A 42,533-nucleotide genomic window follows, 5' to 3' on the forward strand; every position below is an offset into this window, starting at 1 on the left:
GGTCTACGCTGTGGCTCGCGGCCACCGCACGATCTTTGGTTGTCTTCACAAACTCCGAATGATCACGCGGTGGCCGTCGCCATGTGACCCGAACGCTGCAAGATCGCCAAGTGTCACTGGAGTACTAGCGGAGGTGGAAGACCCCCTTGCCGCTGCGGAGCCCGCCCATGCGCACGGTGGCCACGTACGTGCCCGGCAGCGCGGCCGCAGGGGTGCCCTGGCAGGCGGCGTTGGAGCGGCGGCGGTCCCATTCCAGCGACCGCACATAAGGCACCCCCCGCTGGAGCTGCTCGACCTCCGTCCCCGGCCCGTCGACGCAGTCGGCGTTCGACCAGATCCGGTCCGCCCCCGAGGTGATGCGGATCTCCATGGCCCGCGGCCCCACGTCGGCCGTGCACATCACGGGCCCGGTGTTGACCAGCGTGACCAGGAAGGTGGGCCGGGCGTCGCCCGCGTAGATCTGCTCCTTGCCGCTCTGGAGGCTGAGCACCAGATCTTCCTCGACGCAGGGCTGGCCGGGCTCTCTCTGCCCCACGGTGGGGGTCGGCGTGGGGGTGGCCGTCGGAGTCGGCGACGGGCTGGCCGTGCCCAGAGCCAGCGTACGCAGCCCGGCGAGCAGCGGATCCGCGCTGGGCGTGGGGCTCGGTGACGACTGCGCGCTGGAACGGTCCGGTCCGCTGCCACCGCTCGAGCACGCCCACGCCACCACGGCCACCACGACGAGAACCGCCACCAGCACGCTCATCCGACGCCGCCAGTAGACGTCACCGCCGTCGCCGCGCATCGAATCCGGGTCCATCGGGTTCGCGCGGTGCTCCCCACCTGCTTCGTCAGGTGGAGGACCCCGCGCTCCCTCCCTTCCGATCTGGTCGGTTCCTGTGGTCGTTGCCTTGCTGGTCGTGAGAGTCCGGAGGTGGGTGTGCGCAGGTCGGTCGCTCACTTCCCCGTTGCGCCCCACCAGCGAGCGGGACGCCGCGCTCGAGCAGTGTGTGAGGGCTCGCCCTTCGCCGGGCCGCGGAAGCGGCTCAGCGGAAGGCCTCTCCCTTGCGGGAGCGGAGGAGTCACAACGCTCAGCATGGTAATTGTCCAGCCACGAAGAGTGACGACACGCCGAAGCCTGCGAACTCGACATACGCTTGACCGCGTGGTTGAGCCGAACCTCCTGCACGCCCCCGTTCTCGACTGGTACGCCGACAACGCCCGAGACCTCCCCTGGCGTGCTCCCGACGCGACGCCGTGGGGCGTGCTCGTCAGCGAGATCATGCTCCAGCAGACCCCGGTCGTCCGCGTCCTGCCCGTCTGGCACGAGTGGATGGCCCGCTGGCCGACTCCCAAGGCACTGGCCGCCGAGCAGCCCGGCGAAGCCGTACGCCATTGGGGCCGGCTCGGCTATCCGCGCAGGGCGCTGCGGCTCCACGCGTGCGCCAGGGCCGTCGCCGAGGAACACGGCGGCGAGGTGCCGTCCGACCACGCGACCCTGCTGTCCCTGCCCGGCATCGGCGAATACACCGCCGCCGCGGTCGCCAGCTTCGCGTACGGCGGCCGCCACGCCGTCCTCGACACCAACGTCCGCAGGGTGTTCGCGCGTGCGGTGCGCGCCGAGCAATATCCGCCCACGGCCACCTCCGCGGCCGAGCGGCGGTTGGCGGAGGCACTTCTGCCCGAGCTGGACGCGCCCCGCTGGGGCGTGGCGGTGATGGAGCTCGGCGCGCTGGTCTGCACGGCCCGCGCCCCGCGCTGCGCCGACTGCCCGATCACCGACCTGTGCGCGTGGCGGCTGGCCGGCAAGCCGCCGCACGCCGGCCCCGCGCGCAAGGGCCAGACGTACGCGGGCACCGACCGCCAGTGCCGCGGCCGCCTCCTCGCAGTGCTCAGGTCCGCTCACGGGCCGGTCCCCAAGGCGGCCCTCGACGCCGTGTGGGACGACGCGGTGCAGCGCGAGCGCGCCCTGGACGGCCTGGTCGCCGACGGCCTCGCCGAACCCCTCGACGACGGCACCTACCGCCTCCCCCACTCCTGACGCCCAGGCCCTGCTCGGGCACCGGCGCGCTGCTACCTGGCCCAGGGCGGGACGGTGCGTTCCGCGCCCTTGGGGGCCAGGTCGCAGGCGTCCGGCGCCGACACGCCGCCGGGGTTGTAGACGTGGGCGCCGGGAGGCGCGGCGACGATCGAGACGAACCCGCGCTCGGGGTCGGCGAGCATCTGCCTGCTCACGCCGGCGGGGAGCACCATGGTGTCCCCCGCGCCGACCTCGAACCGCTCGCCTCCGAGCTCGACGACGGCCGCGCCGTCTAGCCACGTCCACACCAGCTCGGCGTCGAACGCGTGCACCGGCCCCACCATGCCGGGCCGGGCGTCCACCCGCCACACGGCCTGCTCCGCCCCTCCCTGCGACGGCGAGGCGAGTGTGGTCATGACGCCGTTGGGCGTCTCGATCCTGCGGGATTCAGCGGACAGGACAATGGTCACGAGAATCACCCTCCTCAGACGATCCACGGCGGGACGCCGTAGTCGGCGCCGTTCTCGGCCAGGGCCCTGGCGCCCGCCGGGGCCGTCACGACGGCGGTGTAGCCGCTGCCGGGGTCGGCGAGCACGCGCCTCACGGTGTGCGCGGGGATGACGACGGTGTCGCCCGCCGCGACCTCGAACCGGTCACCGTCCAGTTCGACGACGGCTGCTCCGGCCGTCCAGCTCCACACCTGCTCGCTGTCGAAGTCATGCACGGGCCCGCGCGCGCCGGGCTTGGCATCCACCCGCCACAGGGCTCGCGAGGCCCCTCCCTGCGTCGGCGAGGCGAACGTCGTCATGACCCCTCCAGGGGTCTCCGACCGCCGCGCCTCGGCGTCACGAATGACAGTCACGTCCTGAAGCTCCTAATATAGGCAACTACGTTGTCCATATAGTCAATCAGGTTGTCTATCATGTCAAGCGACGCCCCCGGCTTCGAACTCCCGCTCCGCCTGCTGCTCGCCTTCAGGATGCTGATCGACGAGCTGCACGCCGAGCTGGCCCGCCAGGGCCACCCGGACCTGCGGCCCATGCACGGGTTCGTCATGCAGGCGATCGGCCCGCGCGGCACCACCGCCGTCGAGCTGGGCCGCATGCTCGGCGTCTCCAAACAGGCCGCGGGCAAGACCATCGACACCCTCGAACGCGTCGGCTACGTCGAACGCACCACGGACTCCCACGACACCCGGCGCAAGATCGCCCGGCTCACGCCGTACGGGATGGACGCGCTGAACCGCTCGGCTCGCATCTTCGACGACCTCCGCGCCCGGTGGGCGCACGAACTCGGCGAGGAACGGCTGCAGGCCCTCGAAGCCGACCTGCGGAAGGTCACCCCGGACGGCCTCTGGCGCCTCGACACCCCCGGCTGGTTCGGCTCCCTCTGACCGGCCCCTCCAGGCCGGACCATCCGAACGCGCCCGGACGAACCCCACCTGCCGGGGAAGACGTCGAGGAACGCCGGCCCGCGTTCGGGTGGGTGAGTGGTTGCGAGGCCCGGCAGGCCGGAAGTCGGGCCCGGACCTCGCTTCGTGACGCGGACCCCTCGATCAGGCCCGCCCCGCGACGCGGCGCGGCTTCCTAGGCGGCCAGTTGCAGGCCCAGGCTGGTGAGGTTCGTACGGGCCCAGGCCAGCTCGTCGGCGAGCAGCGACACCAGCGCCCCAGGCCCCTTGGCCCGCCCAGGCACCATCAGGTTGTGCGTCTCCACCTCGATGTGCGCGCTCCCGCTGACCGCCCCCGACAACATCGCCGTCAGCGTGTCGTGCAGCACGGCGCCCGTGCTGCTCGGCGTCTCCCCCGTGTGGCTGTGCACGTGCCCCAGCTTGACCACCGGCGCGCCGGCCTCGGCCAGCCCCTTGAGCGCCACACCGGGCTCCTCGGCTCCGCCGGCCAGGTGGCAGGCGTCCAGGCACACGCCCAGATGCTCGGAGTCGATGCCGCACACCCGCTCCAGCGCCTGCTCGGTCGTCTCCAGCACGCACCCGGGCCACGGCTCGAACCCGACTCTGATCGTCTTGCCGGTCACGCTGTAGATGCCGCGCAGCTCGCGCGCCAGCCGTTCGAGCCGGCGGGTGGCGATGGAGTGCAGGTCGGCGGGCCAGTCGCGGCGCCACCCGATCGGTATCGTCGAGATGCTGCCGAACCGTACGTCGTCGGGGAGCAGGAACGCCAAAATCTTGGCCAGCGCCATCGTGTAGCGGTAGCGCTCGGGCTTGGCCCAGTCGGGCCCGGGCACCTCCTGGTTGCGCCCGCCGGTGCCGTTGAGGCTCACGACCTCCAGGCCGCGCTCCTCCAGGGAGCGGCGCAGGCGTACGAGCTCGATGCGGTCGGCCGTGAGGTGGTCGGCGACGGCCGCCGACAACCACAGCCCGATGCCCATCCGCTCGACCCCCAGCCGCTTGCGCACGGGCACGGCGTAGCGGGTCAGGTGGGCGATCAGGTTCTCCAGGTCCTCAGCGGGGTGGACGCCTGCGTTGTAGGCGAGGTGAACGAGCGTTCCGTCATCGTGACGCAGGCGCATCGGTTCCTCCAGGCTTGCGTTGTGTCTTCCCGTCGCCCGCCTTGGACGTGCGAACCCTGTGAGCATGCCTGCCGACGGGTGGCGAGCGCGTCCGCCCTGAGTTGACTTCGTACTACTCCCGAGGGAGCAGTCACCGTCAAGGCGAAGCTCTACACAGTGTAGTACTACTTCGCGTGGCGAAACACCCGAACTCCTGAACGATTGCGCAACGACCGCACCCGGCCGAGGTCACGGGACCTTAGGGGGTACGTCATGCTAGATGCGCGGTCTGTCACGCCGGGCCGGATTGACGATCTCGAGACCATTCGCAAGGGCCGGCAGGGCCACCGCCGCACGGTTCATCATGCCGCTGAGCGGCAACCACACCGACCACGGCATCGGTGACCGGGGCCGCCCGGGCAAGCTCTCAGACAGCGCCTCAGCGCCGAGACGGGCGCACACGCGAAAGCCCCCGCGTGGACGACGCTCCACGCGGGGGCTTTCGGAGAACCGGACGTCAGCGCTGGATCGGCGCTGCGATCGCGGCGGCCGAGTCGGGCACCTTCGCGGCGGACTCGCCCTTGAAGACGAACTTGGCGTCGTCGCCCTCGCCTTCGATGGTCACCTTGACGACCTGCCCCGGACGGAGCTCGCCGTAAAGGATCTTCTCCGACAAGGAGTCTTCCAGCTCGCGCTGGATCGTACGCCGCAGCGGACGGGCGCCCATGACCGGGTCGTAGCCGCGGTCGGCCAGCAACTGCTTGGCCTCGGGCGAGACGTCGAGCCCCATGTCGCGGTCCTTCAGCCTGGCGTCGACCTGGTTGAGCATCAGATCGACGATCTTGATGATCTCGGCCGGCGTCAGCTGGTGGAAGACCACGATGTCGTCGACGCGGTTGAGGAACTCGGGCCGGAAGTGCTGCTTGAGCTCTTCCTGCACCTTGCTCTTCATCCGGTCGTAGTTGGAGTCGGCGTCGTTGGACTTCGCGAACCCGACCCCGATGCCCTTGGAGATGTCACGGGTGCCGAGGTTGGTGGTCATGATGATGACCGTGTTCTTGAAGTCGACCACGCGGCCCTGGGCGTCGGTCAGGCGACCGTCTTCCAGGATCTGCAGCAGCGAGTTGAAGATGTCGGGGTGGGCCTTCTCGATCTCGTCGAACAGGACCACGGAGAACGGCTTGCGCCGCACCTTCTCGGTGAGCTGGCCGCCCTCTTCGTAGCCGACGTAGCCGGGAGGCGAGCCGAAGAGCCTGGAGACGGTGTGCTTCTCCATGAACTCGGACATGTCCAGGCTGATCAGAGCGTCTTCGTCGCCGAAGAGGAACTCCGCCAGAGCCTTGGACAGCTCGGTCTTACCGACACCCGAGGGGCCGGCGAAGATGAACGAGCCGCCGGGACGCCGCGGGTCCTTCAGGCCGGCGCGGGTGCGCCGGATGGAGCGCGACAGGCCCTTGATGGCGTCGTCCTGGCCGATGATCCGCTTGTGGAGCTCGTCCTCCATGCGGAGCAGGCGCTGCGACTCCTCCTCGGTCAGCTTGAAGACCGGGATGCCGGTGGCGGTCGCCAGGACCTCGGCGATGAGCTCCTGGGTGACCTCGGCCACGACGTCCATGTCGCCGGCCTTCCACTCCTTCTCCCGCCGCTCGCGCTTGAGCTGGAGCTGCTTCTCCTGGTCACGGAGGGCAGCGGCCTTCTCGAAGTCCTGCGCGTCGATCGCGGACTCCTTGTCGCGGCGGACGTTGGCGATCTTCTCGTCGTATTCGCGGAGGTCCGGCGGCGCGGTCATCCTGCGGATGCGCATCCTGGAGCCGGCCTCGTCGATGAGGTCGATCGCCTTGTCGGGAAGGTAGCGGTCGCTGATGTAGCGGTCGGCCAGCTGCGCGGCGGCCACCAGCGCGTCGTCGGTGATGGACACGCGGTGGTGCGCCTCGTAGCGGTCGCGCAGACCCTTGAGGATCTCGATCGTGTGGCTGAGCGAGGGCTCGGCCACCTGGATCGGCTGGAAGCGCCGCTCCAGCGCCGCGTCCTTCTCCAAGTATTTGCGGTACTCGTCGAGCGTGGTCGCGCCGATCGTCTGCAGCTCGCCGCGGGCCAGCATGGGCTTGAGGATGCTGGCGGCGTCGATCGCGCCCTCGGCGGCGCCCGCACCCACGAGCGTGTGCAGCTCGTCGATGAACAGGATGATGTCGCCGCGGGTGCGGATCTCCTTGAGCACCTTCTTCAGGCGCTCTTCGAAGTCACCGCGGTAGCGGGAGCCGGCGACCAGGGCGCCGAGGTCAAGCGTGTAGAGCTGCTTGTCCTTCAGCGTCTCGGGCACCTCGCCCCTGACGATCTTCTGCGACAGGCCCTCGACGACGGCGGTCTTGCCGACGCCGGGCTCGCCGATGAGAACGGGGTTGTTCTTGGTCCTCCTGGAGAGGACCTGCATGACCCGCTCGATCTCCTTCTCGCGGCCGATGACCGGATCCAGCTTGCCCTCGCGGGCCGCCTGGGTCAGGTTGCGGCCGAACTGGTCGAGCACCAGGGAGGTCGACGGGGCCGACTCCTGCGGGCCACCCGCGGCGGCCGGCTCCTTGCCCTGGTAGCCGTGGAGCAACTGGATGACCTGCTGCCTGACACGGTTGAGATCAGCTCCAAGCTTGACCAGCACCTGGGCGGCCACACCCTCACCCTCACGGATGAGTCCGAGCAGGATGTGCTCGGTGCCGATGTAGTTGTGACCCAGTTGCAAAGCCTCACGGAGCGACAGCTCGAGGACCTTCTTGGCCCGCGGGGTGAACGGAATGTGCCCCGACGGAGCCGACTGGCCCTGGCCGATGATCTCCTCGACCTGCTGGCGCACACCCTCAAGGCTGATGCCGAGGCTCTCCAGAGCCTTGGCGGCTACGCCCTCACCTTCGTGGATCAAACCAAGAAGAATGTGCTCAGTGCCGATGTAGTTGTGGTTGAGCATCCTGGCCTCTTCTTGGGCCAGGACGACAACACGCCTCGCTCGGTCGGTGAACCTCTCGAACATCTCGTCGCTCCTCACAGAGCGGTCAGTCAGGCCGGTAAATCCGGTCCCGTCATCCCGCATGCTAGCCCTGGCTCGGCGAACCGTGCCCACTGCCGCTGACACGCTCTATAGCAGACACGTTCCCCGGGAGCAGGGCGTTCACCCTCCATCCAACTACCGTTCGGGGGTGACGTGTTCCCGATACGCCGCAAGCGAACGATGTTTAGGACGCTTCACGGAAGCGGCTGAAATGTGCCGCCGCACCGTATCCGGATCACCACGATCGGCCATCGAACGTCAGGGGCGAAGCCGACCGGGGCGCCACTTCACCTGCGCATCTCAGATGCCGCGTACGTATCTGTTACGCAATCATCCTATGTCCCGACGCAATGCTTGGCCAACCGCCCGTGCTACGCCCTCAGCACAACGGGGCACGCGCCGCGCACCGCACACAGAGTAATACGTCTTCCGGTCAGCTCGGTTACCGATCTCATCTCGCATCATGAGACACTGCACCGCGACGCACATGCCATTCGCGCGCATCCACGCCGTCGCGGTCCGGCGGCATTCCGCGCGCCCACCACAGTTCGTGATGGCCCGGCATTGTGCGCACATGCTCGCGGAAGCGGATTGTGCGAGGCGTGCTCATGCTCGCGGGTTATGCCCCGGGCATGAGCGCTCCGCGCATCTCCGCGAAGTGGGTTATGGCCGGGGGCCACGCAACGTGTACGGCGGCGTTTTGCGCGGATGCCCACACCTCCGTGCCATACGGGGTTTCCGGCGCCGGGCGCGAGTCGAGATCGCGGTTAAGGCTACAGCGCGTGAAGATCGCCGCCGGCCTTTAGGCGCCCGGATTTCCGTCATGGCGCGTTCCATGAGCGCGGCGCTTGTCCGTGACGGTAGGCGAATGACGCGGCCCCGCGGGCAATCCGGGCGCCTCGCGGCGAGAAGCGTACGTTGAATGGGGTATGGCCACGCGGCGCATTCGGACACGCCGGGCGCGGTGCCATCACATATGCGAGCGTCCCATCGCGGAAACGGCGCCGAGAGCCAGACCGAACACGCGACCAAAACGCCCGCATATGGACGGGTCAGTCGATCATCATCCGGGCCGTCCCGCCATTCAGCACGGCCCGGACACGATCATGCGCTTATGGCGGTCGCCGGGGTCCTAGGCGAACGGCATAAGCGCATGGTCGAGCAGCGGGCTCTCCTAGTGAGCCTGCTCGTACTTCTCGACGACGGTGGAGGCGATGCGGCCTCGCTCGCTGACGGGCAGGCCGTGGGCCTTGGCCCACTGCCGGATCTCCGAGCTCTTCTCGCGGCTCATCGCGCGGTTGCCGCCGCGGCCACGCCGACGCGTGGTGACGGCACCGGCCCTGCGCGCGTGCTGCACGAAAGGCGTGAGCGCGTCCCTCAGCTTCTTCGCGTTAAGGTCGCTGAGGTCAATCTCATAGGAGGAGCCGTCAATAGCGAAGCTGACCGTCTCATTGGCCTCGCCCCCATCGAGGTCATCGATGAGAATCTCCTGGATCTGCTTGGCCATCTACGCAATCCTTTCGCGGAGCATTGTTTCATTCGCCAGCCCAAACATATACCCGGAAAGGCGTGGAGACAATTCAGCGCTACGGGGATTCGGCTGACTAGCCGATCAGTTCTGGCCCTCGGCCTGATCCTCACGGTTTCGCCGGTCGCCAAGGGCCTCCGACCGGACCAACTTCACGACGCCAAAGATGAAGGCGCCGCCCACCACCACCGGGGGGATGAGCGCTGACAATACGTCTGTAAGGGCTTCCATTCGTCCTCGCCTCCACGGCTGACGGGGTTTCGGGGCGCATTAAGCGCGCGGAGCGCCTCCTGGAGGAGCGCTGCGGCCCCTCTCGTGGTGCACAAGGCGACAACCGCCCGCACCCGACCATAGCGGCACACAGATGCCCTACGTGTCGCAGGGACACCAACATCGGGCAACCCGGACGCCCCATAGCCTAATGCCAGTCTCTCCAGGCTCCTTACCGGATCATGCGAAAATTTTGCGAAAAGACATCCGTGCAGGTGCGGATGCCTCAGCGAAGATCTTTAACCACGCGCGTTCCGGCCAGTCTGTCATGCGGACCGCGCTCCAGCGGCTTGTCGATCAGGATGAGCATACCGACACCGAACAGCAGCATTCCCGCCACCAGATTGGCCACCGGAATGCCCATGAGCATGACAGGGCCCGGATAGACCAGGGAGCGTTTGAGCAGAGCACGGGCCGGAACACCTCGCGGGGCCAGGCGGATCCGCATGATCGCCTTGCCGAACGTACGCCCGTGCCGCCAATGCGCCCACCAGTCGTAGCCCGCATAACCCAGCCCGGCGGCCGCCCACGCGAGCACTCCAGGCAGCCGGCCACCGAACACGTCCATCATGCCGACAGTCCGGAAGACAGCCCATAGCGCAATGAACAGAATGTAATAAACGATGCCGAAGACGAGCGCTTCAATGAGCCGGGCGGCCAGCCGTTCCCACCATTCCGCGGGCACCGCGTCCGCCCACGGCGACGTCCCGGCCATAACCCTCACCTCGCGACATCGACGGCTCAGAGGCCTACATTCCGCACCTACCCTCACATACAAAACAGAGGCCGACGGGAAGCCGGCCCCTGTTTCGCGGTTCTGCCGATTACTTGATCTTGACCACCACGGTGTTCGCGAACTTGTCCGCGAACGTCTGCTGCAGCGGCTTGTCCCAGAGCATCGAAGCGCCGTTCAGGCCGCAGACGAGGCCCGCCAGCATGGTGCCGAACGGCAGGAAATAGAGGATGTAGGCGCCCCAGGTGACGCCGGCCCGCTTGATGGCGGCGTCGCCGGGCAGGCCGCCGGGGGGCATCATCTGACCCACCGGCACGACCTTGATCCCCATGATCATCTTGCCGATCGTCTGACCCTTCATCTTGTGCATGAGGAAGTCGTAACCGACGTAGACGGCGGTGAGGACGATGGCCAGCACGATGTTGAGCGCGAACGAGCCGAACATCCCCGAGGTGGCGCCGCTGGTCGAGTCGTAGGTGACCAGGAACAACGTCGTGAACAGCAGGGACACCACGAACATCACGACGCCGAACAGGACACCGTCGACGAGCCGCGCCACCAGACGCTGCCACCACTCCGCCAGCGGGGCGGGGGCCCCGGGCGGCTGCACGCCGACCGGGCCGTAGCCCGGCTGGCCGTAGGGAGCCTGGCCGTAACCGGCCTGCTGCGGCTGCCCGTAGGCCTGGCCGTACTGCTGGTCGCCGTACTGCTGGCCGTAGCCGGGCTGGGCGTAACCGGGCTGCTGGGGCTGCCCGTAGCCCTGCTGGCCGTACTGCTGCTGGCCGTAGCCCTGCTGGGACTGCGGCTGCTGACCGTACTGCTGGTCGTACTGCTGACCCGACTGCGGCTGCTGACCGTACTGCTGGTCGTACTGCTGACCCGACTGCGGCTGCTGACCGTATTGCTGCTGGTCGTACTGCTGGCCCGACTGCGGCTGCTGACCGTATTGCTGCTGGTCGTACTGCTGGCCCGACTGCGGCTGCTGGCCGTAGCCCTGCTGCTGACCGTACTGCTGGTCGTACTGCTGGCCGGACTGTTGCTGCTGCCCATAGCCCTGCTGCTGGCCGTAGCCGGGCTGGGACTGGGGCTGCTGGCCGTAGCCCTGCTGCTGACCGTACTGCTGGTCGTACTGTTGCTGCTGCCCGTAGCCCTGCTGCTGGCCGTAGCCAGGCTGGGACTGCGGCTGCTGACCGTACTGCTGGTCGTACTGCTGGCCCGGCTGGGGTTGTTGCCCGTAGCCCTGCTGCTGGCCGTAGTCGGGCTGGGACTGGGGCTGCTGGCCGTACTGGGGTTGCTGGCCGTAGCCCTGCTGCTGGCCGTATTGAGGTTGCTGGCCGTAGCCCTGCTGCTGACCGTACTGGGGTTGCTGGCCGTAGCCCTGCTGCTGACCATGGGGGGGCTGTTGCCCGTAGGCGTCGTCCGCCCGGTAGCCGACCACAGTGACGTCGGGGTCGGGCTCGCCGGGGTGGCGGCCCGGAGCCTGCTGGCCGTAGTGGGGAGGCGCAGCGTTCTCGCCGGATTCGTCCTGTGGGTACGGCGGCTGTCCGGTGCTCACCGTGTCACCTCGCTTCGAGTGCGCGCGTGGCACGTGTCAGGACACATGCCTGTGCTGCCCAACGTATCGACATAGGTATCAACAATCACCTTTCCATGTGGTCAAGGTCCGCGTCACCCGACGTCAGATGGAGCAGCATGCGGGTGTTGCCCAGGGTGTTCGGCTTGACGTGTTCCAGGTCGAGGAACTCCGCTACACCCTCGTCGTACGAGGCCAGCAGCTCGGCGTAGACCTCGGGGGAGACGGGCGTGCCCTGGATGCGGCGAAAACCATGCCTCGCGAAGAAGTCGACCTCAAAAGTAAGACAGAATACACGCTGCAGACCAAGATCTTTGGCCTGCTGGATCAGCGCTGAGACGATCCGGTGGCCGACTCCCATGCCGCGGCATTCGGGATCGACCGCCACCGTGCGGACCTCTGCGAGGTCCTCCCAGAGCACGTGGAGCGCGCCACAGCCGACGACCTGCCCGCCACGCTCGGCCACCCAGAACTCCTGTACGTCTTCGTACAGGGTCACCGTGGCCTTTTTCAGGAGCCGCGGGCCCGCGCCCGCATAGGCGTCGACCAGGCGCCTGACCCCCCGCACGTCAGGCGTGCGCGCACGCCGGACCACCACCGCGGTCTCGGGCACAGTCAGTTCGGCCACCTGCTCCATGGCTCTCCAGAGTACAGATGTCATTACGGCTCGGACCTAACTCACATGTCTCCGCCCATCCTGTTACATCTCGTGGCCGGGCGAGCACGACGTCGCACCGGGCAATCGTTCGGGAGGAAGCACCACATACAGTCGCTACTGCACGACTGGCACCGAGATCACCTTGTGACCCTTCAGTTGTGAAACCTCTACAGAGTTGGCAGTTCTGGTTGAGCAGGAACCCGGAGTGCATTAGTGTCCAGCGACGATGTTCCCCGCGTGTCGCGCGCGGGGAGACACGCTCAATTCCTCAGGGAAGCCGGGGACCCGCCGGTGGCGACCGCCATCACGGGGTGAATCCGAGTTTTTCGGTAGGGCTGCTCCGGCCCGAACCCGTCAGCTAACCCGGTAGGCGTCTATGAGAGGAGCCTGGTTGGTGAAGCGCACGCTCAACCGTGGGAGGCAGTCGGCGGGCAAGCACGCCCGCCCTCCGGAACGCGCCCCGTTGCGCCACCGCCTCGGTGTGGCGAGTTTCACAATCGCCGCGCTGCTGCTCGCGGTTCCCACCGGCCCGGCGTCCGCCGACCCCAAGCCCTCGCTCAAAGACCTCGCCGCGCGGGTCGAGAAGATGCACACCGAGATCGAGACGCTGACCGAGCAGTACAACGGGCAGCGGGAGAAGCTGAAGACGGCCAAGAAGGCCGCCGAGGCCGCGCAGAAGACGCTGGCGGCCAGCGAGACGGACCTGGCGGCCAAGCGCGCCAAGGCCGTCCTGCTCGCCCAGAACGCCTACATCACGGGCGGGCTGAGCCGGGCGCTGGCGTTCACCTCCTCAGAGAATCCCGACGACTTCCTCGACCGCGCCGCGACCACGTTCGCGATCGAGCAGCGACAGGGCGAGGAGCTCGACCAGCTCACCAGGGCCAGGAAGGCCGCCGAGCGCGCCAGGGCGGGCGCCAAGTCGCGCATCAGCGAGGTCGAGAAGATCGTCAAGGACCTCGACGCCAAGCGCGGCAAGATCAGCAAGCTGGTCGCCAAGGTCGAGAGCAACCTGTTCAAGCGGGCGCTGGGCGAGGCCGGCCGTCCCGGCACCCGCGCCACACGCGTCAACCTGCCGATCGCCGGCAGCGGCAAGGCCGCGCAGGCGGCACGGTGGGCGCTCACGCAGCAGCTCAAGCCGTACGTCTGGGGGGCCGAGGGCCCCGGCTCCTACGACTGCTCCGGCCTGGTGATGGCGGCCTACCAGCGGGTGGGCATCTCGCTGCCGCACTACACGGGCAACCAGTGGACCGCCGGACGGCACATCTCACGCGACGAGATGCGTCCGGGCGACCTGGTGTTCTTCTACAGCGACCTGCACCACGTGGGCATCTATCTGGGCGGCGGCATGATGGTGCACGCCCCTCAGACGGGTGACGTGGTGCGGATCGCGTCGATCGAGCGGCGGCCGTTCGCGGGCGCGGTGCGCATCGCCGACTGAAGCCCTGGACCCGGGTGACGGGCCCGGCGATGGGCCCGGCGATGGGGTCCGGCGATGGGCAGCGATGGGCGCGCTAGATCAGCTGGCGGCGTGCCGCCCACGCCACGGCCTCGATCGCGGTGGCGACGCCGATGCGGTCGCAGATGCCGCGCAGCCTCCGGCGTACGGTGCGGCCGCTGATGTCCAGTCGCCTGCCTACCCGATCGACCGTGACTCCTCTGGCGAGTTCCGCCAGTAACGCCAGATCCGCATGGCTCAGCTCAACGCCTTCAGTGAGCACATCCATCGGGAGCCCTCCCCCCCAACAGCAGGCCTGGACCCTCTTAGCCGGGCCACAGCCGCTCCTCGCAGACGGTAAACGCATCGTGGAAAGGTCGTCAAGCATGACCATCGCCGCACTTGACCAGCGCTATTGACATGATCCGCCGTAGGTGACCGGGTCTCGTACGCCGGCGGACTTCGCCGCGCGACGGACGAGCCGCGCGCCCTTCCGGTCGAGCCCGCTCTGGCGCCGATCGCTCCGGCCGGCGTCCCGGTTTTTGATCCCTCCGCGCGCGATTTACTGCATGATCCATACGTACGGCGGGCACGCGCAGCCGCTCTTCACCACGGGCGGCGGCACGCGGCGAGCCAGGAGTGGCTTTATTTCCGGACCTGGGCGAGCGGCACCGTCACGGTGGGCACGGCGCTGCCGAACGTCCCCCGGAGAACTCCGAACACTGGCGCGCCACTCGCCCGCGGTCTTGACCCGAAGCTGACAAGCCCGGCCCCGATCCCCGTGCAGGACGGCCGATCGTCCGTCACCGCTCTCACGGCACGGCCAAGAGCCCGCCGGGCTCACCCGCTCGCGCGGGCTCCCGCCGCAGCCGGTGCGGCGGGAGGCCACGTGGCCTCAGTGGGTGGGCTTGACCAGCGGGAACAGGATGGTCTCGCGGATGTTCCTGCCGGTGAAGGCCATGATCATCCGGTCGATGCCGGCGCCCATGCCGCCCGTCGGCGGCATCGCGTATTCGAGCGACTGCAGGAAGTCCTCGTCGAGCTGCATGGCCTCAAGGTCGCCGCCCGCGGCCAGCAAGGACTGCTCGACCAGGCGGCGGCGCTGCTCGATGGGGTCGTTGAGCTCGGAGTAGCCCGTGCCCAGCTCGGTGCCGAACCCGATGAGGTCCCACTTCTCCGTCACCAGCGGGTCGTCGCGGTGCTGCCGGGCCAGCGGCGAGGTCTCCAGCGGGTAGTCCATGACGAACGTGGGCTGGATGATCGTGTGCTCGACGAGCGCCTCGAAGAGCTCCTGCACGAGCTTGCCCGCGCCCCACTTCGGGTCCCAGGGGATCTCGCGCCGGTCGGCGATCTTACGCACCTCTTCGAGCGAGGTGGAGGTCGTGATCTGCTCGCCGACGGCCTCGGACACCGCGCCGTAGAGGGTGATGCGCGGCCACTCGGGGATGCCCAGGTCGACCTCGACACCGTCGTGCACGACCACCGAGGTGTCCAGGGCGGCCACGACGGCCTTCTGGTACATCCGCTGCGTCAGGTCGGCGATGCCGTTGTAGTCGAGGTAGGTGCCGTAGGCCTCGACCATGGTGAACTCGGGGTTGTGCGTCGAGTCGGCGCCCTCGTTGCGGAAGTTGCGGTTGATCTCGAAGACCTTCTCGATGCCGCCGACCACGAGCCGCTTGAGGTAGAGCTCGATCGCGATGCGGAGATAGAGCTCCATGTCATAGGCGTTGATGTGGGTCTTGAACGGGCGGGCCGTGGCGCCGCCGTGGATCGGCTGCAACATCGGCGTCTCGACCTCGAGGTAGCCCTCCTCGTGCCAGAAGTCGCGCACCGCGCGCACCGTGGCGCTGCGGACCCTGGCCATCTTCCTCGACTCGTCGTTGACGATCAGGTCGACGTAGCGCTGGCGGACCCGCGCCTCCGGGTCGGTGAGGCCGACGTGCTTCTCCGGCAGCGGGCGCAGGCACTTGCTGGTGATCTGCCAGCTGTCGGCCAGGACGGACAGCTCGCCCCTGCGCGAGGTGATGACCTCGCCGGTCACGCCCACGTGGTCGCCCAGGTCGACGTCGTGCTTCCAGCGGGCCAGCGACTCCTCGCCCACCTTGTCGAGCGAGATCATGACCTGCAGGTCGGCGCCGCCGTCGCGGAGCGTGGCGAAGCAGAGCTTGCCCCCCACGCGGTTGAGCATGACGCGCCCCGCGACCGAGACCGTGTCGCCGGTGGCGGTGTCGGGCTCCAGGCCCTGGTATTTCTCCCTGACCTCGGCATTGGTGGCCGTACGTGGGAAAGTCACCGGGTAAGGGTCGACGCCCTCGCTGCGAAGGCGGTCGAGCTTCTCCCTCCGGATGCGCATCTGCTCGGGAAGTTCGTCGCTCACAACAACAAAGGGTAGGGGATCCGGCGAACCGCAGTGACTCGTCCAGGTCTCACGCCACGTTGCGGTGGTAGATCAGCCGCAGCCCGATGAGGGTCAGCCACGGCTCGTGCACGTCGATCGAGCGCGACTCGCCCACGACCAGCCCCGCGTGCCCGCCGGTGGCCACGACCGTCACCTCGTCGGGGTCGTCGGCCAGCTCCGCGGCGATGCGCTCGACGATGCCGTCGACCTGGCCGGCGAAGCCGTAGATGATGCCCGCCTGCAGGGCCTCGACCGTGTTCTTCGCGATCACCGAGCGGGGGCGTACGAGCTCGACCTTGTGCAGCTGCGCCCCGGCGGCGGCCAGCGCGTCGACCGAGATCTCGATGCCGGGCGCGGTGACCGCGCCGACGTATTCGCCCTTGGCCGACACCGCGTCGAACGAGGTCGCGGTGCCGAAGTCGACGATCACGCACGGGCCGCCGTACTGGTCGATGGCCGCCAGCGCGTTGACGATGCGGTCGCTGCCGACCTCCTTGGGGTTGTCCATGCGTACGGGGACGCCGGTGCGGATGCCCGGCTCCACGATCACCGCGGTCACGTCGCCGTAGTAGCGGCGGCACATCTCGCGCATCTCGTTGAGCACGCTCGGCACGGTGGAGCAGATGGCGATGCCGTCGATGTCGGCCCCTTTGAGCAGCGGCGACTGTGTCAGCAGGCCCTGCAGCACGACCGCGATCTCGTCGGCGGTGCGGCGGGCGTCGGTCGCCAGCCGCCAGTGCTCGATGACGTCCTCGCCCTCGAACAGCCCCAGCACCGTGTGCGTGTTGCCGACGTCGATCGTGAGCAGCATCAATTACCCCCGCAGATCCAGTGCGATGTCCAGGGCCGGCGCCGAGTGCGTAAGCGCTCCCACCGCAAGGTAGTCCACGCCAGTGTCGGCCACATCACGAGCCGATTCCAAGGTCAATCCCCCGCTGGCTTCAAGGGCAACCCTGTTTCCCACCCGCTTCTTCACGATTTGTACGGCACGCGCGGTGTCCTCGATCGTGAAGTTGTCCAGCAGGATCTCCTCGGCGCCCTCGTCGAGCACGGCCTCCAGCTGGTCCAGCCGGTCGACCTCCACCTCGATCGGCAGGTCGGGATAGCGCTCTCGCACCGCCCTGAACGCCTCGGCCACGCCTCCCGCCGCCACCACGTGGTTGTCCTTGATCAGGGCCGCGTCCGACAGCGACATCCGGTGGTTCACGCCGCCGCCGCAGCGCACGGCGTACTTCTCCAGCGCCCGCAGCCCCGGCAGCGTCTTGCGGCTGTCGCGCACGCGCGCCGCCGTGCCGCTGATCGCCTCGACCCACCTGCCGGTCAGCGTGGCCACCCCGGACAGGTGCGTGAGCAGGTTGAGCGCGGTACGCTCGGCCGTCAGCAGCGCCCTGACCGGCCCTTCGACGGTCATCAGCACGTCGCCCGCCCTGACCCGCTCGCCGTCCTTGGCCCTGCGCTCCGAACGGGCCGCCCCCAGCCGGACGAACACCGCCTCGGCCACGGCCAGCCCGGCGACGATGCCGTCCTTGCGGGCCACCACGTCGGCGACCGCGCGCCGGTCGGCCGGGATGGTCGCCAGGCTCGTCACGTCACCCTCCTCCCGCAGGTCCTCCTCCAGCGCCCGGTCGATCAGCGCGGCCACGCCGGCCGGATCGAGCCCGGCCGCGGCCAGCTCCCGTGCCGCGGCCTCCCTGTCATCGAGCCGCCGTGAACTCGCGTCCCCATGAGGCGTGTACGTCATACGCGGGCCCTCCTCCGTCAGGGTCACGTCCAGGTGACCCAGCCATTCGTCGTCGTCGCGGGTGTCGTGGTCCTCGCGCCAGTGTGAGCCGCGGGTCTCGAGCCTGGCCGTCGCCACGCCGGTGAGCACGGTGGCGACGGTGAGCAGGTTGGTGGCCTCCCAGGACTCGGTGCACGCGGGCACCGCGACGGGCGTCCAGCGGGCGTCCCGCAGCGCCTTCGCCGTGACGAGCAGCGACTCGCGGCTGCGCAGGACGCTCGCCCCCATGCTCATGTGGCCCTGGATCCTGGGACGGGCCCGCGGGTCCACCAGCCCGGGCGCCGCCTCTCCGTCCACCGGGTCGCCCGGCTCGGGGCGTACGCGGTGGATGTCCTCGGCGATGCGCTCGGCGAAGACGAGACCTTCGAGCAGGGAGTTGGAGGCGAGCCGGTTCGCGCCGTGCACGCCCGTGCAGGCCACCTCGCCGCACGCGTACAGGCCCTCGATGGAGGTGCGGCCGCGCAGGTCCGTACGTACGCCGCCGCTGGCGTAGTGGGCGGCGGGAGCGACGGGGATCAGCTCGGCGGCCGGGTCGATGCCGTGCTCGCGGCAGACGGCGTAGATCGTGGGGAAGCGGGTCTCCCACGTGTCGCGGCCGAAGTGACGGCCGTCGAGGTAGACGTGCTCGCGCCCGGTCTCGCGCATCCTGCGCATGATCGCCTTGGCCACGACGTCGCGCGGCGCCAGGTCGGCCAGCTCGTGCTCGCCGCGCATGAACCGTTCCCCCTCGTGGTCGACCAGGAACGCGCCCTCGCCCCTGACCGCCTCGGAGATCAGCGGCTGCTGCCCGGTCGATGCGGGGCCGAGCCACAGGACGGTCGGGTGGAACTGCACGAACTCGAGGTCGCGCACCACGGCCCCGGCCCGCAGCGCCAGCGCCACCCCGTCGCCGGTGGAGACGGCGGGGTTGGTCGTGGCGGCGTAGACCTGGCCCATGCCGCCGGTGGCCAGCACCACGGCCCTGGCCCGCACCGCGCCCACCCCGTCGCGCGCGCCCTCGCCCATGACGTGCAGCGTCACGCCCCTGGCCCGGCCCTCGGCGTCCTGGAGCAGGTCGAGCACCAGAGCGTGCTCGATCACCTCGATCGACCCCGCGCGGACCGCCTCGACGAGCGCCCGCTGCACTTCCGCGCCCGTGGCGTCGCCACCCGCGTGCACGATCCGCCGCCGGCGGTGGCCGCCCTCCCTGGTGAGCTGGAGCTCGCCGTCGGAGGTCCGGTCGAACCGCGCGCCGCGGGCCATGAGCCGCCGCAACGCGCCCGGTCCCTCCGTCACCAGCGTGCGCACGGCCGCCGCGTCGCACAACCCCACCCCGGCGAGCAACGTGTCGCTCAGGTGCTCGCCGGGAGTGTCCTGCGGGTCGAGCACGGCTGCGATGCCGCCCTGGGCCCACCGGGTCGAGCCGGCCGACAACACGTCCTTGGTCACGACCAGGACCTTGGCCGCCGGATCCAGCTCGGCGTGGCGCAGGGCCGCGGTCAACCCCGCGATGCCCGAGCCCACGACGACCACGTCGGCCTCGACGGTCCAGCCAGGCGCAGGGGCGGTCAGACGCAGGGGAATCGCCGGTGCACTCATGGGGGTCTCCTCACTGGGACGATCTCGTCAACATGACGATAACCCCTCGCTCCTGATGAGCTCGCCCCGGGGTGCCCGGAGGCTCAGACGCGGTTCAACGTCACGCTGACGTTGTCGATCAGGCGCGTCGTCCCGACCCTGGCGGCCACCGCGAGCACGGCCATGCCCTCGTACGTGTCGTCCACCTCGGCGAAGGTGGCCGGATCGGCGAGGACCAGGTAGTCGACATCGAGTCCGGGCCCCGCCGTGTCGAGCACCTCCCGCGCCGCCGCGCGGATCCCGGACGGCGTGAGCTCGGCCGCGCCCGCCCGCAGCGCTCGTGAGAGCGCCAGCGCCACCCGCCGGTCGTCGTCGGACAGGAACCGGTTGCGGCTGGACAGGGCCAGGCCGTCGGGCTCGCGCACGGTGGGCACGTCGAGGATCTCGATCGGCAGGTCGAGATCGGCGACCATGCGGCGGATGAGGGCGAGTTGCTGGGCGTCCTTCTGCCCGAACACCGCCCGGTCGGGCAGGACCACGTTGAACAGCTTGAGCACCACGGTGAGCACCCCGTCGAAGTGACCGGGCCGGGCCGCGCCCTCGACGATCGCGCCCATCCGGCCGGCGGAGACGCTCACCTGGCGGTCGGGCGGGTACATGTCCTCGATGGCCGGGTGGAACACGACATCGACACCCTCGGCACGGCACGCGTCGAGATCCGCCTCGAATGTACGGGGATAACGCGAAAAATCCTCATCAGGGGAAAATTGCAGAGGATTGACGAAGATGCTGACCACGACATGATCAGCGCGAGCGCGGGCCTGCCTGATCAGCGCCCTGTGCCCCTCGTGCAGCGCGCCCATGGTCGGCACCAGAGCCACCTCGCCACCACCACGCGCCTTGACCAGATCTTCCCGGTTCCTGGCGACGATCAGCTCCATGATGCCCCTTCCCTGTTCATGGCCTCCACTCCGTGAAGGCGGACTCGGTCACCCTTGATGCCGCCACCTTCCCCCGCTCTGGTCGCTACGCTCCCGCCACTCCTCCAGGCGACGGCAGCTCCCTCGTGCCCATGGCCTCCACTCCGTGAAGGCGGACTCGGTCACCCTTGATGCCGCCACCTTCCCCCGCTCTGGTCGCTACGCTCCCGCCACTCCTCCAGGCGACGGCAGCTCCCTCGTGGGTCAAGTCCATATATTGCCCCCCAGCGCGTCGAGCAGCCGCTCCGCCTCCTCGGGTTTGAGCAGTCCTGCGGCGAGGGCCCGGTCGGCCGTGAGCCTGGCCAGCGCGATGTAGGCGTCGGCCGCCTCCGGAGCGGCCAGGATCAGCGCGTCGACGTGCTTGCGCACGGTGCCGGCGTCGCCGCGCACCACAGGGCCGGTGAGCCCGGCGATGCCGAGCCGCAGCACGTTGTCGAGCGCGGCGCCGAGCAGCGGCCCCAGCATCCGGCCGGGGTGGTCGACGCCGATGCGTACGAGCAGGTCGGACGACTCGGCGATGAGCGTGACCATGTGGTTGGCTGCTCCCGCCAGCGCCGCGTGGTAGAGCGGGCGGTCGGCGTCGGCGATCCAGACCGGCTCGCCGCCCATCTCGATCACCAGGGCCTCGGCGATGGGACGCAGCACGTCGGGCGCGGTCACGCCGTAGGAGATGCCGGTGAGCTTGTTGAGGTCGTCGTCGCGGCCGGTGAACGTCATCACCGGGTGCAGCGCGAGCGGCAGCGCGCCGGCCTCGGCCGCCGGGTCGAGCACCGACAGCCCGTACGCCCCGCTGGTGTGCACCAGCAGTTTGCCGTGCAGGTCGGCTCCCGTGGACGCCAGCCCGTTGACCAGGTCGGGCAGCGCGTCGTCCGGCACGGTGAGCAGGATCAGCTGGGCCGCCGCCACGACCTCGTCGGGCCGGGTCGGCGTGACGCCGAGCCGGTCGGCGGCCCACCGTTGCGAGGCGTCGGACACCCCGCTGGCGGCCACCACCCGGTGACCCGCCTGCGCCAGCGCGGCCCCGAGGGCCGAGCCGACCTTGCCCGCGCCGAGCACGCCGACGGTCAGCCGTGCCGGGCGATCACCCGCGTCCATGACGTCACCCCTGTCGACTGCGAACGAGAAATCCGCTGCGCGCACTGCCGCTCACGGGTCTCGACCAGGGACGGCACCATGGCGGCAGCTCGCTGATGCGGGCTTCTTTTCGTGATGGCGTTGCCGACCAGGGTAACGGCCTATCAGAGCCGAGCATGTGACCGTGCCTTTGCCGCGCGTTGAGTTAACGACAAAAGCGACAAGGGCATACAAAAAACGCACCCCCTGTCGGAAGAGATGAGGAGAGGGGTTCATCGCATGGCAGCGGGCGCCGAATCCGTCCTCTGGACCCGACGCCCGCGAAAGATGTGAACCCCTTGGAGGTGCACCGGGCATGGCCGACCGCCGACTGACCAGCCCGGACGGACCCGGGCCGGCCTGCGCCGGCCCGGGCTCGCCTCACTCAGTGGTGGCTGGGCACGTGGGCGAAGGCGCCGCCCTTGCAGCCGGCGAGGGCGCCGCCGATGACGGCCACCGCGTTGCCGCAGACGTTGACCGGGATGGCGATGGGCAGGTGCAGCTGGTTGCCCGAGGCGATGCCGCCTGCGCCGCTGGTGATGTCGGCGTGCGCGGGGGCGGCGAGGGACAACATCGCGACGGCTCCGGCGACGACCATGGCCTTCTTCAGCATGAGGGCTCCTCTCGATTGCGCGGCCGCCTGGGCCGCGGGAATGTGCGCGACAGGGGAACCGATCGCAACGGACAGTGATCCCCCATGACAACGGGTCAACGTTACCCCAAGCAGGGGACTGCCAGTAGTCTTTCGATAACGCGCTGTGCCTGGCCGAAGTCATGAGATAGTCCAGACATGTGGCTCACCTGGCGCGCCGCGACCGAGCGTGCGCTTTACGGCGAGGAGGGCTTCTACCTCCGCGAACGCCCTTCTGGCCACTTCCGCACCTCGGTCAGCGCCTCGGCCGCGTTCGCCGACGCGGTGCTGGCGCTGCTCGCCGAGGTGGACGCCGAGCTCGGCTCCCCCGGCGTGCTCGATCTGGTCGACATCGGCGCGGGCGAAGGCACGCTGGTCACCCAGGTGCTGGCCGCCGCCGAGCCCGGGCTGCGCGACCGGCTGCGCATCACCGCCGTCGACCTCTGCCCCCGGCCCGAGGGCGTGCCCGAGCGGATCCGCTGGCGCCCGGACCTGCCCGCCGCCGTCACCGGGCTGGCCATCGCCAACGAATGGCTCGACAACGTCCCGCTCGACGTGGTGGAGCAGACCCCGCAGGGTCCGCGGTTGATCATGGTCGACGTCCACACCGGCGAGGAGCGGCTCGGCGACCCGCCCCAGCCTGCCGACCGCGCATGGCTCGAACGATGGTGGCCGTTGTGCCGGGTGGGGGCGCGCGCGGAGATCGGCCGACCCCGCGACGGAGCCTGGGCCTCGGTTCTGGCACGCCTCGTCAAAGGCAGAGCGATCGCCATCGATTATGCACATCCTGTGGATAACCGTCCGCCCTGTGGCACCCTGACCGGATACCGCGACGGCGCGGTCGTGACCCCCGTCCCCGACGGCACCTGCGACATCACGGCGCATGTCGCGCTCGACGCGTGCGCGCAGGCCGGCCGCAGGGCCGGTGCGATATCCACAACCTTGTCCACACAGCGTGACGCACTCAAGGCCCTCGGCATCACCGGCGCCAGGCCGCCCGTCGACCTGGCCCGCGTCGATCCGCGCGGCTACCTCCGTGCCCTGGCCAGAGCCTCCGAGGAGGGCGAGCTGATCGACCCGTCGGGCCTCGGCGGCTTCGGCTGGCTCAGCCAGTCGCGGTGAGCTCCAGGGACCGCAGGCCGCGGATGACGTAGCCGGGCTTCCACTCCGGCTCCTGCCGCAGCTCCAGCGTGGCCGCGCGGTCCAGGAGCGCGCCGAACGACTCCACGAGCTCGATCCTGGCCAGCGGCGCCCCCAGGCAGAAGTGGATCCCGGCGCCGAAGGAGATGTGCGGGTTGTCGGCACGGCCGACGTCGAGCCTGTCAGGGTCGTCGAACACCGACTGGTCCCGGTTGGCCGACCCGAACAGCAGCGCCACCTCCGCACCACGCGGGATCTCCACGCCGTGCACCTCGATGTCCTCCAGCACCCAGCGCTCGAACATCTGCAGCGGCGTGTCCCAGCGCATCAGCTCCTCCACGGCCGTGGGCAGCAGCGAGCGGTCCTCGCGCAGCCGTACGAGCTCGGCGGGGTTCCTGAACAGGGACCACCAGCCGTTGCCCGTCACGTTCACGGTGGCCTCGTGACCGGCGTTGAGCAGCAGGACGCACGTGCCGACCAGCTCGTCCTCGGTCAGCTCGGCGATCTGGGTGAGCGCGCTGACCAGGTCGTCGCCGGGGCACGGACGGCGCTCGGCGGCCAGGGCCTTGAGGTAGCCGGCGAACTCCTCCGCCGCGCGGACCGCGGTGTGCTGGGCCTCGGGGGCGGGGTTGAGCTCGTACATGCCGCAGATGTCGGCCGACCAGGGGCGCAGCAGGTGGCGGTCCTGGTCGGGGATGCCCAGCATCTCGGCGATCACGGTGACCGGCAGCGGTTCGGCGACCTCGGCGATCAGGTCGCCGCCGCCCTTGGCCACGTACGTGTCCACCAGCTCCTGGGCGATGGCGCGGACGCGGGGGCGCAGCGACTCGACCATGCGCGGCGTGAACGCCCTGGAGACCAGCCGGCGCAGCCTCGTGTGCACCGGCGGCTCCACGTCGAGCATGCCCGCCCTGATCACCCGCCAGAACGGCTCCTGGAACTCCGGCTCCGGCGGCCTGCCGAACTCCTCGTGCGTGGCCACGTGCAGGTAGGACCGGCCCAGGCGGCGGTCTCTGAGCAGCGCGTTGACGTCCGCGTGGCGCGAGATCAGCCACTGGTTCGTCGGTTCGAAGTAGCTGATCGGAGCCTCGCGCCGCAGCTCCTCGTAGACGCGGTACGGGTGAGCCACGAAATCCGGATTCCAGGGATCAAAGCGCATCATTTCATCTTAGGAGCGGAATCCGCCGTCGCGGCAGTGGCTTCCTCCGTCTCCTCTTGTTGCCTGGCGTGCCTGGCGCGCATGCGGATGTTCAGCAGCTCCACGACCACCGAGAACGCCATCGCGAAGTAGATGTAACCCTTGGGGATGTGCTGGCCGAGACCCTCGGCGACGAGCAACACGCCGATCAGCACGAGGAACGCCAGCGCCAGCATCTTGATGCTCGGATGCCGGTCGACGAACCTGCTGATCGGCCCGGAGGCGAACAACATCACCAGCACCGCCACCACGACCGCCGCGATCATCACGCCGAGCTCGTCGACCATGCCGACAGCCGTGATCACCGAGTCGAGCGAGAAGACGATGTCGAGCACCATGATCTGCAGGATCACGGACGTGAAGGAGGCCGCCGCGACCTTCTTGCCGCCCTTGACGTGCGGCGCCTCCATGCTGTGGCCGATCTCCGTGACGCTCTTGGCCAGCAGGAACAGGCCGCCGAGCAACAGGATCAGGTCGCGCCCCGAGATGTCGTGGCCGAAGAGCGCGAACAGCGGATCGGTGAGCCGCACCACCCACGACAGCCCGAGCAGCAGGAGCAGGCGGCTGATCAGCGCCGCGGCCAGGCCGAGCACCCGGGCCCGGTCACGCTGCTCCGGTGGGAGCTTCCCCGCCAGGATGGAGATGAAAATGATGTTGTCGATCCCCAGCACGATCTCCAGGGCGACAAGGGTGAAGAAGCCGATCCAGATCTGCGGGTCGGCCACCCATTCCAGCATTTACGCACCTCCAGGGCATGTGACGGCGGGTCTCCCGGTAGCAACGACTCGGATGCCCCATAAGTTCGCCCGCTTGCGATCCATCCCCGGGTACGGGTTATAGTCCTTGACGTAGGTCATGAGTGCCAGCGACAAGCCCCGGCTAGCTGGCCGGCAACCCTCGCGTCCGCGGCGGGGTGCCCCGGGTGAAGACCTGGTCCGTCACGAGGTGTGGCGGGCAAGCGCGGGCTCCGATGGCTGCTCCAGGGGTCCGACGACCCCGAGGAGGATTGCCGTGTCCACGCTGACGATCTTCAAGTCCGCGCACGTTCAGGCGGACGAGACCCCCGCCGCCATCGAGGAACGGCGCGTCCCCGCCGTGCTCGGCGCCGACCTCAAGGTGCCGGTCAAGGGCGGCAGGCTGGTGAGCTACGCCAACCTCGACTACGCCGCCAGCGCCCCCTGTCTCGCGCCGGTCAGCGCGGCCGTCGCCGCCGCGCTCCCGGCCTACTCCAGCGTCCACCGCGGCGCGGGCTACGCCTCGCAGCTCACCACCGCCCGCTACGAGCAGGCGCGGCACACGGTCAGCGCGTTCGCCGGCGCCCGGCCGGACGACGCCGTGATCTTCACCCGCAACACCACCGACGCCACCAACCTGCTCGCCCGCTGCCTGCCCGAGGGCACGACCACCGTGGTCTTCGACACCGAGCACCACGCCTCCCTCCTCCCCTGGCCCCGGTCCGTACGGCTGGCGCCGCCCGCCTTCCCCGGCGAGGCCGTGCGCGCCGCCGACGCCACGCTGGCCGCGATCGACGGGCCCAAGCTGCTCGTGGTCACCGCCGCCTCCAACGTCACCGGCGAGCTGTGGCCCATCGCCGCGCTGGCCCACATCGCGCACCGGCACGGGGCCAGGATCCTGGTGGACGCCGCGCAGTTCGTACCGCACCGGCGGCTCAACCTCACCGCGCTCGACCTCGACTACGTGGCCTTCTCCGGGCACAAGCTGTACGCGCCCTTCGGTGCCGGCGTGCTGATCGGGCGGCGTGACTGGCCGGCCGAGGCGGAGCCGTACCTGAAGGGCGGGGGCGCGGTCCGGTCGGTGGCCGGCGCCGTCGAGTGGCACGACGACCCGGAGCCGCGGCACGAGGCGGGCACGCCGAACGTGCTCGGCGCCATCGCGCTGGCCGCCGCCTGCGACGCGCTCACCGCCACCGGGTGGACCCCGCTGGTGCGCGAGGAGGAGCGGCTGATCGCCCGGCTGCGGGCCGGTCTCGCCTCGATCGAGGGCGTACGCGAGCTGTCCCTGTGGGGCAAGGACCACCCGCGCGTGGGCATCGTGTCGTTCACCGTCGACGGGCGCCCGGCCCGCGAGGTGGCCGAGGTGCTGTCCGCCGAGTACGGCATCGGGGTGCGCGACGGGAAGTTCTGCGCGCACCCGTTCGTGCGTCACCTGGTCGAGCGCGGCGGTGACGAGCACGCCGACGGCGGGTGCGAGGACGGCACCGCCTCAGCGGTGCGCGCCTCGATCGGCATCGGCACCACGCAGGAGCACGTGGACCGGCTGATCGGGGCGCTGCGCGACCTCACCTCCCGCTGAGGTCAGCCTTTCGGCGGTTCGCCGCGGCGTGGCGGCGGCTCGTCGCCGACCAGGGCATCGATGTCCCGCATGTCCTTGTCGCTGAGCTTGCTGTCCCTGGGTGCGCTCGCCTGCCGGGGCACGTGGGGCGGTTCCTCCTGCGCCGGCTCGGGCGTCGTCGGGCCGCCGGCCCGTTCGCCGGCCGCGCCGGTCGTGGTCGTGCCCCGCGTGGCAGGGGCGTGGGCGGCGAGCTCCGCCTCGGCCGCACGGCGTTCGGCACGCCTGCGCGACATCGAGTGGAAGATGCCGTCCAGGCCGAACCTGCCGCCGCCGAGCACGAGGAACAGCAGGCTCAGCGTGCCCAGCGAGGCCGGCAGCTCCCAGCCGTTGTCGGCGCTCAACGGGCTGGGCCCCCAGTGCATGAAGAAGATGGCGCCCAGCATGTTGACCAGCAGCAGCACCGCCACCGGCCTGACCAGCAGGCCGAGGATCAGGAAGATGCCGCCGACGGTCTCCACGACGGTCGAGTAGGCGGCGGCCACCTCGGGCAGCGGGATCCCCGCTTCTCTGAAGCCCTGCGCGGTGGCGCCCAGGCCGCCCTGCCACTTCTGCCATCCATGAGCCAGGAAGATCACGCCGGTCACCACGCGCGCGATCAGGGCCGCGACGTCGAACAATATTCTTTTCATGGTGATTTCTCCCCCCGTTCCAGATATCCCTCCCCATGTCCGACTTCAGGATGCATTTTCATACCAAGCTTTGACCGTCCACCCTGCGCTGGATCGACACCCACGACGGTGGCAGCATGGCCGTATGACGGAACGTGTGGTCGGAATCGGCGCGGGTGCGAAAGAACTGGCCACCGAGGACATGATCCTCAACATCGGCCCGCAGCACCCGTCCACCCACGGGGTGCTCAGGCTCCGGCTGACGCTCGACGGCGAGCGCATCGCCACCGCCGAACCGATCATCGGCTACATGCACCGCGGCGCGGAGAAACTGTTCGAGGTCCGCGACTACCGCCAGATCATCATGCTCGCCAACCGGCACGACTGGCTGTCGGGGTTCGCCAACGAGCTGGGCGTGGTGCTCGCCGCCGAACGCCTGCTCGGCATGGAGCCGCCGGTCCGGGCCGTGTGGGCGCGTACGCTGCTCGCCGAGCTCAACCGGGTGCTCAACCACCTGATGTTCCTCGGCTCCTACCCCCTGGAGCTGGGCGCGATCACCCCGCTGTTCTACGCCTTCGACGAGCGCGAGCGCATCCAGGCCGTCATGGAGGAGATCTCCGGCGGGCGCATGCACTACATGTTCAACCGGGTCGGCGGGCTCAAGGAGGACCTGCCGCTCGGCTGGCTCGACCGCGTGTCGGCGGCCGTCGCGGAAACCCGCCGCCGCGTGCCCGACATCGAGGACCTCATCCTGCACAACGACATCTTCCTGGCCCGCACCACGGGCGTCGGCGTGCTGACCCACGACCAGATCATGCAGTACGGCGTCAGCGGCCCCATCGCCCGCGCCTCCGGCGTCGACCTCGACCTGCGCCGCGACGACCCCTACCTCGCCTACCCCGAGCTGCCCGTCAAGGTGGTCACCAGGAGCGCGGGCGACTGCCACGCCCGCTTCGAGGTCCTGCTCGACCAGCTCAAGGTCTCGCTCGACCTGGCCGACACCTGCGCCGACCGGCTGCGTGCGCTGCCCCCCGGGCCCATCAACCAGCGGCTGCCCAAGGTGCTCAAGGTGCCGGAGGGCCACACGTACGCGTGGACGGAGAACCCGCTCGGCATCAACGGCTACTACCTCGTCTCCAGGGGCGACAAGACGCCGTGGCGGCTCAAGCTGCGCTCCGCCTCCTACAACAACATCCAGGTGCTGCGCGAGATGTTGCCCGGCCACCTGGTGGCCGACATGGTCGCCATCCTCGGCTCGATGTTCTTCGTCGTGGGTGACATCGACAAGTGACGACACAGGAACGCGACAAGTACGTCGACTGGCTGCGCGCCCTGAGCCTGATCGTCGTGGTGGTGTGGCACTGGGCGTTCACCATCCTCGAATGGAAGCCACACGGCCCCGAGCCCACCAGCCCGCTCGGCTTCACCTCCGGCCTGTGGATCCTCACCTGGCTGCTGCAGGTGCTGCCGCTGTTCTTCTACGTCGGCGGCCACGTGCACCTGCTGTCCTGGAACCGGGCCAGGGAGCGGGGCGTCGGCATCGGCTCGTTCGTCCTGCGGCGCATCCGCGCGCTGGCCTTACCCGCGCTGTTCCTGTCCGGCGTGTGGGTCGTCATCGGAGCCACCGTCACGTGGGCGTTCGACGTCGACTGGATGTGGCGGGTCGTGGTGCTGGTGCTCAGCCCGCTGTGGTTCCTCGGCGTCTACCTGGTGCTGATCGCGCTGCTGCCGGTGGCGCTGTGGCTGCACAGCCGCTACGACGTGCTCGCCCTGATCTGGCTCGGCGGCGCGGCCCTGGTGATCGACGTGGTGCGCTTCAGCTACGGCGTCGACCCGGCGGGCTGGCTCAATATGATCATCGTCTGGGGGCTGGCGCACCAGGCCGGGTTCTTCTACGACCGGGTCGTGGCGCTGCCCCGGCGCTATGACAAGGGACTGCTGTGGACCGGGCTGTTCGCCCTGTTCGGGCTGGTCTACTCGGGCATCTATCCCGGGTCGATGGTGGGCGTGCCCGGCGACAAGTGGTCGAACATGGCGCCCCCCACGTTCGTGATCGTGGCCCTCCTGCTCTTCCAGATCGGGCTCGTGGAGGTGCTGCGGCCGTCCATGGAGCGGGTGCTGGTGCGACCTGGCTGGCGCCGGGTGAACGACTTCATCAACCGCTACTCGCTGCCGCTGTTCCTCTTCCACACCACCGGAATGGCCATCGCGCTGGGGTTGTCGTGGTGGTGGTTCGGCACCATGGGCACCCGGATCCCGCCCGACCTGAAATGGTGGCTGGAGCGTCCCATCGCCGTCATCGGCCCGCTGATCTGCACCGCGCCGGTCATCTACCTCTTCGGCCGGCGCCCCCGTACGCCTGTGCGTCAAAAGAGGGGCGAGGACGTCGGCCGCTCCCTAGGCTCGGAGCATGGCTGACATCGGCTTCCACGCCACCGCCGAGGACGAGCGGATCATCCGTGCCGCGCTGCGGGAGGGCGAGCGGCCGAGCGACGTGATCCGCCGGGCGCTCCGCGTCCTGCACCGGGAGATGTGGCGCGACCGTGTCCGCGCGGGCGCCCGGCGCAGCACCGGAGACCTCTCCGGCGAGCACTAGTCGCGCTTCCGCTCCTCGGGCTCCTTGGGGATGCGGCAGGCGTGCTCCAGGTAGAGGGCGGCGCAGACGAGGAGCACGCACGACACGAACGACCCCGACGCGACCAGGAACTCGCCCCTCGGCGTCTCCCGGTCGAGCAACTGCACCGTGTGCAGCCCGAACCCGGCGAAGATCCCCCCGAACACCGCCCCCGCGTACGCCGACGCCTTCGCCAGCGCGGCCAGCCGGGCCACCGACATCGGCTCCACCGGCTTCGTGCCGGGCTTCCTCGCGATCCGGGCCTTGGTCAGCCATGCGGTGTAGCCCTCGCCGATGGCCAGCAACGTCACCGTGGGGATCGCGGTCCACGGCATGAGCGGCAGGTCGGAGTAGACGGGCTGGATCACCATCCAGGTGAGCAGCGCGACGACGACGAGGATGCCGACCAGATGGCCGGGGCGTGTGGGCCTCAATCCGGCCTCTGCAGTTTCAGGTCCTCGCGCAGGCGTACGCCCTGCCGGTCGAGCCCTTCCAGCAGGTCGGCCACCCGGCCGCGCCCGGGCAGCACCGCCTCAGGGTCGGCCTTCGACCAGGGCACCAGCACGAACGCGCGCTCATGAGCGAGCGGGTGCGGCAGCGTCAATTCGGGATCGTCGCTGACGGACTCGCCCACCACGATCAGGTCGACGTCGAGAGTGCGCGGCCCCCACGGCTCCTCGCGGACCCTGCCGAAGGCGTCCTCGACGTTGAGCGCCCGCTCCAGCAGCCGCGCCGGCTCCAGCGTGGTCTCGGCGATCACGATCGCGTTGAGGTAGGGGCGCTGCCCGGGCGGGCCGCCGACCGGGTCGGTCTCGTAGACGGGGGACGCCTGGACGAACTCCAGCCCAGGGGCGTCGAACAAGGTGTCGACGGCGCCCTGCAACGTCTGGAAGCGGGCGCCCAGGTTGCTCCCCAGGGCGATGACGGCCTTCATCAGCGGCTCCGCTCGATCGTCACGACCACGTCGTCGAACGGCAGCGGGATGGGCGCCGCCGGCTTGTGCACGCTCACCTCGGCCTTGCGTACCAGCTCGCTGGACAGGCACACGTCGGCCAGCCGCTGCGCGAGCGTCTCGATCAGCTCGACCGGCTCCCCCTCCACGACCCTGACGAGGGCCTCGGCCAGCTCGCCGTAGTGGACGGTCTTGGTGAGGTCGTCGCCGGCCGCCGCCGGGGCGGTGTCGAGGAACAGTGTCGCGTCGATCACGAACTCCTGCCCGAGCTCCCGCTCGGCAGCGAGCACGCCGTGTCTCCCCCTGGCCCGCAGACCCTTGAGAGCGATGCGGTCAGCGCTCAAGCTCGCCGTCCTCCTCCTCGTCGTCGTCGCTCTGGAGCACCGGCGAGCCGTGGTGCATCCACAACCGCCACCCCTGCGGGGTGCGGAGGTAGACGTTGCTGGCCACCACCTTGCCCGCGGCGAAGCTGGACTCACCCTCCTCGCCGGCGGTGAGGATGTTCTCCACGCAGGTGAGCACGGCCACGTCACCCAGCACGGTCGTGTTGACGTCGGTCAGCACGAACTGGATGTAGGTGGTGTTGGCCATGATCAGCGCCCATGAGCGCAGCACCTCGGAGCGGCCCGTCAGCAGGGTCCAGCCCGGGTGCACGCAGCTCACCTGCTCGTCACCGGAGTCCTCCGCCCAGATCTCGGTCATCTTGTCGAGATCGGCGTTCTCGATCGCGGTGTAGAACTCCTGGTTCACCGTCTCGATAGCGGCGGTGTCGACGCTCATGTGTTGGCTCCGGCTCTCTTCCATGCGGCGGCCACGCGCACGGCATCGGCATTGGGACCTACCTCGTGCACGCGCACGCACCAGGCGCCCGCGTGGGCGGCCAGCGCGGTCACCGCCAGCGTGGCGTCGTCGCTGCGGCTGAACGGCCGGGGCGTGCCGTCGGGGCCGGCCAGCAGCCGGCCGAGGAACCGTTTGCGCGACGCCCCCACCAGCAGCGGGAAACCCAGCTCGGCGAGTTTCGGGATGCCGGCCAGCAGCGCCCAGTTGTGGTCGGCGTTCTTCGCGAAGCCGAGACCGGGGTCGATCACGATCTGCTCCTCCGTGACGCCCTCCGCCAGCACCAGATCGACCCGCTTGCTCAGCTCTTCGCGCACCTCGGTGACCACGTCGGCGTAGACGGCGCGGCTGTCCATGTCGTGGCTGTGGCCGCGCCAGTGCATCACGACGTAGGGGACGCCGGTCGCGGCGACCGCGCGGGGCATCTCGGGGTCGGCCAGCCCGCCGCTCACGTCGTTGACGAGCCGCGCGCCCGCCTCGACCGCGGCCCTCGCGACCTCGGCCCGCATCGTGTCGACGCTGACCCGCACGCCCTCCGCGTCGAGCGCCCTGATCACCGGCAGGATCCGGGTCAGCTCTTCCTGCAGCGACACCCTGGCGGCGCCGGGACGGGTGGACTCGCCGCCCACGTCGACGATGTCGGCGCCCTCACGGACCAGGTCGAGGCCGTGCTGGATCGCGGCGTCCTCGTCGAACCACCGGCCGCCGTCGGAGAACGAATCGGGCGTCACATTGACCACGCCCATGACGAGGCACCGGTCCGCACCTCCCGGCACGTTCATGGGCACGCTAGTCATGGGCCAAGCCTAGGCGCTTGCGGACACCTGATGACATCGTGGGTACCCCGTTCAGTCGTCAGCGGCCCAGGATCAGCGCCATCGCCTCGGATCGGGTCTTGTCGCTGGTGCGGAAGTCACCGCGAACGGCCGAGGTCACGGTCTTGGCGCCGGGCTTGCGCACCCCCCGCATCGTCATGCACAGATGCTCGGCCTCGACCACCACGATGACGCCGCGCGGCTCCAGCACCCGCATGAGCGCGTCGGCGATCTGCGAGGTCATGCGCTCCTGCACCTGAGGACGGCGGGCGAACACGTCGACCAGGCGGGCCAGCTTGGACAGGCCCGTCACCTCGCCGCGCTGGTTGGGGATGTAGCCCACGTGGGCCACCCCGTGGAACGGGACCAGGTGGTGCTCGCAGGTCGAATAGACCTCGATGTCCCTGACGAGCACCATCTCGTCGTGGTCGACGTCGAAAACCTTGGTCAGTACGTCTTCAGGCGTCTGGCCGAGCCCGGAATATTGCTCGGCCATGGCGCGGGCTACCCGGGCGGGCGTGTCGAGGAGGCCGTCGCGGTCGGGATCTTCGCCGATGGCGTAGAGGATCTCGCGAACGGCCTTCTCGATCCGCCCCTGGTCGATGTCGTGCTGAGTCACGCACTGTCTCCGGACGGGAGGGCGTCCTGGTGGCCCGCGCTGAGCGAGCCGTTGGCCGACTGCTCCTTCGGGGTCAGGATCGGCGGGCGGTCGGAGGGCAGCCGCTTGCCGTAGCCCGCGTAGGACGGGCGGTGCTCCCTGATGACCACCGGGCTGAAGATCTGGAGGACCTGCTCGCGGGAGAGGGTCTCCTTCTCCATGAGCTCGAGCACGAGGTTGTCGAGCACGTCGCGGTATTCGACCAGGATGTCCCAGGCCTGGTCGTGCGCCGTCTCGATCATCCGGCGGACCTCCTCGTCGATCGTGGAGGCGATCTTCTCGGAGTAGTCGCGCTCGTGACCCATCTCGCGCCCGAGGAAGACCTCGGCCTGGCCGCTGCCGAACTTACGGGCGCCGAGCTGCTCGCTCATGCCGTATTCGGTCACCATGCGGCGGGCGACGGCCGTGGCCTTCTCGATGTCGTTGGAGGCGCCGGTGGTCGGCTCGTGGAAGACGAGCTCCTCCGCCGCGCGGCCGCCGAGCAACATCGCGAGCTGGTCCATCATCTCCGACCTGGTGGCCAGGAACTTGTCCTCCATCGGCAGCGTCATCGTGTAGCCGAGCGCGCGGCCGCGGGACAGAATCGTGATCTTGTGCACCGGGTCGGAATTGGGCAACGCGTGCGCCACCAGCGCGTGACCGCCCTCGTGGTAGGCGATCATCTTCTTTTCCTTGTCGGACATGACCCGCGTCTTGCGCTCGGGCCCTGCCATGACACGGTCGATCGACTCCTCGAGGAGCTCCATCGTGATCAGCTTCTGGTCGGCCCGCGCGGTGAGCAGGGCCGCCTCGTTGATCACGTTGGCCAGGTCGGCGCCGGTGAACCCGGGGGTGCGGCGCGCGATGACGTCGAGGTCGACGTCGGGGGCGAACGGCTTGCCCCGCCCGTGCACCTTGAGGATGCCCTTGCGGCCCTCGAGGTCGGGCCGGTCGACGGTGACCTGCCGGTCGAAACGGCCCGGACGCAGCAGCGCCGGGTCGAGGATGTCGGGCCGGTTGGTGGCCGCGATGAGGATCACGCCGCCCTTGACGTCGAAGCCGTCCATCTCGACGAGCAGCTGGTTGAGCGTCTGCTCGCGCTCGTCGTGACCGCCGCCCAGGCCGGCGCCGCGGTGGCGGCCGACCGCGTCGATCTCGTCGATGAAGATGATCGCCGGGGCGTTGGCCTTGGCCTGCTCGAACAGGTCACGGACACGCGAGGCGCCGACACCGACGAACATCTCGACGAAGTCGGAGCCGGAGATCGAGTAGAACGGCACGCCCGCCTCACCCGCGACCGCGCGGGCCAGCAGCGTCTTGCCGGTGCCGGGCGGGCCGTAGAGCAGCACACCCTTGGGGATCTTGGCGCCGATCGCCTGGAACTTGGCCGGGGCCTGCAGGAACTCCTTGATCTCCTGGAGCTCCTCGATGGCCTCGTCAGCGCCGGCGACGTCGGAGAAGGTCGTCTTGGGGGTGTCTTTGGTGATCAGCTTGGCCTTCGACTTGCCGAAGTTCATCACCCGGGAGCCGCCGCCCTGCATCTGGTTCATGATGAACAGGAAGATCAGCACGATGATGACGATCGGCAGGAAGCTCACCAGGAGGCTCACCAGGAAGTTTTCCTGCGGCACCTCGGTGGTGAAGCTCTTGGTCTTGCCTGCGTCGACCTGAGCCTGGAGCTCGTCGGTCAGCTTGCTGCCGTAACCGGTGACCCAGTCCGACTGGATCAGCTTCGTCGGGGCGTCGCCGGCCTTCACCACGACAGGGTTGGTCAGCGTCACCTCGATCCGGTTGTCCTTATCAATGATCTTGGCGTTGCTGACGTTTCCGGCGCGAATCTGCTGGAGAACCAGGGACGTGTCGGCCGGCTTGTAATTGCCGCCACCGCTCCAGAGCTGGGTGACGAGCAGGAGCAGCACGACGATGCCCAGGATCCACAGCAGTGGCCCACGTGTAAATCGCTTGAGATCCATCCGATGCGGAACCCCTTGCGGGCCCGTCCCTTCCTGACCATGGCCTTGAACCCCGGGTCGCCCCGGGGCCGCGGCATCCGACACCGCGACTTCTGACTACCCGAAGGGGACACGGGGTCACCCTTCAGAAGTCCGAAGGTACACCGGCACAGCGCACGGAGGGACCCGCCCGCTACACCGGTCTTGCCCTATCAACGTACGTCACGTTGCGCAGTGTTCCCGGCCCGCCGGGAACGCCGGCTGGATTGCTAGGTGTAAACGTGCGGAGCGAGCGTGCCGATGAACGGCAGATTGCGGTATCGCTCCGCGTAGTCGAGCCCGTAACCGATGACGAACTCGCTGGGAATGTCGAAACCGACGTATTTCACCTCGATAGGCACCTTCACCGCGTCAGGTTTGCGGAGCGCGGCGCAGATCTCCAGCGAGGCCGGATTGCGCGACTTCAGGTTTTCCAGCAGCCAGTGCAGGGTCAGCCCGGAGTCGATGATGTCCTCGACGATCAGCACATGGCGGTCGAGGATGTCGGTGTCGAGGTCTTTCAGCACGCGCACGACGCCGGACGACTTGGTGCCGGCGCCGTAGGACGACACCGCCATCCAGTCCATCTGCACGGGCACGTGCAGAGCCCTCGCCAGGTCGGCCATCACCATGACCGCGCCTTTGAGCACGCCCACGAGCAGGACTTCCTTGCCCTCATAGTCCTCGTCGATCCGGCCGGCGAGCTCTTTGATCCTGGCCTGGAGGTCGTCCTCGGAGATGAGGACCTTCTCCAGGTCATTGCCCATGTCGGCAGCGTCCACCTGTGGTTCCTTACGGGATGGGACTGATGGCGAGTATCAGGGTGCCATACCGCCGGACGGCCGACAGACCCCCGGGCAGGTCCACCGCCTTCTGCCCGTGCCACCGCGTGACCAGCCGGTCCACGGCCAGCACGTGGGCGGCGGACAGGGCTCCCGGCGGTGCTCCCGCCGCGATGGCCGCACGGCGCAGGACCCTCCGCCTGACGGCGTCGGGCAGCTTCTCCACCTCCGCCGTGGACAGCGTGACCGACCCCCCGATATCGCTTAGAGCGCAATTCCGGTACGCCGACTCCGCCCACTGGTCCAGGGCGTCAGCGTCCTCGCGCGCCATCCCCGCAGTCCTCGCGAGCGCCTCCGCGACCCCCGGGCCGAGCTCCTTCTCCAGCACCGGCAGCACGTGCCTCCTGACACGGACCCTCGTGTAGCGGGGATCCACGTTGTGCGGGTCGTCCCACGGAGACAGGCGCAGCGCCCGGCAGGCGGCGACCGTGGTCGCCCGCGGGAGGTGGAGGAACGGGCGGAGCCAGCGGCCGTTCCTGACCGCCATGCCGGACAACGAACGCAGGCCGCTCCCTCTCGCCAGGCCGAGCAGGACCGTCTCCGCCTGGTCGTCCCTCGTGTGGCCGAGCAGGACCGCCGGCGCCTGGAGCCGGTCGGCCGCCTCGGCCAGCGCCGCGTATCGCGCCTCCCTGGCCGCCGCCTCGGGACCGCCATCCGTGCCCACCGTCACCGTGAGCACCTCCACCGGATCGAGACCCATCCCCCGGGCCAGCCCCGCCACCGTCTCGGCGCGCTCGGCCGAGCCCGGCTGGAGCCGGTGGTCCACGGTCAGCACCCCCGCCCGCAGGCCCATCCTGGGAGCCACGAACGCCAGGGCGGCCGACAGGGCAAGGGAGTCGGCTCCGCCGCTGCACGCCGCCAGGACCAGCGCGCCCTCCTCGACGTCGGCCAGCGCCTCGCGCACGACCCTGCGCACGTCGGCTACTGCTGGATGTGGCCCCACGGGCCCATTCTCCCGGCTCCCGCCGCTCCTGCGACCACCCGCACGCCCTCCGCCCGCCCTACGACCACCCTGTCGAAGTGCGGCCGTCCCTGCGACAACCCACACGGCCTCCGACCACCCCAACGGCAACCCCGTCGAAATGTGACCGCCCCTACGACAACTTGCATGGAGTGCGGCCGCCGCTGGCGACCCGGTTGGATGCGACCGTCACTACGGCAACTCGCCTGGCGTCCGCCGTCGCTACGGCGACCCGGTTGGAGTGCGGTCGTCCCTACGGCGCCTGGCAGGGAGTGTGGCTGCCGCAGCAACCCGGCCGGCGTGCGGCAACCCGGTTGTGCGACCGCCCCGCCGGAACCCCTGGCACGCAAGACGCCGGACCTACGGGCGCGGGACCAGCACACCCCTCGGAGACCCGCGTACCGTCAAGCGTCCACGGCACCGGCAGGCCGACGCGACACGTGCGCGGTCCCGGAGGGCGGCGCGACACGTGCGCGGCCCCGGAGGGCAACGTGACGCATGCGCGGCCCCGGAGGTTGACGTGACACGTGCGCGCTCCGGGAGGGGCGGCGCGGCGTCCTGTTCTCGGCGGCGCTTTCGGCGGAAGGCGGGTGCGCGGGTCAGGCAGGGAGGGCCGGGGTGCCTATGACGCGGGCGACCCAGGCGTCAGGGTCGGAGATCTCCGGTGTCGTCGGCAGCGTCTCGGGCGAGGTCCAGATCTTGTTGAAGCCGTCCATGCCGACTCGGTCGACCACGGTGCGGACGAAGGCCGAGCCCTCCGCGTACTGCTTCATCTTGACCTCGATCCCCAGCAGGCGCCGGACCGTGCGGTCGAGGCGGGAGCCGCCCTCGCGGCGCTGGGCGAACTTGGCGCGGATGTCGGCCACCGACGGCACCACCGAGGGGCCGACGGCGTCCATGACGTAGTCGCCGTGCCCTTCGACCAGGGTCATCACGGCCGTCAGGCGGTCGAGGATCTCCTTCTGGCCGGGCGACTGGATGGCGTCGATGAGGTTGCCCTCGCCGCCGCGCACCACGTCGGCCACCGTGTCGGCGGCGTTGCGCAGGCGTTCGAGCAGGGTGGGCAGGTCGAGGTCGGACGCGAGCAGGAACTCGGTCATCTGCGACCGCACGTATTCGCGCAGCCATGTCACGCCCGTGAACTGGACGCGGTGGGTCTCCTCGTGGAGGCAGACCCAGAGGCGGAAGTCGTGCGGGTCGACGCCCATCTCGCGCTCGGCGTGGACGATGTTGGGCGCGACCAGGGTCAGGCGGCCCGTCGGCTCCTCGCCCGTCGGGTCGGGCGGGAGGAAGAGCTCGTACTGGCCCAGCACCCGCGAGGCCAGGAACGCCAGGACGGCGCCGACCTCGACGCCCGTGATGCGGGAGCCCACGGCCGTGACGATGGCGGGTGGCGGGTTGTCGCCGCCGCCCATGCGCTGGGTCAAGGGTTCGAGCACCACGCGGAAGCCCTCGACGTTGGCCTTGATCCAGCCCGGCCGGTCGACGATGGTCGCGGGCTGCGGCGCGGTGTCCGTGTGAATTTTCGTGAACTCGCGCACGTGGCCCTCGGCCTCACGTGACAGGGTGCGGAGCTCGGCGACGGCCTGCCTGGCCTCCTCCCGGCTCACCTGAGGACCGGGGCGCACCAGGCGCGTGCCGGTCGTGACGGCCAGATCCCAGTCGATCACCTGCATAACGTCCACCGTACGTGCTTCTCGTCGTGCCCGCGAAGGTCCTGGCCGAGCCACGTTCCGCAGGATCGCCATAAACCCGCGAGGGAGCGCCGGTGTCTGGACTGAGGAGACAGGGAGCGCAGCGACCGAACGACGAGGGAAGACACCGGACCCCAGCGACCGAGCCGCGATCCGCAGGATCGCCATCAACACCGCGAGGGAGCGCCGGTGTCTGGACTGAGGAGACAGGGAGCGCAGCGACCGAACGACGAGGGAAGACACCGGACCCCAGCGACCGAGCCACGATCCGCAGGATCGCCATGTTAGCTGCGGGCGACGATGGCGGCGAGGCGGTCGAGTACGGGTTCGGCGTTGACCGGTACGTGGTCGGCCATGAAGGCGAACGTGACCAGCCGCCCGTCCTTCGTGGTGGCCAGTCCGGCCAGGGTGTTGACGTTGTTAAGGGTGCCGGTCTTGGCGCGTACGAGGCCGACCTGCCCCTTGCTGTCGGCGGCGGTGAAGCGGCGGCCGTTGCCGAGGGTGCCGGAGAAGCCGGCGATCGGCATGCCTGAGGCGATGGCGTGCAGGTCGGGGTGGTTCGGGGAGCCGGCCATGGCGATGATCTTGGCCAGGGCGTGGGGGCTGATGCGGTTGCGGATGGACAGGCCGCTGCCGTCGGAGAGCGCGGCGACGCCCTGGGCGGCCCCGAGCCGCTGGAGTACGGCGATCACGCCCTTGGCTCCTCCTTCGAACGACGCCTGTTGTCCTTCCTTGAGTGCGACGTGCCTCATCAGCGCCTCGGCCATGTCGTTGTCGCTCTCGGTCAGGGTGTGCTCCACGAGGGCGTAGATGGGGGCGGAGTCGACCCGGCCCAGTTCGGCGGCGCCGGCGGGGGCCTTGGCCTGGCGTAGGGATTTCGAGACCGCGATGCCCTCCTTCTTGAGGAGCCTGGCGAAGGCGCTGGCGGCGTATCGGGGCGGGTCGTCGACTCTGGGGGCGTTGTATTGGGGGTGCCGGCGGCCCTCGTCGATGGCGAGGGCGTGGACGGTGGCCACGTTGCCGTCGGGGATGTAGCTCGGCTTCCAGCCGTCGGCCTTGGCTGAGCCGACGAAGAGGGATGTGTCGTAGGAAAGGGTGACTTTCTTGATGTTCTGCGACTTCAGCGTGGCGGCGGTGCGGGCGGCCAGCGTGCGGAGCGAGGCCTGCTTCGGGTAGCCGGGCTTGGCCGAGGGGCCGGCGAGCAGCGGGTCGCCGCCGCCCACGAGGACGGCGGTGCCGGGTTTGGCGCCCTGGACGACCCTGGTGGTCAGGCGGGTGTCGGGCCCGAGAGAGGCGAGCGCGGCGGCGCAGACGGCGATCTTCGTCGTCGAGGCGGGCACGAAGGCGGCGTCGGCGTTGGAGGCGAAGATCTGCTGGCCGGTGACCGCGTCGAGCACGACGGCGCCGACCCTGTCACCCAGGGCCCGGTCACCCAGCGCGCGGGTGAGCTGCCGCGTCAAAGTACTCTTGGTCGGGAGAGGTCCGTCTCCGGGCTTCACCGGAAGCTGGGCCAGCACAGGTCCCGCGGTGACCACGGGGACGGGGGGAGACTCTTCCTGCGGTGACTTCGTCGGCCCGGCCGGTGGAGACTGCCCCGTCAACGCGCTGAGGCTGAAGCCGGTGGTCATCGCGTAAACGCCGATGACGATGGTCAGGGCTTGGAGCACGACGAGGGTGGTCAGCATCACCCACCTGTCGTGCCGCGCCACGTCGCCTGCCCTCTCTTCAGAGTTCGCCTACGAGACATTAACGCCCAGCCGGGGGTGCCCGGGGGCTGAGCGGGGGAGAGAAGACCGGACCGGGCCCCGGGGAAGCAGGTGATCGTGTCCCCAGACGCCTGGCGAGGTGCTCTCGACCCATGAGAGAGGACCGCGGTGGAGTTCGACGTTGTCGTAGAGATTCCCAAGGGGCAACGGAACAAGTACGAGGTGGACCACGAAACCGGGAAGATCAGGCTCGACCGGCTCCTGTTCACCTCCACGCAGTACCCCGCCGACTACGGCTTCATCGAGAACACCCTCGGTGAGGACGGCGACCCGCTGGACGCGCTGGTGCTGCTGCAGGAGCCGACGTTCCCCGGCTGCTACATCACGTGCCGGGCGGTGGGCATGTTCAGGATGACCGATGAGAAGGGCGGCGACGACAAGGTCCTCTGCGTCCCCTCGACCGACCCGCGGATGCACCACATCCAGGACATCCATCACGTGTCGGAGTTCGACCGGCTGGAGATCCAGCACTTCTTCGAGGTCTACAAGGACCTCGAGCCGGGCAAGTCGGTCGAGGGCGCCAACTGGGTGGGCCGCATCGAGGCGGAGGCCGAGATCGAGCGCTCCTTCCGGCGGGCCAAGGACGAGGGACACGACGGTCACTGACCGTCAGCGGGGCCTGGTGGCGCCCACCAGGTCCCCGCGGTAGATCGAGGCGACCCGTACGACGTCGCCGGTCTGCGGCGCGTGCACCATCTGGCCCCGGCCGACGTAGATCCCCACGTGGTGGATGGTGCCGGGGTCGTCGGTGACGCGGCCGAAGAACACCAGGTCGCCGCGGCGCAGCTGGTCGAGCGGCACGTGCGGGCCGGACGTCCACTGGGTGCCGGTCCAGTGGTCGAGCCGCACGCCGACCTTCTCCCAGGCGCGCATGGTGAGCCCCGAGCAGTCGTAGGTCTCGGGCCCGTCGGCCGCCCACACGTACGGCTTGCCGAGCTGGGTGAGCGCCCAGTTGGCGGCGACGTCCCCCAGTGCGGAGCCGCGCGAGACGAGCCCGGTGAGCGACGCGGCCGCGGCCTTGCGGCGGGCCAGCAGCTGGGCGCGGGTGCGGGCAGCGTCGACCTTGCGCTGGAGGTGCTCCTCGCGGGCCCGCAGTGCCTTCGTGTCGCGCCGCTGCCTGGCCACGGCCTCCGTGGCGGCGATCTTGGCGAGTCTGGCGCGTTCGGTGGCGGCCCGGTGGGCGTTGTAGGCGTTGGCGGCCTGGATGCGCAGGATGGTCGCGACCTCCTGGGCGTCGCGCATCCTGGCGAGGATCGCGGCCCGCTCACTGCTCATGTGCTCGAGCACGCCCGCCCGGTGCAGCATGCCGTCCGTTCCGCCCTGGTCGATGAGGATGCCGAGGAACGGCTCCCGCATCGCCGCGCCGCCGTAGGTCTCCGCCGCCAGCAGCGCGACGTCGCGCCGGGCCAGCTCGACCTCGGCGTCGGCCGCCGCGAGGCGCGCCTTCGCCTGCTCGTTGGCCTGCTCGGCGCGCCGGAGCTGGACGAGCTCCCCGTTGTACGCCTCCACCAGCCGCTCGACCTCGGCCGCCAGCCGGCCGAGCCGTGACTGGGCGGTGGCCAGCCTGGCGCTGGTCTCCCCCAGCCGCTTCGACCGCTCGCGTACGGTCTGGCGGGCCTTCTTGACGTCGCGCGAGGAGGGGACGGGCTCCGCCATGACCGGCGGGCACATGCCGACCAGAAGGCAGCCCGCGAGCAGCCCAGCCCGGAATGCGCGCATAGGTCCCCCTGGAAACAGATGGTCACTCTATGCACACAGTCCCCGGCAGTTGCCGCGCGTAACAGGGGTTTACGCAGGTCAGCCGCTTTCCGTAGGCGTTGACGAGGGTTCCCCGGTGTGCGGCGGGGTGGCCGTTTGCGTCGGCTTGGTAGTGGTCGGGGTGGGCGTCACCGTGACGGTCGGGGTTGTGGTCGGGGTGGGGGTGCGG

At 69.6% G+C, this 42,533-nt stretch carries 41 protein-coding genes and 2 riboswitches; of the genes, 9 read left to right on the forward strand and 32 right to left on the reverse strand.

Features of this window, described 5'->3' with window-relative positions:
• Window positions 1–124: 124 nt before the first annotated feature.
• The gene (locus E1292_RS25530; RefSeq protein ID WP_246090327.1) at window positions 125–784 is read right to left on the reverse strand and encodes a hypothetical protein; all 660 of its coding nucleotides are present in this window, start codon (window positions 782–784) and stop codon (window positions 125–127) included.
• A 360-nt stretch (window positions 785–1,144) separates the two neighbouring features.
• Between E1292_RS25530 and E1292_RS25535 the strand changes: the two genes are divergently transcribed.
• The gene (locus E1292_RS25535) at window positions 1,145–2,020 is read left to right on the forward strand and encodes an iron-sulfur binding domain-containing protein (protein ID WP_132597743.1); all 876 of its coding nucleotides are present in this window, start codon (window positions 1,145–1,147) and stop codon (window positions 2,018–2,020) included.
• 32 nt (window positions 2,021–2,052) lie between these two features.
• Here the strand turns inward: E1292_RS25535 and E1292_RS25540 are convergent, their stop codons facing one another.
• Both E1292_RS25540 and E1292_RS25545 read right to left on the reverse strand, forming a co-directional pair.
• Window positions 2,053–2,469 (reverse strand): cupin domain-containing protein, encoded by a 417-nt coding sequence (locus tag E1292_RS25540; RefSeq protein WP_165974733.1) that lies wholly within the window; start codon window positions 2,467–2,469, stop codon window positions 2,053–2,055.
• Window positions 2,470–2,483: 14 nt separating this feature from the next.
• Window positions 2,484–2,861: a cupin domain-containing protein gene (locus tag E1292_RS25545; RefSeq protein WP_132597744.1), complete on the reverse strand. Its 378-nt coding sequence runs from the start codon at window positions 2,859–2,861 to the stop codon at window positions 2,484–2,486.
• A gap of 60 nt (window positions 2,862–2,921) precedes the next feature.
• Here E1292_RS25545 and E1292_RS25550 point away from each other — a divergent pair, with 60 nt between their 5' ends.
• Window positions 2,922–3,392: a MarR family winged helix-turn-helix transcriptional regulator gene (locus E1292_RS25550; RefSeq protein WP_132597745.1), complete on the forward strand. Its 471-nt coding sequence runs from the start codon at window positions 2,922–2,924 to the stop codon at window positions 3,390–3,392.
• A 193-nt stretch (window positions 3,393–3,585) separates the two neighbouring features.
• On the opposite strand, the gene E1292_RS25555 is transcribed toward E1292_RS25550, so the two are convergent.
• The 6 genes from E1292_RS25555 to E1292_RS25580 all read right to left on the reverse strand — a co-directional run bounded on the left by E1292_RS25555 (window position 3,586) and on the right by E1292_RS25580 (window position 12,284).
• A complete protein-coding gene (locus E1292_RS25555; RefSeq protein ID WP_132597746.1) occupies window positions 3,586–4,527 on the reverse strand; it encodes a sugar phosphate isomerase/epimerase family protein in 942 nt (313 codons plus the stop codon).
• Between the two features lie 496 nt (window positions 4,528–5,023).
• Window positions 5,024–7,525, reverse strand: coding sequence for an ATP-dependent Clp protease ATP-binding subunit (locus E1292_RS25560; protein ID WP_132597747.1), 2,502 nt, complete (start codon window positions 7,523–7,525; stop codon window positions 5,024–5,026).
• 1,192 nt (window positions 7,526–8,717) lie between these two features.
• Window positions 8,718–9,050 (reverse strand): histone-like nucleoid-structuring protein Lsr2, encoded by a 333-nt coding sequence (locus E1292_RS25565; RefSeq protein WP_132332025.1) that lies wholly within the window; start codon window positions 9,048–9,050, stop codon window positions 8,718–8,720.
• A gap of 517 nt (window positions 9,051–9,567) precedes the next feature.
• The gene (locus tag E1292_RS25570) at window positions 9,568–10,056 is read right to left on the reverse strand and encodes an RDD family protein (RefSeq protein ID WP_132597748.1); all 489 of its coding nucleotides are present in this window, start codon (window positions 10,054–10,056) and stop codon (window positions 9,568–9,570) included.
• A gap of 109 nt (window positions 10,057–10,165) precedes the next feature.
• Window positions 10,166–11,629: an RDD family protein gene (locus tag E1292_RS25575; RefSeq protein WP_132597749.1), complete on the reverse strand. Its 1,464-nt coding sequence runs from the start codon at window positions 11,627–11,629 to the stop codon at window positions 10,166–10,168.
• 85 nt (window positions 11,630–11,714) lie between these two features.
• Window positions 11,715–12,284, reverse strand: coding sequence for an amino-acid N-acetyltransferase (locus tag E1292_RS25580; protein WP_181958292.1), 570 nt, complete (start codon window positions 12,282–12,284; stop codon window positions 11,715–11,717).
• Window positions 12,285–12,552: 268 nt separating this feature from the next.
• Window positions 12,553–12,693, forward strand: a riboswitch (cyclic di-AMP (ydaO/yuaA leader).
• Window positions 12,694–12,786: 93 nt separating this feature from the next.
• Here E1292_RS25580 and E1292_RS55040 point away from each other — a divergent pair.
• Entirely contained in the window at window positions 12,787–13,743 is a 957-nt protein-coding gene (locus E1292_RS55040; RefSeq protein ID WP_281284058.1) for a C40 family peptidase, read from the forward strand.
• A 73-nt stretch (window positions 13,744–13,816) separates the two neighbouring features.
• Here E1292_RS55040 and E1292_RS25590 read toward each other — a convergent pair whose 3' ends face one another.
• From E1292_RS25590 to E1292_RS25620, 7 genes are all read right to left on the reverse strand, one after another.
• A complete protein-coding gene (locus tag E1292_RS25590; RefSeq protein WP_132597751.1) occupies window positions 13,817–14,029 on the reverse strand; it encodes a helix-turn-helix domain-containing protein in 213 nt (70 codons plus the stop codon).
• A 606-nt stretch (window positions 14,030–14,635) separates the two neighbouring features.
• Window positions 14,636–16,117 (reverse strand): bifunctional lysylphosphatidylglycerol synthetase/lysine--tRNA ligase LysX, encoded by a 1,482-nt coding sequence (lysX, locus tag E1292_RS25595; RefSeq protein ID WP_132597752.1) that lies wholly within the window; start codon window positions 16,115–16,117, stop codon window positions 14,636–14,638.
• Between the two features lie 49 nt (window positions 16,118–16,166).
• Window positions 16,167–16,949: a type III pantothenate kinase gene (locus E1292_RS25600; protein ID WP_132597753.1), complete on the reverse strand. Its 783-nt coding sequence runs from the start codon at window positions 16,947–16,949 to the stop codon at window positions 16,167–16,169.
• Between the two features lie 3 nt (window positions 16,950–16,952).
• Window positions 16,953–19,496, reverse strand: coding sequence for an L-aspartate oxidase (locus E1292_RS25605; protein ID WP_132597754.1), 2,544 nt, complete (start codon window positions 19,494–19,496; stop codon window positions 16,953–16,955).
• Window positions 19,497–19,579: 83 nt separating this feature from the next.
• Window positions 19,580–20,416, reverse strand: coding sequence for a pantoate--beta-alanine ligase (gene panC / locus E1292_RS25610; RefSeq protein WP_132597755.1), 837 nt, complete (start codon window positions 20,414–20,416; stop codon window positions 19,580–19,582).
• A gap of 243 nt (window positions 20,417–20,659) precedes the next feature.
• Window positions 20,660–21,550 carry a Rossmann-like and DUF2520 domain-containing protein gene (locus E1292_RS25615; protein WP_132597756.1) on the reverse strand — a complete coding sequence of 297 codons (891 nt, stop codon included), beginning with the start codon at window positions 21,548–21,550 and terminating at the stop codon, window positions 20,660–20,662.
• A gap of 403 nt (window positions 21,551–21,953) precedes the next feature.
• On the reverse strand, window positions 21,954–22,181 hold the full coding sequence (locus tag E1292_RS25620; protein WP_132510477.1) for a chaplin family protein: 228 nt from the start codon (window positions 22,179–22,181) through the stop codon (window positions 21,954–21,956).
• Window positions 22,182–22,358: 177 nt separating this feature from the next.
• Between E1292_RS25620 and E1292_RS25625 the strand changes: the two genes are divergently transcribed.
• Entirely contained in the window at window positions 22,359–23,321 is a 963-nt protein-coding gene (locus E1292_RS25625; RefSeq protein ID WP_132597757.1) for an SAM-dependent methyltransferase, read from the forward strand.
• Here E1292_RS25625 and E1292_RS25630 read toward each other — a convergent pair.
• Both E1292_RS25630 and E1292_RS25635 read right to left on the reverse strand, forming a co-directional pair.
• A complete protein-coding gene (locus tag E1292_RS25630; RefSeq protein ID WP_132597758.1) occupies window positions 23,305–24,498 on the reverse strand; it encodes a cytochrome P450 in 1,194 nt (397 codons plus the stop codon). The two genes, E1292_RS25625 and E1292_RS25630, sit on opposite strands and share 17 nt — an antisense overlap.
• Entirely contained in the window at window positions 24,498–25,274 is a 777-nt protein-coding gene (locus E1292_RS25635) for a TerC family protein (RefSeq protein ID WP_132597759.1), read from the reverse strand. Before E1292_RS25635 ends, E1292_RS25630 begins: the two co-directional genes overlap by 1 nt.
• 114 nt (window positions 25,275–25,388) lie before the next feature.
• Window positions 25,389–25,504, forward strand: a riboswitch (SAM riboswitch).
• A 53-nt stretch (window positions 25,505–25,557) separates the two neighbouring features.
• Here E1292_RS25635 and E1292_RS25640 point away from each other — a divergent pair.
• On the forward strand, window positions 25,558–26,850 hold the full coding sequence (locus E1292_RS25640; protein ID WP_439331904.1) for an aminotransferase class V-fold PLP-dependent enzyme: 1,293 nt from the start codon (window positions 25,558–25,560) through the stop codon (window positions 26,848–26,850).
• Between the two features lie 2 nt (window positions 26,851–26,852).
• Here E1292_RS25640 and E1292_RS25645 read toward each other — a convergent pair whose 3' ends face one another.
• On the reverse strand, window positions 26,853–27,518 hold the full coding sequence (locus tag E1292_RS25645) for a DoxX family protein (RefSeq protein ID WP_132597761.1): 666 nt from the start codon (window positions 27,516–27,518) through the stop codon (window positions 26,853–26,855).
• Window positions 27,519–27,642: 124 nt separating this feature from the next.
• Here E1292_RS25645 and E1292_RS25650 point away from each other — a divergent pair, with 124 nt between their 5' ends.
• From E1292_RS25650 to E1292_RS25660, 3 genes are read left to right on the forward strand one after another with little or no spacing between them, the layout of a single operon-like run.
• Complete coding sequence (locus E1292_RS25650) at window positions 27,643–28,788, forward strand: NADH-quinone oxidoreductase subunit D (RefSeq protein WP_132597762.1); 1,146 nt, start codon at window positions 27,643–27,645, stop codon at window positions 28,786–28,788.
• Window positions 28,785–29,915, forward strand: coding sequence for an acyltransferase family protein (locus tag E1292_RS25655; protein ID WP_220447058.1), 1,131 nt, complete (start codon window positions 28,785–28,787; stop codon window positions 29,913–29,915). Before E1292_RS25650 ends, E1292_RS25655 begins: the two co-directional genes overlap by 4 nt.
• Window positions 29,908–30,093: a hypothetical protein gene (locus E1292_RS25660; protein ID WP_132597763.1), complete on the forward strand. Its 186-nt coding sequence runs from the start codon at window positions 29,908–29,910 to the stop codon at window positions 30,091–30,093. The genes E1292_RS25655 and E1292_RS25660 overlap by 8 nt, the downstream gene beginning before the upstream one ends.
• Here E1292_RS25660 and E1292_RS25665 read toward each other — a convergent pair.
• The 11 genes from E1292_RS25665 to dacB all read right to left on the reverse strand — a co-directional run bounded on the left by E1292_RS25665 (window position 30,090) and on the right by dacB (window position 40,525).
• A complete protein-coding gene (locus tag E1292_RS25665) occupies window positions 30,090–30,545 on the reverse strand; it encodes a DUF3180 domain-containing protein (RefSeq protein WP_132597764.1) in 456 nt (151 codons plus the stop codon). The two genes, E1292_RS25660 and E1292_RS25665, sit on opposite strands and share 4 nt — an antisense overlap.
• Window positions 30,542–31,045, reverse strand: a complete 504-nt coding sequence (gene folK / locus E1292_RS25670; protein WP_132597765.1) for a 2-amino-4-hydroxy-6-hydroxymethyldihydropteridine diphosphokinase — start codon at window positions 31,043–31,045, stop codon at window positions 30,542–30,544. Before folK ends, E1292_RS25665 begins: the two co-directional genes overlap by 4 nt.
• Window positions 31,045–31,407, reverse strand: coding sequence for a dihydroneopterin aldolase (gene folB / locus E1292_RS25675; protein ID WP_132597766.1), 363 nt, complete (start codon window positions 31,405–31,407; stop codon window positions 31,045–31,047). The genes folK and folB overlap by 1 nt, the downstream gene beginning before the upstream one ends.
• Window positions 31,397–31,843, reverse strand: a complete 447-nt coding sequence (locus E1292_RS25680; RefSeq protein WP_132332063.1) for a nuclear transport factor 2 family protein — start codon at window positions 31,841–31,843, stop codon at window positions 31,397–31,399. Before E1292_RS25680 ends, folB begins: the two co-directional genes overlap by 11 nt.
• On the reverse strand, window positions 31,840–32,697 hold the full coding sequence (gene folP, locus E1292_RS25685; protein ID WP_165974735.1) for a dihydropteroate synthase: 858 nt from the start codon (window positions 32,695–32,697) through the stop codon (window positions 31,840–31,842). The genes E1292_RS25680 and folP overlap by 4 nt, the downstream gene beginning before the upstream one ends.
• Window positions 32,698–32,755: 58 nt before the next feature.
• Window positions 32,756–33,334 carry a GTP cyclohydrolase I FolE gene (gene folE, locus E1292_RS25690; protein WP_132597767.1) on the reverse strand — a complete coding sequence of 193 codons (579 nt, stop codon included), beginning with the start codon at window positions 33,332–33,334 and terminating at the stop codon, window positions 32,756–32,758.
• Window positions 33,331–35,325 (reverse strand): ATP-dependent zinc metalloprotease FtsH, encoded by a 1,995-nt coding sequence (ftsH, locus tag E1292_RS25695; RefSeq protein ID WP_132597768.1) that lies wholly within the window; start codon window positions 35,323–35,325, stop codon window positions 33,331–33,333. The genes folE and ftsH overlap by 4 nt, the downstream gene beginning before the upstream one ends.
• A gap of 248 nt (window positions 35,326–35,573) precedes the next feature.
• Window positions 35,574–36,125 (reverse strand): hypoxanthine phosphoribosyltransferase, encoded by a 552-nt coding sequence (gene hpt, locus E1292_RS25700; protein ID WP_132597769.1) that lies wholly within the window; start codon window positions 36,123–36,125, stop codon window positions 35,574–35,576.
• Between the two features lie 10 nt (window positions 36,126–36,135).
• A complete protein-coding gene (gene tilS, locus E1292_RS25705; protein ID WP_132597770.1) occupies window positions 36,136–37,128 on the reverse strand; it encodes a tRNA lysidine(34) synthetase TilS in 993 nt (330 codons plus the stop codon).
• Window positions 37,129–37,745: 617 nt separating this feature from the next.
• A complete protein-coding gene (locus tag E1292_RS25710) occupies window positions 37,746–38,822 on the reverse strand; it encodes a zinc-dependent metalloprotease (RefSeq protein ID WP_181958293.1) in 1,077 nt (358 codons plus the stop codon).
• Between the two features lie 302 nt (window positions 38,823–39,124).
• Window positions 39,125–40,525 carry a D-alanyl-D-alanine carboxypeptidase/D-alanyl-D-alanine endopeptidase gene (gene dacB / locus E1292_RS25715; RefSeq protein ID WP_246090328.1) on the reverse strand — a complete coding sequence of 467 codons (1,401 nt, stop codon included), beginning with the start codon at window positions 40,523–40,525 and terminating at the stop codon, window positions 39,125–39,127.
• A gap of 189 nt (window positions 40,526–40,714) precedes the next feature.
• Here dacB and E1292_RS25720 point away from each other — a divergent pair, with 189 nt between their 5' ends.
• Window positions 40,715–41,212, forward strand: coding sequence for an inorganic diphosphatase (locus E1292_RS25720; RefSeq protein WP_132342097.1), 498 nt, complete (start codon window positions 40,715–40,717; stop codon window positions 41,210–41,212).
• 3 nt (window positions 41,213–41,215) lie between these two features.
• On the opposite strand, the gene E1292_RS25725 is transcribed toward E1292_RS25720, so the two are convergent.
• Together E1292_RS25725 and E1292_RS52825 are read right to left on the reverse strand one after the other, a co-directional pair.
• Window positions 41,216–42,325: a C40 family peptidase gene (locus E1292_RS25725; RefSeq protein WP_132597772.1), complete on the reverse strand. Its 1,110-nt coding sequence runs from the start codon at window positions 42,323–42,325 to the stop codon at window positions 41,216–41,218.
• Window positions 42,326–42,347: 22 nt separating this feature from the next.
• Window positions 42,348–42,533, reverse strand: a 186-nt coding sequence (locus tag E1292_RS52825; RefSeq protein ID WP_220447059.1) for a hypothetical protein, incomplete at its 5' end; no start/stop codon positions are given.

Origin of the sequence: Nonomuraea deserti (genome assembly GCF_004348685.1) — a bacterium.
Lineage (GTDB): Bacteria > Actinomycetota > Actinomycetes > Streptosporangiales > Streptosporangiaceae > Nonomuraea > Nonomuraea deserti.

Bases quoted from the DNA above. Each gene is read 5' to 3' on its own strand.
- E1292_RS25530 (WP_246090327.1), bottom strand. From the start codon at position 784: ATGCGCGGCGACGGCGGTGACGTCTACTGGCGGCGTCGGATGAGCGTG.
- E1292_RS25550 (WP_132597745.1), top strand. From the start codon at position 2,922: ATGTCAAGCGACGCCCCCGGCTTCGAACTCCCGCTCCGCCTGCTGCTC.
- E1292_RS25555 (WP_132597746.1), bottom strand. From the start codon at position 4,527: ATGCGCCTGCGTCACGATGACGGAACGCTCGTTCACCTCGCCTACAAC.
- E1292_RS25560 (WP_132597747.1), bottom strand. From the start codon at position 7,525: ATGTTCGAGAGGTTCACCGACCGAGCGAGGCGTGTTGTCGTCCTGGCC.
- E1292_RS25565 (WP_132332025.1), bottom strand. From the start codon at position 9,050: ATGGCCAAGCAGATCCAGGAGATTCTCATCGATGACCTCGATGGGGGC.
- E1292_RS25570 (WP_132597748.1), bottom strand. From the start codon at position 10,056: ATGGCCGGGACGTCGCCGTGGGCGGACGCGGTGCCCGCGGAATGGTGG.
- E1292_RS25580 (WP_181958292.1), bottom strand. From the start codon at position 12,284: ATGGAGCAGGTGGCCGAACTGACTGTGCCCGAGACCGCGGTGGTGGTC.
- E1292_RS25590 (WP_132597751.1), bottom strand. From the start codon at position 14,029: ATGGATGTGCTCACTGAAGGCGTTGAGCTGAGCCATGCGGATCTGGCG.
- E1292_RS25600 (WP_132597753.1), bottom strand. From the start codon at position 16,949: ATGCTGCTCACGATCGACGTCGGCAACACGCACACGGTGCTGGGGCTG.
- E1292_RS25605 (WP_132597754.1), bottom strand. From the start codon at position 19,496: ATGAGTGCACCGGCGATTCCCCTGCGTCTGACCGCCCCTGCGCCTGGC.
- panC (WP_132597755.1), bottom strand. From the start codon at position 20,416: ATGGAGCTGATCGTCGCCAGGAACCGGGAAGATCTGGTCAAGGCGCGT.
- E1292_RS25615 (WP_132597756.1), bottom strand. From the start codon at position 21,550: ATGGACGCGGGTGATCGCCCGGCACGGCTGACCGTCGGCGTGCTCGGC.
- E1292_RS25620 (WP_132510477.1), bottom strand. From the start codon at position 22,181: ATGCTGAAGAAGGCCATGGTCGTCGCCGGAGCCGTCGCGATGTTGTCC.
- E1292_RS25625 (WP_132597757.1), top strand. From the start codon at position 22,359: ATGTGGCTCACCTGGCGCGCCGCGACCGAGCGTGCGCTTTACGGCGAG.
- E1292_RS25630 (WP_132597758.1), bottom strand. From the start codon at position 24,498: ATGCGCTTTGATCCCTGGAATCCGGATTTCGTGGCTCACCCGTACCGC.
- E1292_RS25635 (WP_132597759.1), bottom strand. From the start codon at position 25,274: ATGCTGGAATGGGTGGCCGACCCGCAGATCTGGATCGGCTTCTTCACC.
- E1292_RS25645 (WP_132597761.1), bottom strand. From the start codon at position 27,518: ATGAAAAGAATATTGTTCGACGTCGCGGCCCTGATCGCGCGCGTGGTG.
- E1292_RS25650 (WP_132597762.1), top strand. From the start codon at position 27,643: ATGACGGAACGTGTGGTCGGAATCGGCGCGGGTGCGAAAGAACTGGCC.
- E1292_RS25660 (WP_132597763.1), top strand. From the start codon at position 29,908: ATGGCTGACATCGGCTTCCACGCCACCGCCGAGGACGAGCGGATCATC.
- folK (WP_132597765.1), bottom strand. From the start codon at position 31,045: ATGAAGGCCGTCATCGCCCTGGGGAGCAACCTGGGCGCCCGCTTCCAG.
- E1292_RS25680 (WP_132332063.1), bottom strand. From the start codon at position 31,843: ATGAGCGTCGACACCGCCGCTATCGAGACGGTGAACCAGGAGTTCTAC.
- folP (WP_165974735.1), bottom strand. From the start codon at position 32,697: ATGACTAGCGTGCCCATGAACGTGCCGGGAGGTGCGGACCGGTGCCTC.
- ftsH (WP_132597768.1), bottom strand. From the start codon at position 35,325: ATGGATCTCAAGCGATTTACACGTGGGCCACTGCTGTGGATCCTGGGC.
- E1292_RS25710 (WP_181958293.1), bottom strand. From the start codon at position 38,822: ATGCAGGTGATCGACTGGGATCTGGCCGTCACGACCGGCACGCGCCTG.
- dacB (WP_246090328.1), bottom strand. From the start codon at position 40,525: ATGCTGACCACCCTCGTCGTGCTCCAAGCCCTGACCATCGTCATCGGC.
- E1292_RS25725 (WP_132597772.1), bottom strand. From the start codon at position 42,325: ATGCGCGCATTCCGGGCTGGGCTGCTCGCGGGCTGCCTTCTGGTCGGC.